Genomic DNA, 55,904 nt, shown 5'->3' on the forward strand with positions numbered 1-55,904 from the left:
TCACCCCGGCCGAGATCGTCGTCGGCAAGCTGCTCGCGGCGTGGCTGGCCGCGCTGGCGTTCCTCGCCGCGAGCGTGCCGTTCGTCGTGTGGGCGTTCGCCGTGGGCGGGCTGCCCTTCTGGTCGCTGGTGTCCGTGGTGCTCGTGCTCGCCGTCGTGCTCGGGGTGGTCTGCGCCGTCGGCCTCGGGTTCTCCGCGCTGACCGCCAAGACCTCCGGCTCCGCGGTGCTCACCTACCTCACCGTGGGTGGCCTGTCGGTCGTGTCCCTCGCGCTCTTCGGCCTCAGCGCGCCCCTGGTGACCACCACCGAGGCGGTACGCACCTGGGACGTGCCGGCGGACTACGACTGGGAGGACACCGAGCCGCCCGAGTGCGAGTGGACCACGCACACGCAGGAGGTCTGGCACTCCGAACGCACGTGGTGGCTCCTCGCGGCGAACCCGTTCGTGATCGTGGCGGACGCCCAGCCGCTCGCCGACCCGGAGGCGTACGACTACGCCGCCGACCCGTTGACGCTGATCCAGTACGGGGTCCGGTACGCCCGCACCGGTCCCGCGGCGGAGCAGGACTGGTGCTCCGGCATGTGGGCCGACGGCACCGGCGCCTCGCCCGTCGAGGAGCAGCGGCCGAGCGAGTCGGCGGTGTGGCCCTGGGGCCTGGGGATCTACGTGCTGCTGGGCGCGGCCGGCGTCGTCACGGCCGTGCGGCGCCTGCAGATCCCCGCCCGGCGGCTCCCGAAGGGCACCCGCGTCGCCTGACCCGACCCGGCGCCGGGGCCGACGGTCAGGCGTGCAGGGCGTCGTACTCCGCCTCGGCGGCGACGTCGTCCGCCACGTCGAGGCGCAGGTGGCCGAGGACGCCCTGGAGCACCCGCAGTCCCGACGAGGCGCGCTCGCCCCAGCTCGACAGGTAGCTGAACTGCCACCACCACAGGCCCTCGAGCTCGTGGCCGTCGTCGAAGTGCTGCAGCCCCTTGGCGATCTCGTCCGCGACGCAGGCCAGGTCGCCGGAGAGCGTCGCCGGGGCGACGTCGGCGCTCAGCACCGGGTCGGTCACCTCCACGTAGTCGTCGAACCCGTCGAACATCTGCGCCAGCGCGGTCCGCAGCGGGTCCATGTCGGTCTCGCGCCCGGCATCGGGCTCGAAGCGCTCGACGGGGACGACGTCGGTGATCGCTGCCAACCGTGCGCCCGCGGCGAGCAGGTCCGACGTCGCCAGGATCAGCAGGGACAGCTCGGCGCCGGGGAAGCCTCCCGAGGCGACCTGCGACGTCGTCGACAGGAACGTCCGGGCCTGTGCCGACATCTGTTCGGCGACGTCCCGCAGCTCGGAGTCAGCGGAGATCTCTGGCACGTTCCTCACCCGTTCCTGCACTCGGTGCCAGGCCGAGCGAGTCCCCGGCCGCGTGGTGCCAGTGTCCCCCGCGCCGCCGCCACGACGCCAGGCAGGAACCCGATCCGCCGGCGTATGCGCAGGATCGGGAGACCAATGTTCACCTTTTGCTTGATAGCCAGCATAAGTGCGGCTACGGTCGAGGACGGTCGATCGCACCGTCTTCGAGGAGGAAGAACATGCCAGCACGGCCGTCAGGCCCCGCGAGGAGATCTCTCGCGGGACTCGTCACACTCACCCTGGCGAGCGGCACCGTAGCCCTCGCCACCGCACCCGCCGGGGCCGTCGAACCCGCTTCCCCGGCCGCCACCCAGCTCCGGACCGCCGACCTCCCACCCCAGGAGCCCGGCGTCACCCTGCGCACGTACGACCTGCGCCAGGGCATCGACGAGCTCTGCCGGCTCAAGGACGGGCAGACCCCCAACGTCGACAAGCTCATGCCGACGATCGACTGGACCGAGGCGAGCCAGTTCGGCCTCGAGGACCACTTCCTCACCCACGTGGTCGGCAACGTCCACGCCCCCGAGGACGGCGAGTACACGTTCCGCCTCACCAGCGACGACGGCTCCCGGCTGTCGATCGGCGACGAGGTCGTCGTGGACAACGACGGCCTGCACGGCGAGGAGTCGGTGGACGGCACGGTCACCCTGACCGCCGGCGCCCACCCGCTGTTCGTCGAGTTCTTCGAGGACGCCTACGGCCAGGTGCTGCGGCTCGAGTGGATGCCGCCCGGCGCCTCCGAGTTCACCGTGGTGCCGCAGGAGGCGCTGAGCACCGAGGCCGGCGTCGTCCGCGTCACCGCACCCGGGACCAAGTACTGCGAGGGTGCCGAGGACACCGCCGGTGACGGCCTGCCCCTCGACGCCGTGCACCCGGGGTACGACCTCACCGACCTGCGCCCCGAGGGCTTCGAGCCCATGGTCTCCGGCATGGACTGGACCGCCGACGGCGACCTCGTCGTCGCGACGTCCGGCTCCGTGAGCCCCGGCGGCTGGGTCGAGGACCCGGAGCCCGGGGAGCTCTTCGTGCTCGACCAGGTGACCGGCGAGACGAGCGCCGAGGAGGTGACGGCGACCAAGATCGCCACCGACCTGTTCAACCCGATGGGTGTGGCCGTCATCGACGACTCGATCTTCGTCACCGAGCGCGACGCGCTCACCGAGCTCACCGACCCGGACGGCGACGGCTTCTACGACCAGCGCTCCACCGTCGCGGAGTGGCCGTTCGGCGGCAACTTCCACGAGTTCGCGTTCGGCCTGCTGCACGACGAGGACCACTTCTACGTCAACCTCTCCGTGGCCATCAACAACGGTGGGGCGACGACCGACCCGCAGCTGGCCGAGAACCGCGGCACGAGCATCACGGTCGACCGTGAGACGGGCGAGATCGACTACGTGGCCGGCGGTCTGCGAACCCCGAACGGCATGACGTTCGGGCCGGAGAACGAGCTGTTCGTCATGGACAACCAGGGTGCCTGGCTGCCCAGCTCCAAGCTGGTGCACGTCGAGCAGGACCGGTTCTTCAACCACTACACGAACCCGGACGGCCCGTTCGACGACCAGCCCGTCACCCAGCCGGCCCTGTGGATCCCGCAGAACGAGATCGGCAACTCGCCCAGCGAGCCCGTGCAGCTCTCCGAGGGTCAGTTCGCCGGCCAGCTCCTGTTCGGCGACGTCACCTACGGCGGCCTGCAGCGCGGGTTCCTCGAGAAGGTCGACGGCGAGTTCCAGGGCGCCGTGTTCCGGCACACCGCGGGGCTCGAGGCGGGCGTCAACCGCACCGTGATCGGGCCCGACGGCGCCGTCTACGTCGGCGGCATCGGCGAGGCCGGCAACTGGAGCGAGCCCAACAAGCTCCGGTACGGCCTGCAGAAGCTGACGCCGAACGGCCAGGAGTCGTTCGACATGCTCGAGATGCGGGTGCAGGAGGGCGGCTTCGAGATCGAGTACAACCAGCCGCTGTCCGACGAGACGGTCGCGAAGATCGCCGACGACGCCGGGCAGGCGTACCGCGTGGACCAGTGGCGGTACGTGCCCACCCAGCAGTACGGCGGGCCGAAGATCGACGAGGAGGTGCTGCACGTCAGCGACGCCACCGTCTCGGAGGACCGCACCACCGTCAGCCTCGCCGTCGACGGGCTCAAGCCGGGCCGGGTCGTGCACCTGCGCTCGCCGCGCCCGTTCAGCGACGCCGAGGGCCGCGAGCTGTGGAACACCGAGGCCTGGTACACCCTCAACAGCCTGCCCGGGTACGTGGCCCCGGCCGACCGCGGGTACTACGAGGCCGAGGAGTCGGTGCTGCTCGGTTCCGCCGGGCTCGACAGCGAGCACAGCGGGTACTCCGGCTCCGGGTTCGTGGATGGCATCCAGTCCCCCGGTGCCGGCGTGAGCTTCACGGTGGAGGCCGACGCGGCCGGCACGCAGCCCGTCAACCTGCGGTACGCCAACGGCCCCAACCCGTTCGAGGGCGACAAGTCGATCTCGGTGCTCGTCAACGGCACCGAGGTGGACCCCTGGGTGCTGCCGAGCACGGGCGACTGGAAGACGTGGGACTTCGTCACGCGTGACCTCGACCTGCGCGAGGGCGCCAACACGATCACGCTCCGGTTCGACGAGGGTGACGACGGCAACGTCAACCTCGACGTCCTGTCGATCGGTGAGTCGCCCGACCTGTGCACCGCGACCGAGCCCGACGCGGGGTACACCGCCCTGTTCGACGGCACGCTCGCGACGTTCGACGACTGGCGGCTCGCCGGCGCCGGGTCCTTCGGGCGGCAGGACGACTGCACCCTGAAGACCCAGGGCGGCATGGGTCTGCTCTGGCACACCGACGAGCTGGAGGGGTCGTACAGCCTCCAGCTCGACTGGAAGCTGGTCAAGGACGACAACGGCGGCGTGTTCGTCGGGTTCCCCGACCCGGGCAACGACCCGTGGGTCGCCGTCGACCAGGGCTACGAGATCCAGATCGACGCCAGCGACGAGGCGGACCGCACCACCGGTGCGATCTACACCTTCCAGGGTGCCGACCCGGAGGCCGTCGAGGAGGCGCTGAACCCGGTGCCGGAGTGGAACAGCTACGACATCCGCGTCGTGGGCGACACGATCCGGATCTTCCTCAACGGGGTGCTGGTGAACGACTTCGTCAGCACGGACCCGGCGAGGGACCTCTCCCGCGGGTTCCTCGGGATCCAGAACCACGGGGGCGGCGAGACGGTCTCCTACCGGGACATCCAGGTCAAGCCGCTCGGTGACCTGGCCGTCACCGCCACGGCGGAGGTCCGTTGCGAGGCGGAGTCCGCGGTGCTGGACGTGCACGCGTCGAACACCGAGACGGACGTGGCGGTGGACCTCACCATCGACACGCCGCTCGGGTCCCGCACCGTCGAGGGCGTCGAGCCGGGAGCCTCCGTCACGGAGTCGTTCGCGGCCGACGCCGCGGAGCTCGCGGCCGGCACCGTGCAGGTGACGGCCGGCGGCGACAAGCGGACGCTGGTGGTCGAGGCGTCCTACGACGCCGCGGACTGCACCGTCGGCCTGCCGGCCGAGGTCCGGGCGAAGCTCGCGCCGCCGAAGGTCAAGGCCGGCAAGGACACCAAGGTGATGGTCTGGGTGTCCGGCGCGGAGGGCGACCCGGTCCCGACCGGCACCGTGCGCGTGACGCTCGGCGACGAGGTCGTCACCACGGAGCTCGGTGAGGGACCCGCCAAGGTCAAGGTGCCGACGTCGGGCCTCACCGACGGGGTGCACACGGTGACCGTGGAGTACCTGGGTGACTCCGTCTACGGAGCCACCAGCACGACGGCGGATCTCACGGTGCGCTGACGCGTCGCCGCACGTCCGCTGCCGGGCCCGCTCCGCCTCCGTGCGGGGCGGGCCCGGTCGCGTCGGCAGGCCGGTGGCGGTCCAGCAGCGGTTCAGCTGCCGACGACGCGCCGGCCCTCGAACGCGCGACCCAGGGTGACCTCGTCCGCGTACTCGAGGTCGCCGCCGACCGGCAGCCCCGAGGCCAGCCGCGAGACGGTCAGCCCCATGGGGCCGATGAGGCGCGAGAGGTAGGTGGCCGTCGCCTCCCCCTCGACGTTCGGGTCGGTGGCGATGATGACCTCGGTGACCGCGCCGTCGGCCAGCCGTGACATCAGCTCGGCGATGCGCAGGTCGTCCGGCCCGACGTTGTCCAGCGGGTTGATGGCGCCGCCGAGCACGTGGTACCTGCCACGGAACTCGCGTGTGCGTTCGATCGCGACGACGTCCTTGGGCTCCTCCACCACGCAGATGATGTCGTCACCGCGGCGCGGGTCGGCGCAGATGCGGCAACGCTCGGACTCGGCGACGTTGCCGCAGACCTCGCAGAACTGCACCCGCAGCTTGACCTCGGTGAGGGCGTCGGTCAGCCGCCGCACGTCCGCGGCGTCCGCGGCCAGCAGGTGGAACGCGATCCGCTGCGCGCTCTTGGGCCCGACGCCGGGTAGGCGGCCGAGCTCGTCGATCAGGTCCTGGACCGCTCCTTCGTACACACGCTCAGGGTACGGGCCGCACCCGACAACCCCCGCCCCACCCCGCCCTTCGTCGCTGTGGGTGCACGACACGCCGTCTGCCGCCCTGGCTGGGCGGCGTGTCGTGCACCCACAGCGAGGAGGGGGTGGGCGAGATCAGACCCAGCCCTTGGCGCGCGCCACCCGTTCGGCACTTTGCGCTCCGTTCGGCAGCTTGAACTGCCGAACGGAACCGAAACTGCCGAACGCCGCATCTTTCGCACGCCATGCGCACGCCAGACAGGATGCACAGCATGGATCACGACCCCGGCGCGGAGCTCGTCGCGCTGTACGACGACGGTCGTCCGGTCGGCGTCGCGCCACGCCACCGCGTGCGAGCCCGGAACCTCCCGCACGCGGCGACAGCCGTCGTCGTGCGGAACACGGCGGGCGACGTCTACGTGCACCGGCGCACCGACGGCAAGGACGTCTACCCCGGTCGCTACGACTTCTGCGCGGGCGGTGTGGTCCGCGCCGGGGAACTGCCCGCAGACTCCGCCGCACGCGAGGTCGCCGAGGAGCTCGGCGTCACCGAGGTTCCCTTGCTGTCGTTGGGCGAGTCGGACTACGCCGACGTCAGCGCCCGCTACCACGCCTTCCTGTTCACCTGCACCTACGACGGCACCATCACGTGGCAACCGGACGAGGTCGCCTGGGGAGCATGGGTCGCACCTCGCCGGCTCGCGACCATGATCGACGAGCTCGACTTCGTCCCCGACTCGGTCGCACTGCTGCATCGCTGGCTCGACGCCCTGCGCGCGTAGCCCCTGGTGCCCGCACGCTGCCGAGCCGCGGGATCAGACCCAGCCCTTGGCGCGCGCCACCCGGACCGCCTCGTGCCGATTGGTCACTCCGAGCTTCGCCACGGCGGAGGACAGGTAGTTGCGCACGGTGCCGGGCGCGAGCGCGGCGCGGTCGGCGATCTCCTCCACCGGTGCGCCGTCGGCAGCCAGCTCCAGCACGTCCGCCTCGCGCGCCGTGAGCGGCGAGTCGCCCGCGGCGATGGCGTCCGCCGCCAGCTCCGGGTCGACGTACCGTCCGCCGGACGCGACCTGCCGGATCGCGGCGGCCAGCACCGTGGCCGACACGGTCTTGGGCAGGAACCCGCGCACCCCGGCCCCGAGCGCCTTCTTGAGGTGCCCGGGTCGCCCGTGCCCCGTGACGATGACGATGCCGCAGTCCGGCACCTCCGTCCGGACGGCCTCGGCCACCTCGATCCCGTCGGCGCCCGGCATCTGCAGGTCGAGCACCGCGACGTCCGGCCGGAGGTGCCGCACGACGGCGACGGCCTCGGTCCCGGAACCCGCCACGGCGATCACGTCCAGGTCGTCCTCCAGGTCCAGGAGCTGGGCGACGGCGTCGCGGATGAGAGTCTCGTCGTCGGCGAGGACGATGCGGATCATGCGGCAGCTCCGGGAGCGTTCGGGACGCGCGCCACCACGGTGAACCGATCACCGTGGGCCGTCACGTCGAGGGTGCCGCCCGCGGCGGCCAGTCGTTCGCGCAGGCCGGCCAGCCCGGTCCCGCCGGGCGCACGGGGCTCACCGAGTCCCGCGGCGTCGGACCCGCCGGACACGACGCCGTCGTTGACGATGCGCAGCTCGGTCGTCGCGCCGTCGTCGTCGAGCTCCAGCCGGCACTCGGTCGCCCGCGAGTGCCGCACCACGTTGGTCACGGCCTCGCGCACCACCCAGGCCAGGGCCTCCTGCTGCGGCGTGCCCAGCGGCGGCACCGCACCGATGACGCGGACCGCGATCCCGGCGGCCCGCAGCACGGACCGCGCCCCGGCCAGCTCGGTGGCCAGGTCGGTCGAGCGATACCCGGCGACGACGCCGCGCACCTCGCGCAGCGACTCCTGCGCGAGGGTGCGGACCTCGTCCATCTCCTCGGCGGCACGGGGGTCGCCGCGCCGGGCCAGCGCGGCGGACAGGTCGCTCTTGACCGCCACGGCGGACAGCGCGCGCCCGACGACGTCGTGCATGTCGCGGGAGATCCGCAGCCGTTCCTCCGCGACGGCGAGCCGGCCGGCCACCTCGCGCGACGCCTCGAGCTCGCGCACCACCTCGACGATCCACATCGAGATGCGTACGGTTCCCGTCCAGAACAGCACCAGGGCGTAGAGGAACACGGCACCCACGACCGCGCCGCCGCTGAACGACCCGTCGAGGACCCAGGTGACCAGGACGACCACCGGCACCCACAGCGCGACCACGGCCAGCGTCCGCATCGCGAACCCGGTCGCCAACGCTCCGCAGGTCGCGGCGCCGCAGACCGCGATCGTCAGGGCCCGCGCGTCGCGGCCCAAGGCGTCGTCCGGCGCCCCGGGCAGCACCACCAGCGCGAGGACGACGACGGCTGCGGTCGCGACGAGCAGGGCGATCACGACCGGGTGCAGCCTGCCGCCGGCGACCAGCGGCCGGTCGAAGCCGACGTGCACCGTCGCGAACGCCGTCCCGATGTGGACCAGGGCGGCGACGGCGAGCGCTCCGAGCGCGACGGCGGACGGCAGCGGGTCGTGCTCCGCCAGCGCGACGACCGCGTACAGGTAGAAGAACCCCTCCAGCGGCACGAACAGGTACAGGCTGATCCGCGTGTAGATCTCCACGCCCCGGGCACCACCGGCCAGCGAGGCGGCCGGCCGGTGCGACGCCGTGCGAGGTGCGGTGGTGGGCTCGGAGGTCACGTCGTCAGCCTGCCACGTCTCGGGTGCCGCGGGGGTCAACGTCGCGGCGCCCAACGCATCCCGCGCCGTGCGGCCAGGATCCCGAGGGCCGTCCACCCGACGAGCACCGCCGTCGGCAGGGCTGCCGCGCCGAACGTCTCGACGAACGACAGCGTCCGCCCGGCGGCGTCGGTCCCGTTCAGTCCGAGCAGGACGAGCTCGGAGACGGGGTGCAGCGGCGTGAACCGCGCGACGGTGCTGAGCGGGCCGACGTCCGGGGTCGGGAACATCCCGGCGAAGGGCAGCACGAGGACGATGACCGGCAGCGTCGTGAGCTGGACCGACTCCACCGTCCGGGAGAATCCGGCGGTCGCGGCGGCGAGCGCCCCGAGCACCGCCGCCCCGCCCAGCACGGCGACGAGCAGCAGCACCGGGTTGGTCATGCCCGGCGGCCCGATCACCACGGCCACCGCCGCGTACCCGAGCACGAGCTGGGCGAGGGTGACGACGACGGCGGGCAGCGCGGGTGCGAGCAGCGCCTCGACGCGGGTGGTCGAGCCGGTGAGGAGCCGCTGGAGCACCCGGTCCTCCCGGCGCGCCACGTACGCGGTGGTGAGGTTGTAGTAGACGACGAAGATCAGCGCGACGACGAGCAGCATGACGAGCACCGCCGCCGCGACGTCGGCACCGGAGGCCCCGTCGCCGCCCACCCCGCCGAGCAGGCCGAACAGGCCGACGAACCCCACGGGGAGCAGCAGCGCGTTGGTGAGGGCCGCACGGTTGCGGACCAGGAGCAGGGTCTCGGCACGCGCGAGGGCCAGCAGCCGTCGGGTGCGCGACGCCGTGGGTCGGGCGGTCCGGCCGCCCGCGGTCAGGGTGGTGCTGGTGGTGGTCATGCCGCGACCTCCTCGTCGACGTCGGCGCTCTGCGCCAGGGACAGGAAGGCCTGCTCGAGGGAGGCCGACCGCGCCTCGAGCTCCTCCAGCCGCAGGCCGCGCTCGCGGGCCCAGGCCAGCAGGACCTCCAAGTCCTCCTGCAGGCTGGTGGTCCGCAACCGAACCCGGCCCCGCTCGACGTCGGCGGCCACCAGACCCGGGAGCACCGGCAGGTCCGTCGTCGCGAGGGTCAGCGCGGCACCCGGGCCGTCGTGCGGGAGGAACTCGATCCGTGCCGGTTCGGCGGAGACGGCCTCGGCCACGGTGCCCTCGCGCACCACCCGACCGGCACGCATGATCGCGACGCGGTCGGCGAGCTCCTCCGCCTCCTCGAGGTAGTGCGTGGTCAGCAGGACGGTGACACCGTCCTCCAGCAGCCCGCGCACGAGCCGCCACACCGCGCGACGGCTCTCGGGGTCCAGACCGGTGGTGGGCTCGTCGAGCACCAGCAGCTCCGGGCGGCCGAGGATGGCGAGCGCCAGGTCGAGACGACGTCGTTCACCGCCGGAGAGGCTGCCCACCCGCACATCGGCGCGGGAGGTGAGCGCCAGGTCGTCGAGCACCTCCTCCACGGGGCGTGGGCGGGCAAGAGTGCCGGCCCACAGGCGCATCGTCTCGACGGTGGTCAGGTCGGAGGAGAAGCCGGCCTCCTGGAGCATCACACCCAGGCCGCCGACGATCCGCGCGCGCTCGCGGTACGGGTCGTGCCCGAGCACCCGGATCTCGCCGGCGTCGGCGGGGGCCAGACCCTCGACCAGCTCGACCAGCGACGTCTTGCCGGCGCCGTTGGTGCCGAGCAGGGCCAGCAGCTCGCCGCGCCGGACGTCGAGGTCGACGCCTCGCACGGCCTCGAACAGGCCGTACCGACGCCGGGCCCCGCGGACGGAGACGATCGGTTCGTAGGTCATGCCTCGAGCCTGCCGCCACCACGTCGCCGCAGGTAGTGCCCCGTCTCACCGGTGGCGATGAAGTTCCCACCGGACAGGCATGACATCTGTCAGGCGGGCACCTCGCCGCCCGGCACCGACGGCGCGGGCGGGCTCAGCGTGCGGCGCCGATCCCGGTGGCGCGGAGCAGCGCCGTCGGGCCGAACGACACGTTCTGGTCGACGGCCACCTCGACCCGGCGCCCCTCGCCGTCCCCGCCGAAGGTCAGGCGGACGTCGAGGGCGAACGGCGTGCCGCGACCCAGCAGGCGGCACGTCAGCTCGTCCGGGGCGGTCCAGGCGGCGGCGCCGGCGACGGGCAGGTCCTCCCCGTCGATCTCTGCCCTGCCGAGCACCCACCGGCCGACGCCGCAGCGCACCACGTGCTGCTCGGCGACGTCCTCGACGGTCCAGGACAGCACGATCTCGTCGCCGTCCCGGTCGACGGCGACGGTGCGCCACCGCAGGAACGACGCCGCATGGTCCGACGGCGATCCCGGCGCCGGACCGTCCGCCGCGGCCGGGGCTGCGTCGTCGGGCGGGCCGAGCGTGAACGTGGAGCCGCGCACGAAGTCCTCGAGCGGCACGTGCGACGTCCCGCGGGGCAGCGCGACGGTGCGGCCGCCCAGCGAGTACGGCGAGCCGTCGTCGTCGGGTCGCGAGTCGTCGGCCGGGGCGCCGTCCGAGGCGCTGCCGGCGGTCTCGCCCAAGCACTCGAGGACCGCCTCGAGCTCGGCGGCGGTCGCGGTCGTGCCGGACGTCAGCACCGCCACGGCGTCGCGCTCGGGCCACACCACGCAGAACTGCCCGAACGCGCCGTCGGCACGGTACGCGCCACCGCGGCAGCGCCAGAACTGGTAGCCGTAGCCCTGCTCCCAGTCGGCGTTCTGGTCGGGGCCGTTGGGCACCTGGGCGGCTGTCATCTCGTCGACCCACGCGGCCGGGACGAGCTGTTCGCCGCGCCAGGTGCCCCGTTGCAGCAGCAGCTGGCCGAACACGGCGAGGTCCTCGGTGGTCAGCCGCAGGCCGTAGCCGCCGACGTCGATCCCCTGCGGGCACTGCTCCCAGGTGGCGCCCGCGATCCCCAGCGGGGCGAGCAGGCGCGGCGTGAGGTAGTCGAGCAGCCGCTCGCCGGTGAGCCGGTGCAGGATCGCCGAGAGGAGGTACGTGGCCCCGGTGTTGTAGACGAAGCGCGTCCCCGGCTCGTGGGTCACCGGCGCGGCGAGGATCGCCTGCGCCCAGCTCGGCCCGGGGACGTGCAGGTTCGTCAGGGTGAAGTTCATCGTGTCGGTGCCGTGGCCGGACGTCATCGTCAGCAGGTCACGGACGGTCATGGCGGCCAGATTGTCGCCCGGGTCGGCGGGGGCGTCGTCGGGCAGCAGGTCGATCACGCGGTCGTCGGTGCGGAGCAGGCCCTCGTCGACGGCGAGGCCCACGGCGGTGGCCGTGAACGACTTGGACACCGAGAACATCGTGTGCGGCTCGTCGGGGGCGTAGGGGTGCCACCACTCCTCGGCGACGACGACGCCGTGGCGCAGCACCATGAGGCTGTGCACGTCACGGATGCCGTCGAGCGTCTCGGCGAGCCGCGCCAGCGCGGCGCGGTCCACCCCCTGCGACTCGGGGGTGGCGCGGGGCAGTCGGGCTGTGGTCGGTGTCGTCGTCGGCACGGGCCCAGTGTGCCGCACGGCTGCGGCGAGCGTCAGGTGCGGGCGTGCGCGAGCAGGTCGACCGAGAGCGCCGCGACCGGGTGCGTGGTGACGGGGTCGGCGGGGTCCACCCAGACGAGCTCGGCCAGCTCGGCGCGAGGCTCGGGCTCGAACCCGGCCGGGAGCTCGACGGCGAACGCGTCGGCGACCACGACGTGGTCCGGCTCGTTCGCGGCCGACGCGCTGAAGCTGCCCAGCGGGACGGCGGCGTCCGGGTCGACGACGAGGCCGATCTCCTCGGCGCACTCGCGCACGAGCGCCTGCACCGGCGACTCACCGGGCTCCGGTTTGCCGCCCACCTGCATGAAGGCGCTGGTGCCCCGCTTGCGGACCAGCAGGAACCGGCCGTCGCGCACGATCACCGCGGCCACGACGTGGATGGTCCTCACGGCTGGTCCGCGACCTCCTCCAGGATCGTGCCGTCGAGGGCCTTCACGACGAGCGGCACCCCGACCAGCCCCGTCGCCGCGATGTCGGGGTCGTCGTCGGAGGCGTCGTCGTACCCGCTCGCCGCGGACGGCGGCGGGGCGGTCTGCTCCCGCGCCCGGGAGGCTGCCGCGGCCTGCTCGGCCGCCTGGCGCGGCGTCTGCGCGGGGGCCGACGGCGGCACGTCGGGGCGCTGCGGCGCCACGGTGGGAGATGCCCCGGCGGCCGGGGGCGGCGTGGCGGCCGACGCACCGTCCGAGGGCGACGCCGACGACCCGGCGAGCCAGGCGGCGTCGGCGGCGTCGGCCGCTGACTGCACGCTCTGGGCCGACTGGGCCGACTGAGGTTCGTCGGCCGCCAGCTCCCGGCGAGGTGGGTCGTCCACGCGTTCGGCGACGGACACCCCGCCGCGCGGGGAGCCGGCCGGCGCGACGGCGGCTCCTCGGGAGCCGCCGTCCTGTTCCTCGTCGGACGCGCTCGGCCGCGGCGGGGTCGGCGGCTGGGCAGGTCCGGGCGCGCCGACGGTGGTCTCGAGGCGGACCTGCACCCCGAGGGTCTGGAACACGGCGTCGACCACCGCATCGACGTGGCGCGGCTGGGCCGAGAACGTGCGCGCCATGCCCTCGGCGTCGAAGGCGATCCGGAGCACGCCCCCGGACAGCGAGGCCACCTGCGCGTTGGGGCCCACCAGGGCGCGGGTGACCGGGCTGGACAGGTTCGCGACCACCTCGTCCCACCGACGGCGGACGAGCTCGGCCGTCACCTCGGGCGTACCCGGGGACGGCTCCGCCGCCGCTGCGGGGGTGTGCACCGCCGCGGTGTCGGGCTCCGGCTCGGCCGCGGGCGTGGCCGGCGGCTCGTCCTGCGGCGCAGGCGCTGGCGCCGGCACGTCGGCAACCGGCACGGCGGACGGCTCCGCGACCGGCTCGGCGGCCGACCCAGCGACCGCCTCGTCGGCTGGGGGCTCGTCGGCGACGGGCTCGGCCGCCCGCTCGTCGACATCCGGTGCCGAAGGTTCGCCCACCGGGCCTCCCTCGGCGGCGGCGTCCTCGGCCGGCGGGTCGGCGGCGACATCCTCGGCCGGCGCCTCGCCGGCCGATGCGGACGCTGCGTCGTCGGCCTCCGGTGCGGGGGCAGCCTCCGGTGCCGGTACCGACTCCGGTGCTGGTACCGACTCCGGTGCCGGTGCGGGCTCGGCCGGCGCCGCCGGAGCAGCCGAAGCAGCAGGCGCCGCCGAGGCGGCCGACCCGGTGTCCCGGGCCACGGGTCGCCGGCTCTGCTGCAGCGCAGCACGCGCGGCCGCCGCGCCGGACAGGCCCGCCGTGGCGACGCCCTGCGCAGCACCGGCGGACGCCCCCGCCGGCTCTGGCTCCGCGCCGGACATACCTGCCGTGCCGACGTCCTGCCCGGCACCGGCGGCGACGGGGACGCCCGTGGGCGCGGCGACGATCGCTCCCCGCTCCAGGCGGTCGATGCGCGCGGCGAGGCCGTCGGCACCGTCGTCGGCGCCGGGCAGCAGCAGCCGGGCGCAGAGCAGCTCGAGGTGCAGGCGCGGCGAGGTGGCACCGGTCATCTCGGTGAGGGCGGAGTTGACCAGGTCGGCCGCGCGCGAGAGCTCGGCCAGGCCGAGGTGCGACGCCTGCTCGGTCATCCGCTCGAGCTGGTCGGAGGGCAGGTCCCGCAGCACGGCGCCGGCCGCGTCGCCCGAGACGGCGATCACGACCAGGTCCCGCAGCCGCTCCAGGACGTCCTCGACGAACCGGCGCGGCTCGTGCCCCGTCGCGATGATCTGGTCGACCACGCGGAAGATCGAGGCGCCGTCGCGCGCCGCGAGCGCGTCCACGACGTCGTCCAGCAGGGTCGCGTGCGTGAAGCCGAGCAGCCCGACGGCCGTGTCGTACTCGACCGAACCACCGGTCGCGCCGGCGATGAGCTGGTCCATGACAGACAGCGAGTCGCGCACGGACCCCCCGCCCGCACGGGTCACCAGCGGCACCACCCCCGCGCCGATCTGGACGCCCTCGGCGGCGCACAGCTGGTCCAGGTACGGGCCCAGGACGTCCGGCGGCACGAGCCGGAACGGGTAGTGGTGGGTGCGCGAGCGGATGGTGCCGATCACCTTGTCGGGCTCCGTCGTCGCGAACACGAACTTGATGTGCGGCGGGGGCTCCTCGACGATCTTCAGCAGCGCGTTGAAGCCCTGCTGGGTGACCATGTGGGCCTCGTCGAGGATGAAGATCTTGTACCGGTCGCGCGCGGGGGCGAACGTCGCCCGCTCGCGCAGGTCGCGGGCGTCGTCCACGCCGTTGTGCGACGCCGCGTCGATCTCGACGACGTCGAGGGAGCCCGAGCCGCCGCGGGCCAGCTCCACGCACGAGGGGCACTCCCCGCAGGGGGTGTCGAGCGGCTTCTCGGGGGTGTTGCGCGCGCAGTTGAGCGTGCGCGCGAGGATGCGTGCCGACGTCGTCTTGCCGCAGCCGCGAGGCCCGGAGAAGAGGTAGGCGTGGTTGACGCGCCCGCTGCGCAGCGCCTGCATGAGCGGCGCGGTGACGTGCTCCTGGCCGATCACCTCGGCGAAGGTCTCGGGCCGGTAGCGGCGGTACAGAGCGGTGGACACGCACGCAACGATAGACGCCGGGGCCGACACGGACACCTCCCGGCCTCCCGCCGCTCGCCACCACGAATGTTAGTGACTAACATTGTGTCGTGGCCACCCTCACCCCACGGTCCCTGCGCACCCGGGCACGCATCCTCGACGCCGCCCTGGACCTGTTCGAGCGCCAGGGCTACGACGCGACGACGGTCGCCCAGGTCGCGGCGGCGGCCGGCGTCACGCAGATGACGTTCTTCCGCCACTTCCCGACCAAGGACTCCGTCCTCGTCTCCGACCCCTACGACCCGCTGCTCGCCCGCGCCGTCGCGGCCCAGCCCCGCGATCTCGGTCCCGTCGAGCGCGTCCGGCGCGGCCTGCTCGCCGCCCTCGGCACCATCGAGCCGGTCGAGGACGCCACGGCCGAACGTCGCGTCCGGCTCGTCGCCGCGCACCCGGCCTTGCGCGCCGCCGTCGCGGCGGCCACCGCCGACACCGAGCGGGCGATCACCGACGCCCTCGTCGCCGACGGCGTCCCCCGCCTCGACGCCGCCGTCGCCGCCGCGGCATGCCTCGGCGCCTGCACCGCCGCCCTCCTCGCCATGCCGGACCTGCCCGACCGACCCGACCCGACCGACGGCGGACGCCACCTCGGCGCGGTCGTCACCCGCGCGCTCGAGCTCCTCGGGGAGTCCCCATGACTGTGCTCGCCCTGCACGACCTGCGCCACCGGTTCGGCGACCGGACGGCGCTTGCCGGCCTGTCCGTCGCCGTCGGCCCCGGGGAGGTCGTCGCGTTGGTCGGCCTCAACGGCGCCGGCAAGACGACGGCGCTGCGTGTCATGACCGGCCGGCTCCGCCCGGCCGGGGGCACCGCACGGGTGCTCGGCGCGGACCCCGCCACGCTGGGCCCGACGGCGGCACGCCGGTTCGGCCACGTCGTCGGCGCCGCGCTGGTCTCGCCGGACCTCACGGTCACCGAGAACGTCCGCACCGCGGCGCTGCTGCACGGCGTCCCGCGAGCGGACGTCGCGACCGCGGGCTCCGCCGTCGTGCAGCGCCTGGACCTCGAGCCGTGGGCCCACGCCCGGGCCCGCACGTTGTCCGCCGGCAACGCCCAGCGCCTCGGGGTCGCCTGTGCGGTGGTGCACGGCCCGTCGGCGCTGGTGCTCGACGAACCGACCTCCGCCCTGGACCCGCGGGGCGTGGTCCTCGTGCGCGAGCTGGTGCGCTCCCTGGCCGACGCCGGCGCCGGCGTGCTGGTCTCCAGCCACCACCTGGACGAGGTGGCGCGCGTGGCGGACCGCGTCGTCGTCGTGCACGGCGGTCGCGACGTCGGGGAGCTCGCGCCCGGACCCGAGATGGAACGACGGTTCTTCGCCCGCGTGCTCGAGGCGGACACCGACGTACCCGCGCCCGGGGGTGTGGCATGACCGGGCTCGGCACCGCACTGCGGGCGGAGACGCTCGCGTGGCGCCGTTCGGCGGTGCAGCGGATCGCGACGCCGCTGCTGGTCCTCCTGGTCCCGGTCGCCGCGGTGGGCCTGGTGGCGCTGGCCCGGTCGGGCGCCGTCGTGGGTGCCGGGGCGGCCAAGCTGGCGCCGTACGCGACGGGCGACGCGGCGACCACCCAGCTGGTGGCGGCCGGGCAGGTGCTCTCGGTCGCGGCCCTCCTCGCGACCGGCTTCGCCGCGGCGGCGGCGTTCGCCCAGCCGTTGGCCGACGGCCGCGCCGGGGCGTACTTCGGGCTCGCGACGCCGCGCTCGACGGTGGCGCTGGCCCGCTGCCTGGTGCTGCTCGGCTGGGCCGCGGCGTGCGCGGCAGGGGCGGTCCTGCTGGCGGTGGCGGCGTCCGCCGTGCCATCGGCCGGGCTGGGCGCCGAGGCGTGGGCCGCGGGGGGCCGGGCCCTGGTGGCCGGCCTGCTCGCCGCGGGGCTCGCGCTGCCCTTCGGCGCGGTGGCGACGGCGACCCGGAGCCCGCTGGCGACGGTGGGCGCGCTGATCGGCGTCGTGGCGGTGACCCAGATGGTGGTCCTGGTGGGCGGCGGCGCCTGGTTCCCGTACGCGGTGCCGTCGCTGTGGACGGGCATGGGCGGTCCGGCCGCCGCGTCCGCCGTCGGGCCGGTCGGGCTGTTGCTGGCGGCGGCGGCGGTGCCGGTCGGCCTCGCTGTCGTCGCCTGGCAGTGGCGCCGGCTCACCGACGTCTGAGCGTTGACGGCACTGCGTGCGCGCCCTAGTGTTTAATCGATTCAACCAGCCACCCGGAGGACCGATGACGATCCACCTCGCGGGCGACTCGACCGTCGCCCCCACCGACCACGGCGCCACCTCGGGCCACCCGGAGGTCCCGCTGCTGGGCTGGGGCGACGAGCTCGCCGCGCTGCTGGACGACGACGTCCGGAACCTGGCGATCGGCGGCGCCACCACCAGGTCGTTCCGCGACGAGGGCCACTGGGACCGCGTGACCGAGGCGTTGCGGCCGGGCGACACCGTGATCATCCAGTTCGGTCACAACGACCAGAAGGACCCGGCCGAGCTGGCCGCCGAGGGCGGGTACCGCCGTCGGCTCACCGAGTTCGTCACCGAGGTGCGCGACGCCGATGCCCGCCCCGTCCTGGCCACCAGCGTCGAGCGCCGCTGGTTCGCCGACGACGGGTCGCTGCGCTGGTCGCACGGGTCCTATCCCGCCACCGTGCGCTCCCTCGGCAAGGAGCTCGACGTCCCGGTCATCGACCTGACCGTCTTCACCCGGTGGCTGTACGCCTGGCTCGGCGAGGCGGCGTCGGCCGCGCTGTTCCCGCACGGCGCCGCCGCGCAGGCGGGGCTGGCCGTCGACGACGCCCTGGCGAACGACAACACCCACTTCACCACCGCGGGCGCCCGGTACGTGGCCCGGTACGTCGCCGAGGCGCTCGTCTCGATCGACGGCGTGCACGACGGCACGGAGCCGATGGGCGCGGCGATCATGGCGGCGCAGCAGGGCTGACCGCGGCCGGTCCGCTCGCGTCACCCACCAGGTCCACGAACGCCAGGGCGGCCGGGCTCGGGTTCAGGTCGCTCCACGCGAGGTGCTGCACCCGCGACGGGCCGCGCGACACCCGCAGCACGACCACGCCCTCGGCGCCGGCGACCACCCGTTCGGGCAGCATGACCACCGCGAGACCTTCCCGGACGAGCCCCAGCAGCAGGTCCGTCGTCGGCGCCTCGAAGGCGACCTCGCGCCGCAGCCCGGCCGCGGTGAAGGCGCGGTCGCTCTGCGCCCTGCCCGGCGACCCGGCCGGGAAGTCGGCGAACGTCTCGTCCGCGAGCGCCGCGAGATCGACGCGCACCCTCCCGGCCAGCGCGTGTCCGGCACCGACCACGGCCACCAGCCGCTCCCGCGCCAGCTCCCGGTGCCGGACGCCCGACGGCGGCACGTCGGCCGGCAGGCCGAGCACCGCGACGTCGAGCTCCCCCGCGCGCACCGCCGTCACGAGCGCGTCGCTGGCCGCGACGCGCAGCGACACCGCGACCTGGGGGTGGGCGGACCGGAACGCACGGAGCGTGGCCGGCACGTCGAGGGCCGTCACCGTCGGGATGACGCCGAGCCGGAGGGTCCCGCGCACCTGACCGGCGGCGGCGGCCGCGTCCACCGCGGCGCGCTCCGCGGCGCCCAGCGCGAGCCGCGCCGAGGCCAGGAACGTCTCCCCTGCGGCCGTGATCTCGACCCGCCGGCTCGTGCGGGCGAACAGCCGGACCCCCAGCTCCCGCTCGAGCGCCGCCACCTGGTGGCTGAGCGCCGACTGCACGACGAAGCACCGCTCGGCGGCCCGGGTGAAGCTCCCCGTCTCCGCGACCGCGACGACGTACCGCATCTGCTGCAGCTCCATCCATCTATCGTCACTCACGATCGAAGCAGTGACAAGCATGTGTTGGACTCATGGCTGGTGCCGGGAGCACGGTGGGTCCATGACCACCACCACCTCGCCGTCGGGCACGGCCGCTCCCTTCCCGGCGTCAGCACCGCCCGCCGCGGCGCGCCTCGGCACCACGGCGCTCACCGCTCTCACGCCGGTCGTGTGGGGCACCACCTACCTCGTCACCACCGAGCTGCTCCCCGCGGGCCACCCGCTGTTCGCCGCCGCGGCGCGCGCGCTGCCCGCCGGGCTGCTCGCCCTGGCGCTGACGCGGGTGCTGCCCCGCGGTGCGTGGTGGTGGCGGGCCGCGGTCCTCGGGGTGCTCAACATCGGCGCGTTCTTCCCGCTGCTCTTCGTGGCCGCGCAGCGGCTGCCCGGGGGCGTGGCGGCCACCATGGGGGCGGCCACCCCGTTCGTCGTCGCGGTCCTCTCCGTCGTCGTGCTCGGCGAACGGTGGTCGCGGTGGCGACTCACCTGGGGCGGGGTCGGCGTCGTCGGCGTCGGGTTCGTCGTCCTCGGCCCCGACGCCGGCCTCGACGTGGTCGGGGTCCTTGCCGGCCTGGGCGGTGCCGCCGTCATGGCGCTCGGCGTCACGCTCACCAAGAAGTGGGGTCGCCCGCCGGGCGTCGGCCCGATGGCGTTCGCGGGGTGGCTGCTCACCGCGGGCGGGCTCGCCCTGCTCCCGCTCGCGCTGCTCGACGGTGTCCCCGCGCAGGTCGACGCCCCGGCGCTGGGCGGCTACCTGTGGCTCGGGATCGTCGGCGGGCTCGTGGCCTACACCCTCTGGTTCGCCGGCATCCGCCGGCTGTCCGTGACCGCGGTGGCGTTCCTCGGCCTGCTGTCGCCCCTGACGGCGGCCGCCCTGGGGGCCGTGGTGCTCGGGCAGTCGCTGGACCCGCTGCAGGTCCTCGGGTTCGCCCTGGCGCTGCTGGCGATGGCCGCGGGGCAGATCGTGCCGCGGCGGCGGGCCAGGGCGTCGGTCACCCGCGCGGACGAGCCGTGCCGGCTCACTCCCGGGCGCGCAGCCTGACGGTCGGCAGGGGTGGAGCGGGCAGCGCTGGCGGCTGGTCCGGTGGGAAGGGCCCGAACAGTGCCGGCGCTCCCGCGTCCCGAGGGTCGGCGGGCTCGAACCCGAGCTCCGCCTGGTAGCGGCGGCGGAACTCGACGATCTCGTCGTGATCACGCCCGACGAAGTTCCACCACATCACGATCTGCTCGTCCAGCGGCACACCGCCCAGGAGGACGACCCGCCCACCCGCGGCTCCCGCGGCGATGGTCAACGACTCCGACCCCGGTGGGACGTACGCCAGGGACCGGTGCTCGACGGCGGTCGAGTCCACCACGACGTCGTCGCTCTCGGCGAGCACCGCGTGCTCGAGGTCGGCGCGGACGTCCAGCCGCACGGAGGCGCCGGGATCGAGCACCAGCTCGGCGCCGAGCAGGTCAGGTGTGCGCGTCTCGACCGGCGACACCGAGCCCAGGAGCTCACCGAGGAACACCCGTGCCGTCGCCCCGGGCAGCGCGACGGGCTCCGGGGTGTAGCGCACGAACGCGTTCTCGCCGTGACGGGTCTCCTCGGGCAGGGCGTACCAGAGCTGCACGCCGTGCAGCACGCTGGTCCCCGGGTCGCTGATCTCCTGGTGGGTGATGCCGCGCCCCGCGATCATCAGGTTGAGCGAGCCCGGGACGATCGACGCCGCGTTCCCGCCGGAGTCCAGATGGTTCACGCTCCCCGTGAACAGCCAGGACACCGTGGCCAGCCCGGTGTGCGGGTGTCGTGGCACCAGCATGCCGCCGGTGTCCGCGACGTCGTCAGGACCGAAGTGGTCCAGGAAGCACCACGCCCCCACCAACGACCGCTTCCGCTGGGGCAGCGTGCGGTACACGTTCATGGCGCGCGGTCCGCCGAGGGCGACGGGGCGGGCCTCGAGGACCTGGACGGCGGCGTGCGATCCGCCGGGACCGAGGAGCTCCAGCTCGGGGCGGCTGTCGAGGTTGGTCATCGGACGAGCGCTCCCTCGTGGTCACGCGGCCGCACCGGGTGCCCGCTGAGGACGGAGATCGTGTTGAACGCGTTGATCGCGACGGCCACCCACTCGGCGGCCGCGAACGTCGCGTCGCCGAGGACGGCCCGGGCGCCGGACAGCTCGGCAGCGGCCCCGTCGTCGAGCGGGAGGACCGTCGCGGCCTCGGCCACGGCGAGCACGGCCCGTTCGCGGTCGCCGAGCACGCCCGTCTCTCGCCAGGCCGGCAGGAGGTCGAGCTGCTGCTGCGGGACGCCGGCCTCCCTCGCTTCCCGTGAGTGGAGGTCCAGGCAGAACGAGCAGCCGTTGAGCTGCGACGCACGCACCTTGATGAGCTCGGACTCCTGCGCAAGGAGCCCGCGCTCCTCGGCTGCCGCACGGACAACCGCCGAGAAGGCCACCACGGCGCGCCATGCCTCGGGCACGGCTTTGTCCAGGAACGGGCGCCTGGACGGTTCGGCGAGCTCACTCATGGCACGACTCAAGACCGTGTTCCCTGCACAGGGTCAAGCCCACGCCTCGCAGCGGCGCACCCGTCCGTTGGTAACGTCTGACTGAGCCCTGTGCTCGGCGTCGGTGGGGACGACGTGGCCGTCCCCCGGGCAGCCCGCCCGATGCCGTATGACCGAGGAGAACAACCGATGCACCTCGTCGGAAGAACGTCGGAGCTCCAGGCCGTCGAGCAGGTCCTGGGCGAGGCTCTCTCCGGGCGGAGCCGAGCGCTCGTCGTCCTGGGAGAGGCGGGCATCGGTAAGACGGCCCTGCTCGACCATGCCGCCGACGTGGCCGCACCGGCCGGGTTCACCGTGGTGCGCGTCGTCGGGCACGAGTCCGAGCAGCAGCTGGCGTTCGCAGGGCTCCACCAGCTGTGCGCGCCGCTGATGGAGCATGCGCACGTGCTGCCCACCCCCCAGCGGACCGCCCTGGACGTCGCGCTGGGCAGAGGGTCCGGCCCGACCCCGGACCTCTTCCTCGTCGGGCTCGCCACGCTCTCGCTGCTCGCCGAGAGCGCCGAGCACGGGCCGCTGCTCTGTCTCGTGGACGACGGGTCGCTGCTCGACGTCGCCTCGGCGCAGGTCATCGCGTTCGTCGCACGGCGGCTCGCCGCCGAGAGACTGGCCCTGATCATCGCCACCCGAGAGCTCACCGACGAGCGGGGATCGCACTTCGCAGGTCTCCGTTCCCACACGATCCACCCCCTCGGGGACTCCGACGCCCGAGCCCTGCTGGCATCGACCGTCCGCACGCCGATCGGCGACGTCCTGAGAGACCGGGTGGTCGCCGAGGCTCGGGGCAACCCGCTCGCGCTGCTCGAGCTGCCCCGGACCGCCAGAGCGAGTCAGCTGGCGAGCGAGCTGGCGGTGCCCGTGCCCCTGACGGCGCCTCGCCGCGTCGAGGAGGCCTATCGCCAGCGTGCTGCAGCGCTACCGCAGGACTCCCGACGACTGCTGCTCGTCGCCACGGCGGAGCCGACGGGCGACCCGGTGCTGCTCTGGGCGGCCGCCGCGCACCTCGGCATCCGGCCCGACGCCGCCGCTGCGGCGGAGGATGCCGGCCTGCTCGAGATCGGGTCCAGGGTGAGCTTTCCGCACCCCCTCGCTCGGTCAGCCGTCTACGGCGGGGCCCACCCGGCCGACCGCCGCCAGGCGCACGACGCGCTCGCGCACGCCGTCGACACCCGGACCGACCCCGATCGTCGTGCCTGGCACCGCGCGAACGCGATCCTCGGGACCGACGAGACGGTCGCGGCCGAGTCGGTCGCCGCGGCCGAACGAGCGATCGCCCGGGGCGGTTTCGCGGACGCGGCGGCGCTGCTGGAGAGGGCCACGGAGCTCACCCCCGACCCCGGCGTGCGGGCAGGGCGGGCGATCCTCGCCGCGCAGGCCATGCACGAGGCAGGCGCGCCGGACCAGGCGCTGCGCCTGCTGGCCGTCGCGGAGGAAGGCTCGCTGGACGACCTCGATCGCGCGCGGGTCTCCCTGTACCGGGCGATGATCGACTTCGACACGACGTCCGGGGACGGGGCACCCGCTCGTCTCCTGGAGGCGGCCGAGACGCTCGCACCTCTCGACCCCGCCCGGTCGCGGGAGGCCTACCTGCTCGCCCTGAACAGCGCAGTCGTCGTCGGTGGCGCGCCCGGCCACGTCAGCGCCGAGGACGTCGCCGCGGCCGCGAGGCACGCCCCGGCCCCGCTCAGCCCGCCCGAGCCGGCCGACCTCCTCCTCGACGCGCTGGTCAGCGCCTACACGAACGGTCTCGCGGACGCCGTCACCGAGATCGGCCACGCGTTGTCGGCGTTCGAGCCGTACGACCCGGCCGGCGAGGGCCCGCTGCACGAACGCACCGGCCGGTGGCTCGTGCTCGCGGCCCGCACCGCCGGCGCGGTGCTCGACGACCAGACGACCCATCGCCTCCTGCGCCGCAACGTCGAACGGGTCCGTGGCGCCGGCTCCCTGACGGCCCTTCCCCCGGCGCTCATCCATCTCGCGTGCGTGCTGGTCCTCAGGGGCGACTTCGCGAAGGCCGCGGACCTCGCCGCCGAGAGCAGGGCCGTCGCCCGGGCCACCGGCGTCGTCCCCCTCGCCTCCGCGGACCTGCTCCTCGCCGCGTGGCGCGGGCGTGAGGACGACGCGAGCCGGCTCTCGGCGACGTCCGTCGCCGACGACGCCGGCGCGGCCGGCGGTGTCGCGCAGTACGCCCTGGCCGTGTCCCGCAACGCGAGCGGTGACTACGCCGGAGCCGCCGACGCCGCGGTGCGCGCGAGCCGGTCGCCCGAGCTCTTCGTCCGCAGCCTCGCGCTCCACGAGCTGGCCGAAGGGGCCGTCCGTGGGGCGCGACGCGACGACGCCCTCCCTGCGTTGCACGAGCTCACCGTCCTGTCCTCCGCGTGCGGGACGCCCATGGCACGTGGCCTCGCCGCCCTGGCTCGGGCGCTCCTCGTCGACGACAGCGCTGCCGACGCCGGCACTGCCGAGGACCACTACCGCGAGGCGATCGACCAGCTCGGCGCCACCCGCATGGCCGCGCACCTCGCCCGCGCTCACCTCCTGCACGGCGAGTGGCTGCGCCGCCGCGGCCAGCGCCAGGCTGCGCGCAAGGAGCTCCGCATCGCGCACGAGTCCTTCGTCGCCATGGGAGCCGCGGTGTTCGCCGAGCGAGCTGCGCGTGAGCTCCGGGCGACCGGGGAGCACCCGCGAGCACACGGCGCAGGGCCGTCCACGGCGCTGACGGACCACGAACGTCATATCGCACGGCTCGTGGCGGCCGGAGCGACCTCCCGAGAGGTCGCCGCCGAGCTCTTCCTGAGCCCTCGCACGATCGAGGCCCACCTGCGCAACATCTACCGCAAGCTCGGCATCACCTCCCGTCGCCAGCTCCGTGAGCTGCTCTGAGGCGGCGCCCGGCCCTCGACCGACGCCCCGGCCTTGACCCTGTGGTCGGCACACACCGTTGGCTGGGGTGTGAGGTGCACCACACCCCCGGTGCGCCGCGGACCGAAGGAGCATCGTGCCCACACCGACCGTCGTGCTGGTCCACGGAGCGTTTGCCGACTCGTCGAGCTGGAACGAGGTCATCGCCCGGCTGGACGAGGACGACGTGCCGGTCGTCGCCGTGGCGAACCCGTTGCGTGGCCTCGCCGACGACGCGCGCTACCTGTCGGACGTCCTGGACGCGGTTCCGGGAGAGGTCGTCCTCGTCGGGCACTGCTACGGCGGGATGGTGATCACCGAGGCGGGATCGCGCGACGCCGTCGCCGCGCTGGTCTACGTCTCGGCCTTCGCTCCCGACCACGGCGAGAGCGCCGACGAGCTCGCGCGCCGGTTTCCGGGGAGCACGCTCCGCGACGTGGTCTCGGGATACCCGGTCGCCGCGAGCGGGAGGGAGCTCGTCGTCCGGCGCGAGGCGTTCGCCGACCAGCTCGCGGCCGACGTGCCCGAGGTGCTCGCCGCCGCGATGAGCGCCACGCAGCGCCCGGTGGCGGAGGGCGCGCTGACGGACGTCGTCGTGAGCGCGGTCCCCGCCTGGCGGACACGTCCGAGCTGGTTCGTCTACGGCGACGCGGACCGGAACATCCCCACGGCCGCGCTGCGGTTCATGGCCGACCGGGCCGGCGCCGTCGTGCGCCGGGTGATCTGGGACGGGTCGCACGCGCTGGAGGTCTCGCGGCCGGACTCCGTCGCGGACGTCATCCTCGACGCCGTGGCCGCCGTCGCGCGCAGGCCGTTGTAGCGTCACGACCATGCACACCGTCGAGAAGGCCGAAGCGCTGAAGGCGCTCCACGAGGCCCCCGAGATCCTCCGCGTCGTGAACGTCTGGGACGCGATCAGCACCCGCACGGTCGCCGACCTGCCCGGGACGCGCGCGATCGCCACCGCCGGGCACTCCATCGCCGCGAGCCACGGTTTCGCGGACGGGGAGATCCCCTTCGACGTCGCGCTGTCCGCCGTGGCGCGGATCGTGGCGGCGACCGACCTGCCGGTGACCGCCGACCTCGACGCGGGGTTCGGTGACCCGGGCGAGTCGGTCCGTCGCGCGATCGGCGTCGGTGTCGTCGGCGCGAACGTCGAGGACCGCCTCGTGCCGCTGACCGAGGCGGTGGCGAACGTCGAGGCCATCGTGCGCGTCGCCGAGCAGGAGGGCGTCCCGTTCCAGCTCAACGCACGCACCGACGCGCTGGTGCGTGGTGGCGAGCGTCCGCTGTCCGCAAGCCTGGACGACGCCGTCGAACGTGGTCGGGCGTTCCTCGACGCCGGCGCGAGCCTCGTCTTCGTGCCGGGCGTCCTGGACCGCGAGTCGACCCAGCGCCTCGTCGCCGGCCTCGGCGAACGCAGGCTCAGCGTCATCGGCCTGCCCGGAGCGCTGACCGCGGCCGAGTACGAGTCGCTGGGCGTCGCCCGCGTCTCCTACGGCCCGCTCACGCAGCGCGTCGCCCTGCGTGCGCTGCGAGACCTGGCCACGGACCTCTACGGCGACGGCGTCATCCCGGAGGACACGCCCGCGCTCAACTGAGGCGTCCCGCACCTGATGGCCGAGGGCGCGGTCAGCGCGGCAGCGCGGCGGTGGCGGCGACGACGCTGTTGACGACGACCGCGGTGACAGTGCGGGTGACCGCCTGGGCGGAGGCCTCCGCTCCCCAGCTGCCCTCCTGGAGCTCCTCGGCGCGCGCGATCACCGGCGAGGTCCACGGGATGTCGCGGTCGAGCTGGGGCATGGTGCCGCTGCCGTAGAGCAGGGCTGCGAGCGCGGCGGTGCGCGGGGACGGTTCGACCCGGTCGACGAGCACCGCGCGCACCTCCCCGAGCACCCGCGCCCTGCGGCCGCTGTCGCCCTCCTCGAGGACCGACGACGTGAACAGGCCGAGCGTCTTGCGGGTGCGCCGGCGCAGGTCGCCCCGGTCGACGAGCCTGTCCAGCAGCGGCTGGCGCAGCGACGGGCCCGTGGCCGCCAGGACGGTCTGCACCCCGCGGGGCTTGCTCGCGACGTACTCCCAGCTCGTCCGCAGGAGCGGGTCCGCGGGCGGCCGGTCGCCGACGGCTCCGACGACCAGCGACCCCACCCGGCCCGTCGAGGTCTGCAGCTTCTCGCTGAGGCTCAGGTCGGCGAGGACCGCGCCGGCCAGGACGTAGTACAGGGTCCCCTCGCCGGCGATGCTGCCCGAGCCGGGTTGGAACAGCAGCAGCAGGAGGTCTTCCGCCAGGGTCGGCTCGCCGGGGGCGCTCACGCCGTCGGTGGTCCGCGGCGCGGTCTCCGGCGCGGGCCGCGCGTCGTCCGGATGGTCAGCCGTCATGTGGTGTCCTTCACCTCGTGCTCGGGCCGTCGTGCCCGCGACAGGCGGGACCGGCGGTGGAGGGCGGCCGGCGGGCCACCCCCCACCGGGTGGCGTCAGGCGCCCAGAAAGGACTTCAGGGCGTCGTTGACCTGGTCGCCGTGCGTCCAGAGCAAGCCGTGCGGGGCGCCCTCGACCTCCACGTAGGTGGCGTCCGGCAGCGCCTGACGGAACCGACGCGCGGTGGCGTCGATCGGCAGGATGTTGTCCTTCGTGCCGTGCAGGATCATCGTCGGCTTGCCGGCGGCGCGCACGGCCTCGACGTCGGTCCGGAAGTCCTCGATCCAGGCCGGGACGACGGCGTAGGCGGCGACCGGGGCACTGCGGACGGCGACGCCCCAGCTGGCCTGGACGGCCTCGGGGCTGATGAGCGAGCCGAGCGTCTCGTCGAGGTTGTAGAAGTTCTTGAAGAACTCGGTGTACCAGGCGTAGCGGTCGCCCCGGGCGGCCTCGGCGATGCCGTCGAAGACGGACTGCGGCACACCCTCGGGGTTGTCGTCACGCTGGACGAGGAACGGCTCGAGCGAGGCGAGGAACGCGAGCTTCGCGACGCGCTCGTGCCCGTGGTTGCGCACGTAGCGGGCCAGCTCGCCGGTACCCATCGAGAAGCCCACGAGCACGACGTCACGCAGGTCGAGGGTCTCGAGCACGGTGTTCAGGTCGGCGGCGAAGGTGTCGTAGTCGTAGCCGTGGTGCACCTTCGAGGACTGGCCGAAGCCGCGCCGGTCATAGGTGATCACCCGGTAGCCCTGGTCCAGCAGCTCCCGGGTCTGACGCTCCCAGCTGTGCCCGTTGAGGGGATAGCCGTGGATCAGCACCACCGGCTGCCCGGCACCCTGGTCCTCGTAGTACAGCTCGACGGGCGTGCTGTTCTCGTTCCCTACGGTGATGTAGCCCATGCTCCTGGTCCTTTCGGTTCCGGGCCGGCGGGGAGGCGGCCGCTGCTCCCAGTAGACGCCGTGTGGTCAGCACACGGTCAACGCCTGGGGCCGACCTGGCGGCACGCTCACCAGGCCCGCTCGGCGGCGTGCACCTCTCCGCCCCCGACGACGGCGACCAGCTCGGCGTGATCGGTGTGCGTCTGGATCTCGCCGACGGCGTCCACGACCGTCAGCCGACCGCCCTCGCCCGGGTCCGGGTCGGGGACGATCCCCTCCGGGTCGACGAGGTAGACCTCGCGTCCCTCCAACGTCAGGCGGCGGACGACCTCGAGCAACATCCGGCGCGACACGTCGTCGATGGAGTACACCGCGGAGACGTCGATGACGACCCGCGGTTCGGCCGGCGGCCGGTCCGTGACCTCCCGGACGACCCGTTCGGCCCCGGCGAACCGGATCCCGCCCTGCAGCCGGAGGACCCGGACCGCGCCCTCCGCGTCGCCGTGGACGCGGTTGGACCGCACGACCGCACGCGCGGCGGGCGGCACCTCCATGACGTGCAGCCCCATGTCGGAGGAGAAACGCTCGAACAACGACACGCCACGGACGCTGTTGCCGTGGGCGTCCAACCGGGGGGAGAAGGTCGCGATGCCGAGCTGACCCGGGAGAGCGCCGATGAGCCCACCGGCGACCCCGCTCTTGGCGGGGATGCCGACCTGCGTCGCCCAGTCCCCCGCGGCGTCGTACATCCCGCAGGTGGCCATGACGCTCAGCACCTGCCGCACCACCCGTTCGCCGACCACACGCTCACCGGAGAGCGGGTTGACACCGCGGTTGGCCAGCGTGGCAGCCATCAGGGCCAGGTCCCGCGCGGTGACGAGCACCGAGCACTGGCGGAGGTAGCCCTCCACCACGCCCCGGGGGTCCTCCGTGAGGATCTCGTGGCTGCGCAGCATGTGCGCGATCGCCAGGTTGCGGTGCGCATGCTCCATCTCGGAGGCGCACGTCGCCTCGTCGACCCGCAGCCGACGGCCCGCGAACGCCGAGAGACCGTCGATCACGCGTTCCACCCGCGCGGCAGGACCGGATCCCTCCGGGCCGGTGAGCGCGTGGGCGGTCATGGCGCCGGCGTTGATCATGGGGTTGAGCGGGCGCCCGGTCCTGTCCTCGAGGGAGATCTCGTTGAACGCCTCGCCGGACGGTTCGACCCCGACCTTGGCGAGGACGGGCTCGAAACCACGGTCGAGCAGCGCCAGCGCGTACGCGAACGGCTTGGAGATCGACTGGATGGTGAACTCCACCTCGACGTCGCCGGCGCCGTAGACCTGGCCGTCGACCGTGGCGAAGACGGCGCCGAGGCGGTCGGGGTCCGCAGCCGCGAGCTCGGGGATGTAGCGAGCGGTCTCCCCGGAGTCGTCCGCCGCGACGTCGGACAGCGCCCCGTCCAGGTAGTCGGGGATCATCGACCGCACGTGCTCTCCTCCCCGTCTGCGCGATCCCGCGCGACGTCCGAGCTCACGCCGTGCCGCGGCACGGCGCCCCGCAGCGCAGGGAGCCGCTCACGGCCGGTGCCTGACGGCGAGGGTCACCGCGGACAGGTCCGCGCGCGTCGGGGTGCGGAACGCGCCGCCCGCGGCGACGAACTCGTCGCCGTGCCGGGCGAGGTGGCGACCGAACAGCGGGCACACGGGCACGATCGTGATGCCGCGACGGATGCTGTCGGCGAGTGCTTCCTCCAGCAGGATCTTGGCCAGACCGCGTCCGGAGAAGTCCTGGTCCACCTCGGTGTGGAAGATGATGCGCTCACCCTCCGTCTTGGGATGGTCGATGAACTCCGCTCTGCCGACGACAGGTCCGTCGTCGACCGTGATCGTGTAGGCGCTGACCGGGTCGGCCTGTTCGACCCCGACGGCGACCCGGGCGCCGGTCCTGTCCGTCACTGCGTCAGTCATACGACAACCTCTCCTTGGCGTCCTCCGCCGGGGGGCATGCCCGGCACGGCCTGGGTGCCGCACCGTTCGAGCATCACCGCCGACCGTCGCCCCCCAGTGGACACCGTGTGGCCGGAACACGGTCAACCGGGCCTGGAGACCTCCGCCTCCCACGTCCGGTGCTCGTCGGCCGGCGCGCCGGGAACCGGGCCGGTGGTGAGGGCGCGCAGGTTCCCGGCGTCGACGTTCGCCCCGAAGGCAGGGGTACCTGGTTCGAGCCGGGCACCCGCCGCGAGGTCGCCGATGGCCAGGGCGTCGAACCCGAGGGCGTCGACCAGCTCCGACACCACGGCGACGTCCGCCGGTGCGTCACCGGCGACGGCGATCGCCTTGCGTCCCGGTCCTGCGGGTCGGGCCCCGTCCTCCAGGTCGTGGTAGCCCATGTGGTTGAACGCCTTGACCACCCGCGCGCCCGTCAGGAACTGCTGGACGAGCTCGCTGGAGGAGAGCCCGGGCGGGACGACCGCCTCGCGGGGACCGTCGATCTCCCACCAGTGGTTCATCGCGTCGACCACCAGCTTGCCCTCCAGCTCCCGGACAGGGAGGTGGCGGTGCTTGCTGAGCGGCAGCGCGAGGACGACCAGGTCCGCGGCCGCCGCCGCCTCGGCGGACCAGGCCGGCCGGGCGCCCGGGGTGAGGACCTCGGTGGTCAGGGCGATCTTCTCGGGGTCGCCGGAGCCCGATATCAGGACCTGGAAGCCCGCGGCGACGGCCAGCCGGGCCAGGACGGTACCGACCTTTCCCGCCCCGAGGATCGCGATCGTGGTGGTGGCGGGGCTCATCGCGCGGCTCCCGCCACGACCGCCGGGGTCTCGGCCAGCAGCTCGCGGACCCGCGGGATGACCTGGGTGCCGTAGAGCTCGACCGAGCGCATCCGCGCGGTGGCGGAGACCGTGCCGGCGGCGGAGTAGATCATGTCGAACCGGCCCGCGCCCAGCACCCGGATGGCGTGGGCGATCTTGGCCGCGACCGTCTCGACCGAACCCACGTACAGCGACCCGCCGTCCACCTCGGCGTCGAACTCCGCCCTGCGCAGCGGCGCCCATCCGCGCAGCGCACCGATCCGGTCGCGGATCTCCCGGTAGCCGGGGTAGAACAGCGCCTTGGCCTCCTCGTCGGTCTCGGCGACGAAGCCCGGAGAGTGCATCCCGACCGGCTGCGGGCTCGTGCCGAGCTGCTCGTGGGCTCGCCGGTACAGGTCCACGTAGGGCGCGAAGCGGTCCGGGGCTCCACCGATGATCGCGAGCATGAGCCGGAAACCGTAGGTGGCGGTGCGCAGCACCGACTGGGGTGTCCCGCCGACGCCCACCCACGTCTCGAGCCGACCCGACTCGGTCTTCGGGAACACGTCGGCCTCGTGCAGCGGCGCGCGGGTCGTGCCCTCCCAGGTGACCGGCCGCTCGTCCAGGAGCTGGCGGAAGAGGTTGATCTTCTCCTCGAACAAGAGGTCGTAGTCCTTGAGGTCATACCCGAACAGCGGGAAGGACTCGGTGAAGGATCCCCGCCCGAGGATCACCTCAGCACGACCATGGGACAGCGCGTCCACCGTGGCGAACCGCTGGAACACGCGCACCGGGTCGTCCGACGACAGCACCGTGACCCCGGAGGCGAGCCGGATGCGCTGGGTGGCGGTCGCGATACCGGCCAGCACGGTCTCCGGGCTGGAGATCGCGTACTCCGGCCGGTGGTGCTCACCGAGTGCGACCACGTCGATGCCCACCTGGTCGGCGAGCACGGCCTCGGCCACCGCCGCACGGATCGCCTCGGCGTGCGAGACGATCTCGCCCCGGTCGTCCCGCGGCCGGTCCCCGAAGCTGTCGATGCCGAACTCGATCTGCGAGACGTCCATGGTCTGCCACTCCTTCTCGGTGAGGTCGCGCCGGGGGCGCGTGTGATTCACATGTCAACAACCGAGGAGGGGCCGTGGATCATCCCGGGCACCGGCAGGTCCCTCCAGCCGCTCAGAGCTCCTCGGGTGACGCCATCCGGTAGACGAACGGGCCGAGGCCCGACTGCATGATCGAGAACAGGGGGCCGGCCAAGGCCTCCTGCGTGGCGGCCATTCCGAGGTCACCCAGCCGGACGGCCTCGTAGCCGGCGTCGAGACTGAGCCGCTCGACGACCTCGGCGGCGGCGTCGTCGCCTGCCCACAGGTTGCTCGGCCGAGCGCGCGCGCCGGCGACGCGCTCGAACAGCGAGGCGAAGTTGGTGCTGAACGCCTTGGCCGTCGGCCCGCCCGTCACCGACCGGACGAACTCGGCGTTGGAGGACGCCCCCTGCGGCGGCCGGCTGCCACCGTAGAGGTTCGTCGCATCGAGCACCGTCCTGCCCTCGAGGCCGGCGACCGACGACAACGCGTCCGCCACGACGCCGCCCGGCACGGCCAGGAGCACCGCGTCGGCGTCCCCGACGTCCCCGCCCCCTCGACCCAGCCGCGTCACCTGGTGCCCTGCCTGCTCCCACAGGTCTCCGAGCCCGCCGCCGATACTGCCCCGACCGATCACCGTGATGTCCATGCCTGCCCCTCGATCCGCGGAAGCCCGGCGAGCCGCCGGTCTCGTCGTCCGGGACCGGGTCGGCCGCGCTCGAGGCCGACACTACGCCCGCCGCTCGGCGCAGCCCGGCCTCAACCAGCTCCGGAATAGTTGAAGATTCAAGCGAGTTGTCGCGGGCATGAGCACACGACCACTGCTTGCGGCGGACACGGCCATGGGCGCCGTCACCCTCAACGTCGCCGACCTGGACGCCATGACCGCCTACTACCGCGACGGGGTGGGCCTCACCGTGCTGGAGCAGGCCGGGCCCGTGGTGACGCTCGGCCGGGCCGGCCGCGCCGTCGTCGTCCTGGCGCACACGCCCGAGCTCCGGCACGCCTCTCCCCACCAGGCAGGACTGTTCCACACCGCGATCCTCTTCGACACGGAGGCGGCGCTCGCCGCTGCGGTCCACTCGGTCGCGCGACGGCTCCCCGGCTCCTTCACCGGGTCGGCCGACCACCTGGTCAGCAAGGCGTTCTACTTCGACGACCCCGAGGGCAACGGCGTCGAGCTCTACTGGGACCGCGACCGGACGCAGTGGAGCTGGACGCACGGTCAGGTCGAGATGGGCGTGATCGGCCTGGACCCGAGCGCGTACCTGCGCGAGCACCTCGACGAGCGCGGGCTCGCCGGCGAGCCGGTCGGCAGCGCCCGGGTGGGGCACATCCACCTGTCGGTCGGTGACGTGGCGACGGCCCGCGACTTCTACGCCACGCGCCTGGGGTTCGACGTCACGATGACACTGGGCGACCAGGCCGTGTTCGTGAGCGCGGGCGGCTACCACCACCACATGGCGATGAACGTGTGGAGGAGCCGCGGCGCGGGCCCGCGCCAGCAGACCCTCGGGCTCGGCCGGGTGGACATCGAGGTGCCCACGGCCGACGACGTCGCCGAGCTGGTCGACCGCATGCAGCACCACCGCGTCCCGGTCCGCGACGACGGCCGGACGGTCAGCGTCGAGGACCCCTGGGCGAACGCGGTGAGCATCACCGCCACCCAGGGCCGGGAATAGCGCCACAGCTTGAGCGTTCAACTCATTATCGATCACTCTCGAGAGGAATCCCCATCATGACCGAACAACCGGTCGGCAACAGCTACCGCTTCGACCTGGGACCCCTGAAGGTGCGGTTCACCTTCGACTCGTCGTCCCAGGGCACCTTCTTCGTCGAGGAGGGGGGCGGGCTCGCCCCCGACGGTCACACCGAGACCGTCACGCTCGACCTGCGCAAGATCCGCGACGGCCTCTACCTGAACTCGTGGACCGAGGCGAGCGGTGCCACCGTCACTCACGTCGAGGACTTCGCCAACGCGACGCTGTACTCCCACGTCACCGTCGACAGCACCCTGTACACCTTCACCGGAACCATCACGGAGGCATGACCATGAGCACGAGCACCACCACCGCGCACACCACCACCGCGCACACCACGACCCCGGACGCCGGGGCCGGGCACGACCAGGCTGCGCGCAACACCGAGATCGTCCTCAGAGCGATGCGGGAGCTCTTCGTCGACAAGGACCTGACCGCCCTGGACCGCTACTGGGCCGAGCCGTACGTGCAGCACAGCCCACAGATGCCGAACGGCCTCGACACGCTCCGCGCCGCGGTCCCGGGCCTCCAGGGGTTCTCCTGGGAATCTCAGCGCACCGCAGCCCAGGGCGACCTCGTCTTCACCCACAGCATCGTGACCGGATGGGCTCCCGGCCCGGTGGTGATCGTCGACGTCTTCCGGCTGGAGGAGGGCCGGATCGTCGAGCACTGGGACGTCGTGCAGGAGCTGACCCCGCAGGAGTCCACCGCCCACGGCAACCCCATGGTGTGAGGATGGGCGCGTGACACGACCACGGGACGCCGAGCACGACGCGCACGCGCGGGTGGATCCTGACGACGACCTCGGCAGGGCATCGGTGTGGCAGGACCTCGTCCTCGCCACCCACCTCCTCGAGACCGCGCTGGACCGGCAGTCGCAGCGGGACGGCGGGGTCTCGCACGGCCACTTCAAGATCCTGGTGCTCCTCCACGCCGCCGAGAGTCACACCCTGGGGCTCAAGAGCCTTGCCGAGACGCTGCGCTTCTCCCCGAGCCGCATCAGCCATGCCGTGACCGCCCTGGAGCACCAGGGGCTCGTCGTGCGCCGCCCGGCGACGGGGGGACGCCGGGCCTACGACGCCGTCCTGACCGCCGACGGACGCCGCGTGGTCGGCCGGGTGCTCCGCTCTCAGCGCCGCGAGATCCGCGACCCGCTCCTGGAGGAGCTCGGCGGGCTCGGCACCGCCGCGCTCGGCGACCTCAGCGCACGCATCATCGGTCTCCTCGACGGCGGCGCCCGCCCGCCGCAGGGGTGACGTCCACCAGGTCGAGGATCACGCCCCGCACGCTCAGGTGCCGATCGCCGCGCCGATCAGTGGGTCGTGATCGGGCGCAGGTACAGCCCGGGGGCGCAGCCGAGCTCGCCCGGCTCGAGCTGGATCCGGTCGAAGGCCGAGTACCGCCAGGCGGGGTCGCCGTCGGGCCGGACGCCGACGACGCAGTCGCGTGAGCGCATGACGCCGACAGCGGCGACCAGCTCGTCGTCCTCGCGCTCGGCCCGCACGTCGACGAACTCGGGGAAGGCGCTGCGCAAGGACGACTCCGCGTCGGCCGGTGTCGCGTCCGGCGGCAGCTCGTCCAGGGCGGCGAGGACCGTCGCCTCCGCGTCCGGGCCCAGGGACGGCAACGGGGTGGGGTCGGGCGCGGGCGCCCGGTCCAGGTCGTCCGGGCAGCCGATCTCCTCGTACGTCGCTGCACCGTCGTGCTCCCCTGCGTGCACCGTGAACCGCCAGCAGGTCAGTGATCGCCCGGCCGTGCTCCCGGCGTCGAACCACCCGCTCTGCGAGCCCTCGACCTGCGCCCGGATCGCCACCTCCACGACCGCCCCCTCGTCAGTCCCGGAGCTGCCCTCCCAGCCGAGCACCGTGACACCACTCGCGGACTCGTCGACGACGCGCTGCGCCAGGTTCTCCGCGTCGAGAGGCTCGGCGTATCCCGGTTCGAGGTCGGCGGCGAGCTCCTGCACCGTCTGACGGCCCACGTCGGCGGCACGGCGGTCGCCGTCGTCGGGCGTGAGCACGTCGTGCACCGCCAGGACGACCAGCAGCACGAGCAGTCCGAGCACCATCAGCAGCACGAGTCCCACGGCTCGCAGGCCGTCGGTCATGGACGATCCTGTCGAGGGCATGCGGTGACAGTGCCAGCACCCCCGCCCAGGATCAAGCACCAGGCACCCGTCAGCGCCGCAGTGCGCGCCTCGCGAGCGAGTTCCCCAGCCACTGCACGAGCTGGACGATCACGATGATGATCACCACGACGATCGCCGTCACGGCCCAGTCGTACTGCCGATAGCCGTTGACGATGGCGAAGTCGCCCAGGCCGCCGCCACCCAGGTAGCCCGCGATCGCGGACATGTCGAGCACGCCCACGAACAGGAACGTGTAGCCGAGGATCAGGGGCGACAGGGCCTCGGGCACGACGACGGTGCGCACGATCCGCAGCGGCGAGGCGCCCATCGCCCGGGCCGCCTCGATGACGCCGGGGTCGATGGACACCAGGTTCTGCTCCACGAGCCGGGCGAAGACGAACGCCGCCATGATGCACATCGCGAACGTGAACGCCTCGATGCCGATCGTCGTCCCCACGACCGCCCGCGTCAGCGGACCGATGGCCACCAGGAAGATGAGGAACGGCACGGGCCGCACGATGTTGACGGCCACGTTGAGCACGGCGAACACCGGGCGGTTCGCCAGCAGGTTGCCGGGGCGGGTGAGGTACAGGCCGAGCCCGAGCACCAGTCCGCAGAACCCGCCGACGGCCAGCGTGATCAGGACCATGTACAGGGTCTCGCCGAACGCCTCCCACAGCAGGGGCACCAGGTCGGGTCTCATCGGTCGCTCCCTTCCGTGACGGGCAGGGCCGCGGTGCCGTGGTCGACGACGGAGGTCACCGCGCGCAGGCCGGCGAGCGCGGCGTGCACCGCGGCGTCGTCCCCGGAGAGCTCGAGGGTGAGCGAGCCGTAGGGGCGCTCGGCCACCTCGGTGATGCCGCCGTAGACGATGGTGCCGTGCACGCCGCGGTCCGCCAGGACCTCCATGACCTGCGCGGACGAGCCGGAGACCTCGTCGACCCGGACGGTCACGATGCGGCCCGGGTGACGGCCGCGCAGCCGGTCGAGGACCGCGGGCGAGGGCTGGTCGCGCAGCGCGGAGGCCACGAACCGCCGGGTCACGGGCTGCTGCGGCGCGCTGAACACCCGGTAGGCGTCGCCGAGCTCCACGACGCGGCCGCGCTCCATGACCGCGACACGGTGGCAGATCGAGCGGACCACCTCCATCTCGTGGGTGATGACCACCACGGTGATGCCGAGCTCACGGTTGACGCGCTGCAGCAGGGCGAGCACGTCCGCCGTCGTCTCCGGGTCCAGCGCGCTCGTCGCCTCGTCCGCCAGCAGGATCTTCGGGTTCGTGGCGAGCGCCCGGGCGATCCCGACGCGCTGCTTCTGCCCACCGGACAGCGCCGAGGGGTAGGCCGCGGCCTTGTCGGCGATGCCGACGAACGCGAGCAGCTCGGCGACGCGGGCGTCCCGGTCGGTCCGCGACCAGCCGGCGACCTCCAGCGGGTAGGCCACGTTCCCGGCGACCGTGCGCGACCGCAGCAGGTTGAACTGCTGGAAGATCATGCCGATCCCGGCGCGCACCGGGCGCAGGCGTGCCTCGCTCAACCCCGTCAGGTCGGTGCCGTCCACGACGACGGAACCGGCCGTCGTCGTCTCCAACGCGTTGACGAGCCGCACGAGCGTGGACTTGCCGGCGCCGGAGTAGCCGATCACGCCGAAGATCTCTCCGGCGGCGATGTCGAGGGTGACGCCGTCGACGGCGCGGACGGCGGGAGCCGAGCGGCGGGCGCGACGGCGTCCTCCGCGGCCCGGGAACTCCTTGACCGCGTCGCGGAAGCTGATGATGGGCTGGCTCACGGCTCTCCTTCCAGAACCTCGTGCCGAGGTAGTAGCGCTCGCCGCGAGGTAGTAGCGCTCGCCGCGAGGTAGCACCGGCCCGGCCGAGGTAGCACCGCTACCTCGCGGCGAGCGCTACTACCTCGGCGAGCGGGGCACTACTTCGCGGCGAGGTTGGTCTCGATCTCGGTGAGGATGGCCGCCAGGTCCGCGGCGTCGTTGTCCTTGATGACGCCCGTCCCGCCGGAGGCGTCGATGACGCCCTGCTCGATCTCCTCGGTGTGGAAGATGTCGACGAGCCGGTTCAGCGTCTCGTCGTCGGCGTCCTCGGCGCGCGACACCCACACGTTGATGTACGGCTCGGCGGCCGAGGCGTCGGGGTCGTCGGAGTAGATGGCGTCCTCGGCCGTCAGGCCGGCGTCGCCCACGAAGTCGTTGTTGACGATCGAGGCGTCGACGTCCTGCAGCGCGAGCGCCGTCTGGGCGGCGTCCACCGGGGTGACGGTCACGCGGGACTCGTCGGGCAGGACGTCGGCGGGCGTCGAGAACGAGCTGCCGCCGTCGCGCAGGGCGATCAGACCCGCCTCCTGCAGCACGAGGAGCGCGCGGGCCTGGTTGGTGTCGTCGTTGGGGATGGCGACCTCGCCGCCGGCCGGGATCTCCTCGACGCTCGCGTGCGCCGTCGAGTACAGGCCCAGGGGGTAGACGGCGGTCGCGCCGATCGGCGTGAGGTCTTCCCCGCGCGCGTCGTTGTAGCCCGCGAGGAACTGGATGTGCTGGAACTGGTTGAGGTCCAGGTCGCCGTCGCTCAGACCCTGGTTGGGGAGCTGGTAGTCGGAGAAGTTCACGATCTCGACCGTGATGCCCTCCTCCGCGGCGGCGTCGGCGAACGTGTCCCAGTAGGTCTCGCCGGAGGAGACGACGCCGATGCGGATCGGGTCCTCGGCGGTGCCGGCCGAGACGGCGGCCTCGGCACCGCCGGAGCAGGCGGCGAGGGCGAGGACGGAGGCGGCGGCGCCGGCCGCGAGCAGGGTGGAGCGCACAGACATGGGTGGGTCCTTCCACGGGCACGACGGCAAGGGGCGCCGTCGGCGGTTCATGAACAGAGGAGAAGCAGGCAGGCCGCGGCCATCAGCGCGCGGCGGGCGCAGGAAGAGGGGGTGCCGTCACGGCCGGACGGCGGTGCGGGGCGCTGTCAGCGCACGCACATTCGGGTGCTCCGCATCGCGGCACGGCACATCTGCCCGCGCGGCGAGGTGCGCGCGGTGCGGGGTGCGGTGACGTGGGAGCGGTGCATGGCTCAACCTGAACACCGCAGGGGCCACTTCTCCAACTCGGAGGGCCGGAAATCCCGCTCTGCGGACATCGACCGTCTCGCTTACTGAGAAATTGCTGGTCAGCGGGACGCAAAGGACCCCTCGCGCACCCACCAGAGCTCACGTACCCTTGCTGCCTTCCGGCCCTGGGGGAGTTCGGCGAGATGGTGCCGCACGAGGGGTCTGCCCCCAGCCTAGCGGAGGGGAGCGCCGGATCCGAAACCGGATCCAGGGCCCCGCACCGACCGAGACGAGGGTCACCCGGGCGCGATTCGGAGAAGACCGCACCCGTCCGCTATTCTGCTGGGGTTGCCTGCGCCGTCGTGCGTGGGTGGCACCAGAGGAGGATTCGCCTAGCGGCCTATGGCGCACGCTTGGAAAGCGTGTTGGGTTCACGCCCTCGGGGGTTCGAATCCCCCATCCTCCGCCGGACCCGAGGGCCCGTCACCATCACGGTGACGGGCCCTCGTCCGTTCCCGGACCGCACTGCACAGCCCCTGCCTCGACACGTGATTAAATCGGTTCATGCCTCGCTTCGACATCGGTGACCAGGACTTTCTCCTCGACGGCCGGCCCCACCAGATCGTCAGCGGCGCCCTGCACTTCTTCCGCGTCCACCCGGACCAGTGGGCCGACCGGATCCACAAGGCCCGGCTCATGGGCCTGAACACGATCGAGACCTACGTCGCCTGGAACCTCCACTCCCCCGACCGCGGCGAGTTCCGCACCGACGGCCCCCGCGACCTCGGCCGGTTCCTCGACCTGGTCGCCGCCGAGGGCCTGCACGCCATCGTGCGGCCCGGCCCGTACATCTGCGCCGAGTGGACCGGGGGCGGGCTGCCGGGCTGGCTGTTCACCGACCCCTCCGTGGGCGTGCGCCGCGCCGAGCCGCAGTTCCTCGCCGCGATCGACGAGTACTACGCCGCCGTCGCCGAGGTCGTCGCCCCGCGGCAGGTCACCGCCGGCGGCCCCGTGCTCATGGTGCAGGTCGAGAACGAGTACGGCGCCTACGGGACCGACCCCGAGGACGAGCGCCGCCACTACCTGCGCACCCTCGCCGCGATGCTGCGCGGCCACGGCATCGAGGTCCCCCTGTTCACCAGCGACCAGGCGAACGACGAGCACCTCGCCCGCGGCGGTCTGCCCGAGCTGCTCCGGACGGCGAACTTCGGCTCCCGGAGCACCGAGCGCCTCGCGACGCTGCGGCGCCACCAGCCCACGGGCCCGCTGATGTGCACGGAGTTCTGGGACGGCTGGTTCGACTCCTGGGGACTGCACCACCACGTCACCGCCCCGGAGGCCAACGCCGGCGACCTCGACGACCTGCTCGCCGCCGGAGCGTCGGTCAACCTCTACATGTTCCACGGCGGGACCAACTTCGGGTTCACCGCCGGAGCCAACGACAAGGGCACCTACCGCCCCCTGACCACGTCCTACGACTACGACGCCCCGCTGGCCGAGCACGGTGCCCCGACGGCGACGTTCCGCGCGCTGCGCGCGGTGATCGCCCGGCATCGCCCCGTCCCGGACGAGATGCCGGCCGAGGCGCCACCCGCCCCCGAGCACACCGTCGCGCTGGATCGCCAGGTCCCGCTGGCCGACCTGGTCGACGCCCTCGGCGAGACCCACCGTTCCGAGCACCCGCCCACGCACGACGACGTCGCCGCCTGGGACGGGTTCGTCCGGTACAGCACGCGGATCGCCGCGGACGACGCGGTCCTGGTGGTGGGCGAGGTCCGGGACCGCGCGCTCGTCGCTCTCGACGGCGAGCCGCTCGGCCTGCTGGACCGCACGACGCACACCACCAGCCTCCCGCTGCCCGCCCGCACGGGCGAGCTGACCCTGCTCGTCGAGGACCAGGGCCGCGTCAACTACGGCCCGCGCATCGGCGAGCCGAAGGGCCTGATCGGCCCGGTGCGCACCGCGGCGCGCGAGCTCACCGGTTGGGACGTCACGCCGCTCCGGTTCGCCGACGACGGCGGCAGCCTGCGCCGGGAGGTCACGGACGCGCTGCGTGCCGCCACGCCGACAGGCACGGACGTGCCGCTCGCCGGACCGGTGCTGGCCCGCGGGACCTTCGGCAGCGCGGCCGGCGCCGACCACTTCCTGCGGCTGGACGGCTGGACCAAGGGCGTGGTGTGGGTCAACGGCTTCTGCCTCGGCCGCTACTGGAGCGCGGGCCCGACGCGCACGCTGTACGTGCCGGGCCCGCTCGTGCGCGCCAGGGGCAACGAGGTCGTGGTGCTCGAGCTGCACGGCGCGCGGGTGCGCACCGTGCAGCTCGTCGCCCGCCCCGATCTCGGGGGCACCGAGGAGTGACGGCCTGGGCCGCTGCTCCTACGGCGCGGTGAGCGCGGGGTCGGCGAGGGCGATCAGCTCGTCCGCCTGCTCCACGAACCACGCGCCGGCCGGCGGGTCGACCATGCCCCGCTCGGGGTCGAGCGGGCCGCCCGTGCCCCGGTAGCACTGCCCGTCGGACTCGCCGGGCACCTTGATCCACAGGTAGGCGTCGATCAGCGGGTCCGCGACGTCCAGGGTCGGCCGCTCGCCGAGGCCGCGCCCGGGCGGGTTGCACCAGTCCTCCGGGTCGGCGTAGGTGTTCGACGACGTCGCCGGGTCCCACGGTCCCTGACCGTTGCGCGAGGTGTCGATCACGAAGTGGGTGCTCGGCTCGGTGTCACCGAGTGCCGCCGCGTAGCGGGAGTCGATCCCGATGGTGTTCTGCTCGAGCGGGACCTCGTCGAGCGGGCCGGACGACCACTCGGTGAAGGGTGTCAGCTCGGCGCCGGCCCAGTCGGTGGCCGGACCGCCGTTCCAGTACTGGTTGCCGCAGTCGCCCGGCGCGGCACCCAGCTCGGTGACCATCGTGAGGCACGAGCTGATCCACCGCCCGTACGCCTCGAGGTTGGTCGTGTACTGGTAGTTCGAGGCGTTGAGGTAGAACCCGTCGGCGCGCTCCACGCCGGCCTGCAGGAGCCGGTCGGTGTTGTCCCCGACGTTGAGCCACCCGCTGTGCCCGGCGTCGAGGTAGACGCGCGTGCCGGGGAGCTCGCCGAGGGCGTCCACGGCGTAGTTCAGCATCGCGAACCGTTCGGCCGCGGCCGTGGCGGGATCGGCCTCCGCGGGCTGGCACCACTCCTGCGTGCCCTCGAAGGTCGTGTACCAGGGGATGATGCCGAGCCCGTCCGGCTCGAGGACGACGACGGCCTGCTTGTTGCCGATGCCACGGGCGAAGCCGTCGATCCAGGCCTCGTACTCGGCGACGGAGGTGGCACCGCCGGCGGAGTACTGGGCGCAGTCGCGGAACGGCAGGTTGTAGGCGACGAGCACCGGCACCTGGCGGGCCGCGTGCGCGTGGACCACCACCTTCTTGACGTCCTGCTTCACCGACCGCGGCGACCCCGCGGTGAACCAGGTGGCGGTGGGGATCTCGGCGAGGAGCTCGGCGTCGGCCAGGGCGTCGCCGGTGAGCCCCAGCTCGGCGATGTGGCCCCGCGTCGAGCTGTGCGGGTCGACCCACAGCTCCGGGTCGGCGGGGCGCGGCGGGTGCGCGCCGGCCGGGCCGGCCCCGACCAGGGCGGTGAGGCAGAGGGCGGCTGCTGCCGTGGCAGCGGCCAGGCGTACGCGGTGGGACATGGAGATCTCCTTCGATCCGATGTCGGTCCAAGCCGGCATGGAAGCGCTACCACACCGGGCGACAAGGTCCACCATCCCGTGTGATCCACATCACGTCAATGCCGGTTGCCCGGACGAACCGAGCCGGAGGGCACAGGAATCCCGGGCTTCGGCCCGATCGTGACGGTATCGTGACGAACCATTGCCTGGAGCATGATTCAAAGACGAGGTGCCGCCCCTACGATGGCTGCCATGATCTTCAAATCCGTGGGCGATGGGCGTCCGTACCCCGACCACGGGCGCGAGAGCACCAACGACTGGTCGGACGTCCCGCCGCGCCAGGTCCGTCTGGACGAGCTCGTGACCACCAAGCGCACGCTCGACCTCGACGCCCTCCTCGCCGACGACTCGACGTTCTTCGGCGACCTCTTCGCCCACGTGGTGGAGTACCAGGGCACCCTGTACCTCGAGGACGGCCTGCACCGCGCCGTCCGGGCAGCGCTCCAGCAGCGACCGATCCTCCACGCTCGCGTCCTCGCCGTGGGATGACCACTCCCGGACCCGGAATCTCAGGTAGTTTCTTCGCGTGACGTCACCAGCCCAGGACCCGGCGAGGGTCGCCCGCCGCCGGCGCAAGCACGAGCGCCAGGCGGTCGTCTTCGGGCTCATCATCGCCTTCCTCGTGGTCCTCGGTCTCGGCGCGCTCGCCATCTACACCGACACCATCGACTCGCCGATCGCGGAGCCGATCTTCACCCCGAGCGCCGACGTGACGAACATGGCACCGGCGTGCCTGCCCGAGGACGAGGACTCCCCCGACGGGGTCCTGCCGATGCGGTACGACAAGGTCGGTGTGCGGGTCTTCAACGCCGCCGACCCGCGGTTCGCCCTCGCCGGAGCGGCCGAGGAGGTCCTGTCGGACCGCGGGTTCGACGTCCGCGACACGGGCGACTTCCCGGACCTGGTCGAGGGGCCCTCCGAGATCCGCTACGGCGCGGAGGGCATCGTGCAGGCCTACACCCTGGCCGCGCAGTTCGCGGACGTCGAGCTGGTCATGGACGACCGGGGCGGCAAGGTCGTCGACCTCCTCATCGGCGTCGGCTGGTCCGAGCCGCTGCCCGCCGAGGAGATCCCCCTCGCCGCCGACGAGCCGCTCGAGAACATGCCGGGCTGCGTCCCTGCGTCCGAGCTCGACCCGGTCGAGCGCGAGTACGGGCGCGGCCGGGCCCCCGACGAGGCCTGAGCGCGTCGAGGCCCGAACCGCGGCGAGGCCGAAGCCCGCGCCGCTAGGCCGCCCGCGCGAGCAGCCAGGCCAGCAGCCGCGACCGCGTCGACCCGTCGTCGATCCGCTCGCCCGGCAGGTCCCGGGCGACGTCGAGCGCCGACGCCGCGTCCTGCGGCCCGAGGAGCGCGGCGTACATCAGGAGCTGGTCGCCGAACAGGACGTCCCAGGTCGCAGGGTCCGCCCAGAGGTCGTCCGTGCCCAGGGCCTCCTCGAGGTTGGCCCGCACACGGGCCGGGTCCTCGCCGAGATAGGTCGAGACCTCCGTCACGGGCAGCACCACGATGCCGAGCGCGGCGCTCGGCTCGGCCGAGAACCACGTGGCTCGTTCCCGCTTGCCGTCCCACACGAGCGACGTCACGGACGCCTCGAGCCCCGCGGCCGCCGGGTCCGTGGTGTCGAAGTCCGTCCAGTAGGCGCGGGCCGACGCCGCCTCGAGCGCGAGCAGCCAGCGCGCCTGCTCGCCCATCCCGGCGTCGTCCAGCCCGGCCGCCTCGCGGGCCGCGGCCCACAACGCCAGCCCGTGCCACGCCGCGACCGCCTCGGACGCCGACTCCTGGTTGTTCCCGTCGGCAAAGGGAGACTGTCCGGACGCCCACGAGTGCCCCATGACGACGTCCAGCACGCGCAGTCCGGGCACGGGGGCGCCGTCACTCACCGGCACGTCGGCACCGGCCGCCACGTCGGCGGCGAGCAGGTCCAGCACCGGCGCCAGGTCAGCGGCCAGCGCGCCGTCGTCCGCCGCGAGGACGCCCGCCGCGTACAGGAAGTAGCCGTAGTGGAAGTGATGGTCGTTGCCCTCCTCGGAACCGAACGAGGTCGCCTGCCCGACGACGGTGCGCAGGGTCGGTTCCCAGGTGAAGCACCGCTCGGGCCGGTCGGCGCAGCCGTCCGGCTCCGTCCAGGTGCGCAGGTCGGCCACGACGCTCGCCCGCAGGTCCGCGGCCACGCCGTCGAGCCCGAGGTCCCGCGCGAGCACCCACAGGTCGGCGTCGCGGGCCAGCGCCTTGCCGCCGAAGTACGTGTCCGCCGGCCGCACCTCGGCCAGCACCGTCGCGGCGTCCGCCCGCACCTGCTCGGCGAGCTCGTCGCGCGCGGCGTCGTCGAGCCCCGAGACGTCGGGGCCGGCCACCGGTTCGCGCGCCGGCGAGCGCCAGGCCGACGTGGTGGCGAGGCACGTCTCGACGGTCCCCCGCACCGTGGCGTAGGTGCCCAGCCCGCAGGTGGTCTCAGCGTCGCCCGTGCTGTCCGGCCCGCCCACGGCGTCCTGCTGGTGCGGCCAGCGCACGACGACGGCGGGGCCCCCGCCGGCGGTCTCGTACGTCACCGACGTGGTCACCTGCTCGGCGCCGGTTTCGTAGCCGACCACGGTGCCGCGGACCGGGTCGCGCACCGCCTCGACGAGGTCCGCGAGCGCCCCCGGCTCCTCGCCCGCGTCGGGGGCGACGAGCCAGGACACCGAGGCGCCCTCGTCCAGGGCCAGGGTGGTGCCGGCCCCGTCCAGCGCAGCGGCGACGTCCAGGTCGCCCGCACCGACGAGCACGTGCGCGCGGCCGTCCACGTCCGCCGCGGCGACGTCGTCGGGCAGGCCGTCCCCGCCGGCGGCGAACGGGACGCCGAGCCCGAGCTGCTGGTCGCCCGCCGCCGTGTACCGCAGCACCGGTGAGCCGCGGGTGAGGTGCAGGGTGCCGAGCACCCTCGCGTCGCCCGCCACCAGGTCGACGCTCACCGTCGCGGCGTCGTAGCCCGTGACGATCCCCGTGACCGGTTCGCGCAGGTCCATCTGCACCTGCGGGTCGTACGGCCCCGCCAGCACGGCGCCCTCCGCCCGCGCGGTGGGCAGCCCGTACGCGAACCCGGACGCCGTCAGGCCGACGGCGAGCGGCAGCGGGAACACCGGCTGCGGCGCCTCGCCGAACACCAGGCCGGAGAACCACCGGTTGGTCGGGGGTGCCAGCCCGTCGGCGAGGCGCATCGGTACCTCGCCGCGGTCCACCGCCGGCAGCACCGTCGGGTCCACCGCAGGCGGCGCGGCGCTCGCCACACCGGTGCCGGACGACGGCGCCGCGGCCGGTGCGGACGCCGTCGTGCACCCGGAGGCCACCAGGCCCGCCGCGACGCAGACCGCGAGCGCGACGCCGCGGCGGGTCACAGCCCGATCCTCTGCAGGAACCGCTGGAAGGCGAGGTCGACGCCCGAGAACGGGCCGTCGTCGTGCAGCTCGACGCTCGCGACCACGGGCGTGCCGGGCTGCACCAGCCCGGCGCCCGCCTGCTGCGAGAGCGTGGTGCTGCCGACCACGATCGTCGCCTCCGCACGGTTGCGGGTGTTGCTCACGGCGATCGAGGAGACCTCGCCCGGGACCTCGCTCTGGTCCGGCAGCGTGATGCGCACGTACGCACCGGGCCGGACCCGCCCGAAGTCGGCGGGGTCGAGCAGCAGCCGGGCGTCGACGGCGGTCGACCCGTCGCGGTACAGCGTGGCCACCACCTCCCCCGACTGCACGAACCCGCCCGGGGTGCCCGCGATCTCCGAGACCACGCCGTCGACGGGCGCCACGACCGTCATCTCGCCGTCGCCGCTGACCTCGTAGGAGGCCGCCTTGCGGGAGACGACGCCGACGGCGAGGTCGTGCGCCAGCAGCAGGCTGCGCATCGTGAACAGCGGGTCGCCCTGGGCGACCTCGTCGCCCGGCTCCACGTGCGCCGACACGACGGTCCCGGCGTAGTCGGCCCCGACGGCGACCTCCTCCGCCACGATCGTCGCCTGCGCCGACGTGGCCTGGCTCATCCGGCGGTTGAGGACCAGGGTCAGGGTGGCGCACAGCGCGAGCACGACGACGACGCCGACCGCCAGCTTCAGGCGCGTGGCCCACGTCATGCGGCACCGCCCGCGACGACGGCCCGGTGCTCGCGCACGGCCGTGAGCAGGAACCCGCCCAGGATGACGGTGTTCGTGACGTTCCAGGCCACGGACAAGTTGGGCAGGAGGTCGTCGCGGTACTGCCACACCCCGACCACGGAGGTCACCAGGAGGAACACGAAGCACAGCGTCTGCGGGACGATCACCTCGAACGGGCTCGTCCCCCGGCCCACCCGGCCGGTGACCGCCCAGGCCTGCTGCTTGCCCGTCAGGGCGTTCCAGAACGCCTTGACGTAGATGGGCCAGGACACCGCGGCGAGCAGCAGCACCTCCCAGCGGAACGAGCCGAGGGTGAAGAACGCGATCGCGATCTGCAGGCCGTAGAAGCCCAGGTAGTACAGGGCCCAGGTGCCCACCGACACGTCGAGGCGCATCGGCGCCAGGCCGAGGTAGATCTGCAGCGGCGGCACGAGCAGGAGCAGCAGCGGCGCGATCCCCGACAGGTAGTGCGTCGAGGTCACGAAGTACTGCAGGCGCTGGTCCAGGGTGAGGTTGCGCCGCGGCGACAGCGGGTTGTGCTGGAGCAGGATCTCGAACCCGCCCGTCGCCCAGCGCAGCTGCTGCTTGGCGTAGGCCACGATGGTCTCCGGCGTGTCCCCCACGGCCAGGGTCTGCGGGATGTACACCGACCGCCACCCGCGTTCGTGCAGGTGCAGCGACGTCCAGACGTCCTCCGACTTCGAGTCGGTGCACATGCCGCCGATGTCGTCCACGGCCGCGCGGCGGAACACCACGTTGGTCCCCACGCAGAACGCCGCGTTGAACCGGTTGCGGCCCGGCTGGACGAACCGGTAGAAGACCGCCTGCATGTAGCCGGCGCCCCGCGAGATGAGCGAGTTCATGTTGCCGTACGTCTGCGGCGACTGGACGAACGCGACGTCGTCGCGCACGAAGAACGGCACGGTCTCGACCAGCAGCTCGGGGCGCGGCACGAAGTCCGCGTCGAGGATGACGAACAGGTCGCCCTTGGCGATGCTCAGCGCGTGGTTGACGTTCCCGGCCTTCTGCCCGCCGCTGGACAGGCGCCGGATGTACCGGGCCCCCAGCGTGGCGGCGAGGTCGCGCACCCCGTCCGAGCGGCCGTCGTCGAGCACCCACGTGCGGTGCTCGCCGTGGACCGCGACGGCGGCCCGGACGGTCCGGGCGATCGTGTCCAGGTCCTCGCCGCAGGTCGTGACGAAGACGTCGACGGTGACGGGACGGTCGTGCAGGAAGAGGCGCCACCGGGTCGGGTCGTCGGTGGCGCGGTCCCGCAGCACCTCGGGCGCGTCGAAGAGCCGTTCGCGCGCCTGGTGGTAGGCGAAGTCGCGGGGGTCGTAGCCGGAGGAGAGCACGGTCCACATCGCCAGCAGCGCGAGCGCCAGCAGGATGGACTCCGCGACGATCACCAGGGTGTAGGGCAGCCAGTCGCCGCGGTGGTCCGGGTCGAGCAGGAACACGGCGTAGGCGACCGCCCCGATCGTCGCGAGCATCATCACGAGCATGAGCGACGGCGAGTGGGCGGCGGCGTTCGCGTCGCGACGCCGGGCGGCGGACTGCGGGTCGCCCGGGACGGTGGTGCCGGCCGCGGGCTGCGCCGGTCCGACCGGAGGCGGTAGCTCCGGCGCACGGGGGTGGAGGGTGGAGGTCATCGGGCGGTCCCCTTCGCGAAGCACGGCGGTGGGTCGAGCATGGTGTCGGTACTGCGCGGATTGCCCCCTGACGACAAGAGGTGGATCCCCCTCGTCGGGGAACCCACCTCGTCGTCCGCTCGTCACGCTAGGACCGGTGTCGGCGACCTGTCACGGGTGAAAGCGCTCGCTCCGCAGATCTCCACCGACCGGCAACACGGCCGTTCGCGGCCCGCAACGCGCCGTTCTCATTCCCGCGGCTCCGGTGCCGTGCCGCCCGTGTCAGCTGGCCAGGTTGTCGAGCCACGAGGAGCGCAGGCGCAGCGCGCGCTCCACGCTGCCGAGGACGGCCGCGAGCCCCACGGCGACGCCGCCCCACACCGGGAGGTCGACGGGCGACTCGAAGACGCCGACGGACTCCGCAATCAGCGGGATCTGCGAGATCGGCTCGATGATCGCCGGGATGGCCACGCACAGCCCGACGAGCACGGCCACCGTCGACAACGCTCCGACGACCCGGCTCGCCCGCGGGTGGTCACGTGCCAGTCGCGCGCGCCGACCCTCGGCCGACCGGGGGTCGGGGGCCAGCAGCCGCTCCGCGCCGTCGGCGGTGACGAAGTGGCAGCGCTTCATGCCGAAGGCGCTCGTGGCGACCTCGATCACGCCGCCCGGCACCGGGAACCGGGCGGGCAGCCTGGACACGAGGTGGAGCGCACCGTCGACGTAGAGGCGCGCGCGCACCTCGCCGTCGGACCCGTCGCCCAGGTGGCGGACGTCCACCGCGTAGGAGGACGTCCCTCCGGCCGGCGCCCCGGCCGGGGCCGGGAGGTCGAGGGCGAAGAGCGAGCGGGACAGCACGTGCCACCACCGGTAACGCGGCAGCGGTCGTCCGTCGCCGGGCTTGACCCGCTTGGTCAGTTGTCGGTCGCGCCAGCGCTTGATCATGCGAGGGCCTCCCTCGAGCGCGCTCTATCACGCTGTACTAGTGGATGAGCCGCTACGCTATCACGGTGTACTAGTCGAGGGTGGAGCGGGGGAACGATGGCGACGTCGGACAACGACGGGCACAGCACGCGCGACAAGATCCTCATCGCGGCGGCGACCATGATCGGCGAGGACCCGACGGCGCGGCTCTCCGTCCGTGCGGTCGCGGCGCGGGCCGGGGTGAGCACCGGCTCGCTGCGGCACTTCTTCCCGACGCAGCAGAACCTGCTCGACACCGTCGTCGCCGGGATGTACGACGTCGCGTTCCCGGGTGACCCCCTCCGCGACCGCGACCGGCCCGCGGTCGACCGTCTCGTCGCCTGCCTGCAGCAGATCCTCGCCCTGTTCGGGACCGGTGACAAGGCCCGGGAGGTGTGGCGGTCCACCTTCCAGGCCTACGTGGCAACGCCGCCGTCGGACGGCGCGGTCGCGACCTACCTGGCCCTCGAGCGCGACGGACGACGACGCATCGAGCAGTGGCTGGCCGTCCTCACCGACGAGGGCGCGATCCCGGCCGGGGACGACGACCGGCGCGCACGGTTCCTGGGCACCGTGGTCAACGGGCTCGCGATCGAGCGTGCGCTGCCAGCCGACGGCCCGCGGCTCGCCTTCGAGGAGGACACCCTGCGGAGGGCCGTCCTCGGCGTCGTCCACGACGACGCCCCGGACCCGGCCGGGTAGACCGGGCCCCCGTCCCCGGTCAGAGCTGCGGGGCGACCTCGCGGGCGATCAGGTCCAGGTGGTCCAGGTCCTGCTGGTCCAGGACCTGCAGGTACACGCGCTCGACGCCCTGGTCGCGCAGCGACGCGAGCCGGTCCACCGCCTCCGTCACGGTGCCGGCGATGCCGTGCTCGCGCAGCTCGGCCGGCTCCCGGCCGATGGCCGCCGCACGGCGGGTGAACTCCGCCTCGTCGGCGCCCACCGCGACGACGAGCGCGACGGACTGCGTCAACGACTCCGGCGAGCGACCGGCCGCGGTCAGCGCCTGGTTGATCACGCCGATGCGTGGACCGATCGTGTCGAGCTCCGGGAACGCCTGGTTGTACTCGGAGGCGAACCGGGCGGCGAGCGCCGGGGTCCGCCGCGGGCCGCCGCCGCCCACGATCACCGGGATCTGCTCCTGCGTCGGCTTCGGCAGCGCCGGGGAGTCCGTCAGGGTGTAGTGCGTGCCGGAGAAGTCGAACGTCTCGCCGACCGGTGTGCCCCACAGCCCGGTGAGGATCTCGAGCTGTTCCTCGAGCAGCCCGAACCGCTTGTCCGGGAACGGGATGCCGTAGGCCGCGTGCTCGGCGCCGAACCAGCCGGTGCCCAGACCGAGCTCGACCCGGCCGCCGGACATCTGGTCCACCTGGGCGACCTGGATCGCCAGCACGCCGGGGTGGCGGAACGTCGCCGAGGACACGAGCGTCCCCAGCCGCACCGTCGTCGTCTCCCGGGCGATGCCCGCGAGCGTGGTCCACGAGTCGGTGGGGCCCGGCAGGCCGTCACCGCCCATCGCCAGGTAGTGGTCGGAACGGAAGAACGCGCTGAACCCGAGCCGCTCGGTCGCCTGGGCGACGGCGAGCTGGGTGTCGTACGAGGCGCCCTGCTGGGGCTCGGTGAAGATGCGCAGGTCGAGAGTCATGCGGTCGGTGGTCTCCTCAGTCGTGCACGGGGCGCTCGGTGCGCGACCGCTTGAGCTCGAAGAAGTGCGGGTTGTCGGCGAGCGTGACGGCGGCGTCGAACAGCCGGGCCGCGTCGTCGCCGCGCGGCACCCGGGTCAGGACCGGGCCGAAGAAGGCGACGCCGTCGACGTGGATCGTCGGGGTGCCGACCTCGTCGCCGACGGGGTCCATGCCGGCGTGGTGCGAGGCGTCCAACGCCTCGTCGTACGCGTCGGAGGTGGCGGCGTCGGCCAGCTCGGCGGGCAGGCCGGCCTCCGCGAGCGACTCGCGGATGACGACGTCGACGTCCTTGACGCCCTGGTCGTGCCAGCGCGTGCCGAACGCCGTGTAGTAGGCGGACAGCGCCTCGGGGCCGTGCTCCGTCTGGACGGCGGCGGCGACGCGGCCCTGCCCACGGCCGGCCTCGACGCGCTCGCGGTAGTCGGCCGGGATGTCCTTGTCGCGGTTGAGCAGGTAGAGGCTCATCAGGCGGAAGGTCAGCTCGACGTCGCGGTGCTGGGCGACCTCGAGCGCCCAGCGGGACGTCACCCAGGCGAAGGGGCAGGTGGGATCGATGTAGACGTCGACGACGGGAGCGGTGGTGTCGGTGGCAGTCACGTCCAGCACCCTACTCTCGGGCCCGAACCGGTTCGAGCGCTCGCCCGGCCGATACGCTCGGGGCGTGCTCCAGACTCTGCGAGACATCCGCTGGGCCAGCGTCCTGACCGTCGTGGTCGCCGGTGCCTTCACCCTGGTCACGCTCGCCGCCGCGCTGCGCGGGCGGGTGTGGGCCTGGGTCCCGTTCGCGCTCTCGGCCGCGATCCTCGTGCGGGAGATCCGCTACCTGCAGCGCGCCCGACGTCGTCCCGCGGGTTTCGACGAGCCGGACCGGCGCGCGGGGCGCGAGTAGCGCTGCTACCTCGGCGCCGGCACTGCTACCTCGGCGAGAGCGGTACTACCTCGCGGCGTCCGGCACTACCTCGGCGGGAGTCGCACTACCTCGTGCCGGGGCGAGGCCGCGGGCCACGCCCGCCCGCGCCAGCCGGCCGGCGAGGAACAGGCCCAGCCACGTGCACGCCAGGAAGCTGCCCAGCATCAGCACCACGAACGTGACCAGGACGACCGGGGCCATCGACCCCATGTCGAACGCCACCCAGCCCGAGGCGATGTACGCCGCGCCGAACACGAGCGCGTCGACGAAGAACAGCCACGGCCGCCAGACCCGGTAGCGGGTCACCAGGAACGCCAGCTCGACGGCGGCGCCCGCCATCAGGCAGGTGACGATCGAGTACACGCCCACCGGCGAGGCGGACGAGACGACCCCGGCCACGAACGTGGTCAGGACCGCCGCCCCCGGCCGGCGCAGCAGCGCCAGGGCCAGCACTGGCCCGATGATCCACAGGCCCACCATCGGCGCGTAGGCCATGGGGGCCGCGGCGGCGAGCGGCGCGCTGACGAAGTTGGCGGGGATCAGCAGCACGCCCAGGGCGGCGCCGATGGCGGCGCACGTCATGAGGTAGCGGGTGGTGACGGACGTCATGGGGACTCCAAGCGGGAGGGTCAGGCGGGGGTGAGGGTCGCGGCCAGGACGGCGCACGCCGCGGCCCCGGCCCAGAACGAGAGGAGCAGGACGACGTCGCGCGCCCCGAAGGGGACGACGGTGCGCTCGGTGCGGGTGGGGTGGGCGCCGAACCCGCGGGCGTCCATCGCCAGGGAGACCCGCTCGGCGTGGCGGATCCCACCGGCGAGCAGCGGCACCACGTACCCGGCTTGCCGGCGCACGGCCACCACCGGCCCCCGGCCGGGTGCGACGCCCCGCACCCGGTGGGCGCCGCGGATGACCTCGAGCTCGTGGCCGAACCGGGGCACGAACCGCAGCGCGGCAAGCGCCGCGTACCCGACGCGGTAGGGCAGGTGGAGCTGCTGGGTCATGGCCCGCACGACGTCGGCGCCCGACGTCGTGAGGCCGCCGAGCAGGACGAGCATCATCAGCGCCACGGTGCGCACCGCGGTCGCGAGCCCGGTCGCCAGGGCGCCGGACCGCACCTCGAACCCGCCGACGGTGGCGAGCACCGTCGTGTCCGCCACGAGCGCGGGGTCGGTGAGCAGGCCGAACGAGAACGTCATGACGACGGTCAGGGCCGCTGCTCCCCCGGCGATCGCGGCGAGCACCCGCGGGCTCTGCCGCCCCGCGACGGCGAGCACCGCGAACGCGCCGAGCGCGACCAGGGCGGGGGTCAGCACGTCGCGGGTGGTCACGACGTAGACCATGACGGGGACCGGCCCGAGGACCTTGACCAGCGGGTTGTACGTACGCAGGTCGCCCAGGCCGTTCACGCGTCCGCCCCCGCCAGGTGCACCGCGGGCAGACGCGCCGCGGGCAGGTCGGCCAGCCGCGTCACGGCGTGCCACGCCGGGTCGCGCAGCGCCCCGGTGGCGCGGGCGAGCGGCGGCGTGCGCAGGCCGGCCGCAGCCAGCACGGCGTCGTCACGCAGCAGGACGGCGGGGCTCCCGTCCGCCACGACGCGCCCGCCGGCCAAGGCCACCACACGCGTGGCGTGCTCGGCGACCAGCTGCATGTCGTGGCTGACGACCACCACGGTGGTGCCGTCGTCGTGCAGGGTGGTGAGCAGGTCGAGGAGCTCGACGGCGCGCTCGCGGTCCTGGCCGTACGTGGGTTCGTCGAGGACGAGCACGTCGGGGCGGCAGACGATCGCCGTGCCGACGGACAGGCGGCGCTTCTGCCCGCCGGAGAGCCAGAACGGGTGGCGGTCGCGCAGGGCGCCCAGCCCGAACCGGTCCAGGACGTCGTCCACCCGCGCCACGACCTCGCCGTCGGGCACGCCGCGCAGCCGCAGGCCGTGGGCGAGCTCGTCGTCGACGCGGCCGGTGACGAACTGGTGCTCCGGGTTCTGGAAGACGAAGCCGACGGCGGCGGTGAGGTCGCGGACGTCGGCGCGCCACGGGTCGAGCCCGCCCACGCGCACGGACCCGGCGACGGCGCGGCGCCGGGGCCGCAGCACGCCCGCGACGAGCTGGGCGAGGGTCGTCTTGCCCGCACCGTTGGCGCCGACCAGCGCGAGCAGGTCCCCGCGGGCGACGTCCAGGCTCACGTCGTCGAGCACGGTGCGCCCGCCGCGGCGGACGGTGAGGTGGTCGACGCTGACGACGACGTCCCGGCGGTCCACCGGTGGCACGTCCGGCTCCTGCACCGCCACGGGGGCCGGGAGGCTGACGGCGTCGAGGGCGCCGGTCAGCTCGGCCGGGGTGAGCGGCAGCGGGTCGATCGGCACGCCCGCCGCGCGCAGCCGCAGCGCGGCGAGGGTGGTGGTGGGCAGCCAGACCCCGAGCTCGGCGAGCTCCTCGGCCCGGCCGGCGAGGACCTCGCGGACCGGACCGCTGGTGGCGACGCGGCCGGCGGCGTCGAGGACCACGACGCGGTCGGCGGCCTCGACGGCGGCGTCCAGGTCGTGCTCGACGAGCAGCACGCCCCGCTCGCCCGACGCCGTGACCGACCGCAGCGTGGCGTAGAACTGCTCGACGCCGTCGGGGTCGAGGTTGGCGGTGGGCTCGTCGAGGACGAGCAGCCGGGCGCCCACCGCGAGGGCGCAGGCGAGCGCGAGGCGTTGGCGGCCGCCGCCGGAGAGCAGGGCCGGGTCGTCGCCGCGGCGCTCCCACAGGCCGACCTGGCGCAGCGCGCCCTCGGCGCGGGCGAGCACCTCGGCGGGCGGGCGGCGCAGGTTCTCGGGCGCGAAGCAGACCTCGTCGAGCACCGAGCCGGTGACCACCTGCGCGTCCGGGTCCTGGAAGACCATGGCGACGTCGGCGGCGAGCAGCGGCGGGCGCGTGGCCGCGACGTCGTGCCCGCCCGCGGTGAGCGTGCCGGTGACGTCGGCGTCCACCACGTGCGGGACCAGACCGTTGGTGGCCAGCGCCAGCGTGGACTTGCCGCACCCCGACGGACCGAGCAGCAGCACGACCTCACCCGGCCGCACGGCGAGGTCGACACCGTCGGGTGCCGGGTCGCCGAGCCGGTGGCCGCCGTCGTCGAGCGGCAGGTGGTGCCGCACGCGCAGGCCACGCAGCTCCAGGAGGGGTGAGGTCACCGGGTCAGGATAGGCAAACCTCACCCCTCCTGGCGAGGGGCGTCCGACGACCGGGCGCCCCGGTCGCGGCGCCGGTCCGGCTACTGCTGCGCCATCGCGACCCGCAACCGCTCCGCCGGCGAGATGTAGTGGTCGTGGTCGTCCTTGCCCACGTCGAGCTGGACCCAGGCGATGCGTCCCGTGAACCGGCTCGTGCGGGCGTCGTAGGCGTCGGACACGCAGGTGCCCGACTCCCGCCCGACGTCGGTGGTCTCGTCCGCGGAGAAGACCAGTGGCTGCGTGGCCTTCACACGCCCGTGCCCCACCGCCGCACCGTCGTGGAACAGCGTGACGTCGCCACCCTTGCCCAGCCCGCCGCCGTCGTAGGCGAGCTCGGCACGCAGCTGGTGCGTGCCGGCCGGGACCGGTTCGTCCGCGACCACGTCGTACCGGTGGATGCCGAGCACGTTGTAGGTGAACGTCAGCCGGCCACCCGTGGCGTGCACGGACCAGCCGCCGAACCGCCCGCCCTGCGCGATGAGGACCCCGCCGGCTCCGGCGGCGGGCACCTCGACCTCTGCCGTCACCGAGAACGACTTGTTCTTCACGCTCACGACGCTGTTCTCCGACAGCCGGCCCATCCCGGGGAAGAACAGCTGGGAGTCACCGTGGATCAGGGTGGGACGCCCGGCGATCTCCGGCACGAGCCGTTCGGCGGTGCGGTCGTCCAGCGGGAGCACGCCGTACCGGGCCGCCTCGATCAACCACAGGCGCTGCAGTCCGGCGAGCATCTCGGGGTGCTCCGCCGCCAGGTCGCGGGCCTGGCTGAAGTCCGCCGCGCCGTCGTAGAGCTCCCACGTGTCGTCGTCGAACGCCACCAGGTCACCGCCGACCATGTCCCACGGCGTGCGGTGCTTGGTGACGGCGCTCCACCCCCGGTGGTAGATGCCGCGGTTGCCGAACATCTCGAAGTACTGCAGGTCGTGCCGCTCGGGTGCCTCCGCGTCGTCGAACGCGTACAGCATCGACGTGCCCTCGACGGGCGACTGGAGCACACCGTTGACCATCGTGGGCTCGGGGATCCCCGCCGCCTCGAGCACGGTCGGTGCGACGTCGACGACGTGGCTGAACTGCGACCGCA

54 protein-coding genes, 1 tRNA gene and 1 other RNA gene (2 of these 56 only partly in view) are annotated in these 55,904 nt (G+C 73.6%); 21 read left to right on the forward strand and 35 right to left on the reverse strand.

Features of this window, described 5'->3' with window-relative positions; genetic code table 11:
• Positions 1–758, forward strand: partial view of an ABC transporter permease gene (locus BCL65_RS06515; protein WP_106266300.1) — the 3' portion only. It extends 382 nt beyond the left edge of the window; only the last 758 of its 1,140 coding nucleotides appear in the window; its start codon lies beyond the left edge, outside the window; its stop codon occupies positions 756–758.
• Positions 759–783: 25 nt separating this feature from the next.
• On the opposite strand, the gene BCL65_RS06520 is transcribed toward BCL65_RS06515, so the two are convergent.
• Positions 784–1,353 carry a DUF5063 domain-containing protein gene (locus BCL65_RS06520; RefSeq protein ID WP_258176896.1) on the reverse strand — a complete coding sequence of 190 codons (570 nt, stop codon included), beginning with the start codon at positions 1,351–1,353 and terminating at the stop codon, positions 784–786.
• A 218-nt stretch (positions 1,354–1,571) separates the two neighbouring features.
• Between BCL65_RS06520 and BCL65_RS06525 the strand changes: the two genes are divergently transcribed.
• Positions 1,572–5,213: a family 16 glycoside hydrolase gene (locus tag BCL65_RS06525; RefSeq protein ID WP_106266302.1), complete on the forward strand. Its 3,642-nt coding sequence runs from the start codon at positions 1,572–1,574 to the stop codon at positions 5,211–5,213.
• Between the two features lie 92 nt (positions 5,214–5,305).
• On the opposite strand, the gene recR is transcribed toward BCL65_RS06525, so the two are convergent.
• Positions 5,306–5,905 carry a recombination mediator RecR gene (gene recR, locus BCL65_RS06530; protein ID WP_106266304.1) on the reverse strand — a complete coding sequence of 200 codons (600 nt, stop codon included), beginning with the start codon at positions 5,903–5,905 and terminating at the stop codon, positions 5,306–5,308.
• A gap of 272 nt (positions 5,906–6,177) precedes the next feature.
• Here recR and BCL65_RS06535 point away from each other — a divergent pair, with 272 nt between their 5' ends.
• Entirely contained in the window at positions 6,178–6,687 is a 510-nt protein-coding gene (locus tag BCL65_RS06535) for an NUDIX hydrolase (protein ID WP_106266306.1), read from the forward strand.
• 33 nt (positions 6,688–6,720) lie between these two features.
• On the opposite strand, the gene BCL65_RS06540 is transcribed toward BCL65_RS06535, so the two are convergent.
• The 7 genes from BCL65_RS06540 to BCL65_RS06570 all read right to left on the reverse strand — a co-directional run bounded on the left by BCL65_RS06540 (position 6,721) and on the right by BCL65_RS06570 (position 15,197).
• Positions 6,721–7,326 carry a response regulator transcription factor gene (locus BCL65_RS06540; RefSeq protein ID WP_106266308.1) on the reverse strand — a complete coding sequence of 202 codons (606 nt, stop codon included), beginning with the start codon at positions 7,324–7,326 and terminating at the stop codon, positions 6,721–6,723.
• Positions 7,323–8,606: a sensor histidine kinase gene (locus BCL65_RS06545; RefSeq protein WP_125206500.1), complete on the reverse strand. Its 1,284-nt coding sequence runs from the start codon at positions 8,604–8,606 to the stop codon at positions 7,323–7,325. The genes BCL65_RS06540 and BCL65_RS06545 overlap by 4 nt, the downstream gene beginning before the upstream one ends.
• Positions 8,607–8,641: 35 nt before the next feature.
• Positions 8,642–9,481: an ABC transporter permease gene (locus BCL65_RS06550; RefSeq protein WP_106266312.1), complete on the reverse strand. Its 840-nt coding sequence runs from the start codon at positions 9,479–9,481 to the stop codon at positions 8,642–8,644.
• Positions 9,478–10,428: an ABC transporter ATP-binding protein gene (locus BCL65_RS06555; RefSeq protein ID WP_106266314.1), complete on the reverse strand. Its 951-nt coding sequence runs from the start codon at positions 10,426–10,428 to the stop codon at positions 9,478–9,480. The genes BCL65_RS06550 and BCL65_RS06555 overlap by 4 nt, the downstream gene beginning before the upstream one ends.
• 133 nt (positions 10,429–10,561) lie before the next feature.
• Positions 10,562–12,115, reverse strand: coding sequence for a serine hydrolase domain-containing protein (locus tag BCL65_RS06560; RefSeq protein ID WP_243400840.1), 1,554 nt, complete (start codon positions 12,113–12,115; stop codon positions 10,562–10,564).
• A gap of 32 nt (positions 12,116–12,147) precedes the next feature.
• Entirely contained in the window at positions 12,148–12,543 is a 396-nt protein-coding gene (locus BCL65_RS06565; RefSeq protein WP_106266318.1) for an NUDIX hydrolase, read from the reverse strand.
• Entirely contained in the window at positions 12,540–15,197 is a 2,658-nt protein-coding gene (locus BCL65_RS06570) for a DNA polymerase III subunit gamma and tau (RefSeq protein ID WP_106266320.1), read from the reverse strand. Before BCL65_RS06570 ends, BCL65_RS06565 begins: the two co-directional genes overlap by 4 nt.
• Before the next feature lie 89 nt (positions 15,198–15,286).
• On the opposite strand from BCL65_RS06570, the gene BCL65_RS06575 reads away from it, so the two are divergent.
• The 4 genes from BCL65_RS06575 (at position 15,287) to BCL65_RS06590 (ending at position 18,153) form a co-directional block, all read left to right on the forward strand.
• Complete coding sequence (locus BCL65_RS06575; protein WP_106266322.1) at positions 15,287–15,871, forward strand: TetR/AcrR family transcriptional regulator; 585 nt, start codon at positions 15,287–15,289, stop codon at positions 15,869–15,871.
• The gene (locus BCL65_RS06580; protein ID WP_106266324.1) at positions 15,868–16,602 is read left to right on the forward strand and encodes an ABC transporter ATP-binding protein; all 735 of its coding nucleotides are present in this window, start codon (positions 15,868–15,870) and stop codon (positions 16,600–16,602) included. Before BCL65_RS06575 ends, BCL65_RS06580 begins: the two co-directional genes overlap by 4 nt.
• Positions 16,599–17,375, forward strand: coding sequence for an ABC transporter permease (locus BCL65_RS06585; protein WP_106266326.1), 777 nt, complete (start codon positions 16,599–16,601; stop codon positions 17,373–17,375). The genes BCL65_RS06580 and BCL65_RS06585 overlap by 4 nt, the downstream gene beginning before the upstream one ends.
• A gap of 64 nt (positions 17,376–17,439) precedes the next feature.
• Positions 17,440–18,153, forward strand: a complete 714-nt coding sequence (locus tag BCL65_RS06590; RefSeq protein ID WP_106266328.1) for a rhamnogalacturonan acetylesterase — start codon at positions 17,440–17,442, stop codon at positions 18,151–18,153.
• Here the strand turns inward: BCL65_RS06590 and BCL65_RS06595 are convergent.
• On the reverse strand, positions 18,131–19,036 hold the full coding sequence (locus BCL65_RS06595; RefSeq protein WP_106266330.1) for a LysR family transcriptional regulator: 906 nt from the start codon (positions 19,034–19,036) through the stop codon (positions 18,131–18,133). The genes BCL65_RS06590 and BCL65_RS06595 overlap by 23 nt on opposite strands.
• Before the next feature lie 79 nt (positions 19,037–19,115).
• Between BCL65_RS06595 and BCL65_RS06600 the strand changes: the two genes are divergently transcribed.
• On the forward strand, positions 19,116–20,093 hold the full coding sequence (locus BCL65_RS06600) for an EamA family transporter (RefSeq protein ID WP_207767681.1): 978 nt from the start codon (positions 19,116–19,118) through the stop codon (positions 20,091–20,093).
• Here BCL65_RS06600 and BCL65_RS06605 read toward each other — a convergent pair.
• Together BCL65_RS06605 and BCL65_RS06610 are read right to left on the reverse strand one after the other, a co-directional pair.
• Complete coding sequence (locus tag BCL65_RS06605) at positions 20,071–21,066, reverse strand: pirin family protein (RefSeq protein ID WP_106266334.1); 996 nt, start codon at positions 21,064–21,066, stop codon at positions 20,071–20,073. The two genes, BCL65_RS06600 and BCL65_RS06605, sit on opposite strands and share 23 nt — an antisense overlap.
• Positions 21,063–21,560: a carboxymuconolactone decarboxylase family protein gene (locus BCL65_RS06610; protein ID WP_106266336.1), complete on the reverse strand. Its 498-nt coding sequence runs from the start codon at positions 21,558–21,560 to the stop codon at positions 21,063–21,065. Before BCL65_RS06610 ends, BCL65_RS06605 begins: the two co-directional genes overlap by 4 nt.
• Positions 21,561–21,728: 168 nt before the next feature.
• Between BCL65_RS06610 and BCL65_RS06615 the strand changes: the two genes are divergently transcribed.
• From BCL65_RS06615 to BCL65_RS06625, 3 genes are all read left to right on the forward strand, one after another.
• Entirely contained in the window at positions 21,729–24,479 is a 2,751-nt protein-coding gene (locus BCL65_RS06615) for an ATP-binding protein (RefSeq protein ID WP_207767682.1), read from the forward strand.
• A 115-nt stretch (positions 24,480–24,594) separates the two neighbouring features.
• On the forward strand, positions 24,595–25,317 hold the full coding sequence (locus tag BCL65_RS06620; RefSeq protein WP_106266338.1) for an alpha/beta fold hydrolase: 723 nt from the start codon (positions 24,595–24,597) through the stop codon (positions 25,315–25,317).
• A 10-nt stretch (positions 25,318–25,327) separates the two neighbouring features.
• Positions 25,328–26,098: an isocitrate lyase/PEP mutase family protein gene (locus BCL65_RS06625; protein ID WP_106266340.1), complete on the forward strand. Its 771-nt coding sequence runs from the start codon at positions 25,328–25,330 to the stop codon at positions 26,096–26,098.
• Positions 26,099–26,129: 31 nt separating this feature from the next.
• Here the strand turns inward: BCL65_RS06625 and BCL65_RS06630 are convergent, their stop codons facing one another.
• The 7 genes from BCL65_RS06630 to BCL65_RS06660 form a co-directional block, all read right to left on the reverse strand.
• Positions 26,130–26,876 carry a GOLPH3/VPS74 family protein gene (locus tag BCL65_RS06630; protein ID WP_165799957.1) on the reverse strand — a complete coding sequence of 249 codons (747 nt, stop codon included), beginning with the start codon at positions 26,874–26,876 and terminating at the stop codon, positions 26,130–26,132.
• A gap of 95 nt (positions 26,877–26,971) precedes the next feature.
• Positions 26,972–27,814, reverse strand: a complete 843-nt coding sequence (locus tag BCL65_RS06635) for an alpha/beta fold hydrolase (protein WP_106266342.1) — start codon at positions 27,812–27,814, stop codon at positions 26,972–26,974.
• Between the two features lie 107 nt (positions 27,815–27,921).
• Positions 27,922–29,265: a glutaminase gene (locus BCL65_RS06640; protein WP_106266343.1), complete on the reverse strand. Its 1,344-nt coding sequence runs from the start codon at positions 29,263–29,265 to the stop codon at positions 27,922–27,924.
• An 87-nt stretch (positions 29,266–29,352) separates the two neighbouring features.
• Complete coding sequence (locus BCL65_RS06645; RefSeq protein WP_106266345.1) at positions 29,353–29,745, reverse strand: GNAT family N-acetyltransferase; 393 nt, start codon at positions 29,743–29,745, stop codon at positions 29,353–29,355.
• A 122-nt stretch (positions 29,746–29,867) separates the two neighbouring features.
• A complete protein-coding gene (locus tag BCL65_RS06650) occupies positions 29,868–30,566 on the reverse strand; it encodes an NADPH-dependent F420 reductase (RefSeq protein ID WP_106266347.1) in 699 nt (232 codons plus the stop codon).
• Entirely contained in the window at positions 30,563–31,633 is a 1,071-nt protein-coding gene (locus BCL65_RS06655) for an LLM class flavin-dependent oxidoreductase (protein WP_106266349.1), read from the reverse strand. The genes BCL65_RS06650 and BCL65_RS06655 overlap by 4 nt, the downstream gene beginning before the upstream one ends.
• 112 nt (positions 31,634–31,745) lie before the next feature.
• Positions 31,746–32,300, reverse strand: coding sequence for a dinucleotide-binding protein (locus BCL65_RS06660; protein WP_106266351.1), 555 nt, complete (start codon positions 32,298–32,300; stop codon positions 31,746–31,748).
• 157 nt (positions 32,301–32,457) lie between these two features.
• Here BCL65_RS06660 and BCL65_RS06665 point away from each other — a divergent pair, with 157 nt between their 5' ends.
• From BCL65_RS06665 to BCL65_RS06680, 4 genes are read left to right on the forward strand one after another with little or no spacing between them, the layout of a single operon-like run.
• A complete protein-coding gene (locus tag BCL65_RS06665; protein WP_106266353.1) occupies positions 32,458–33,333 on the forward strand; it encodes a VOC family protein in 876 nt (291 codons plus the stop codon).
• Between the two features lie 56 nt (positions 33,334–33,389).
• On the forward strand, positions 33,390–33,701 hold the full coding sequence (locus BCL65_RS06670) for a MoaF-related domain-containing protein (protein WP_106266355.1): 312 nt from the start codon (positions 33,390–33,392) through the stop codon (positions 33,699–33,701).
• 2 nt (positions 33,702–33,703) lie between these two features.
• Positions 33,704–34,144: a nuclear transport factor 2 family protein gene (locus BCL65_RS06675; RefSeq protein WP_106266357.1), complete on the forward strand. Its 441-nt coding sequence runs from the start codon at positions 33,704–33,706 to the stop codon at positions 34,142–34,144.
• Positions 34,145–34,154: 10 nt separating this feature from the next.
• The gene (locus BCL65_RS06680) at positions 34,155–34,667 is read left to right on the forward strand and encodes a MarR family winged helix-turn-helix transcriptional regulator (RefSeq protein WP_106266359.1); all 513 of its coding nucleotides are present in this window, start codon (positions 34,155–34,157) and stop codon (positions 34,665–34,667) included.
• 56 nt (positions 34,668–34,723) lie between these two features.
• Here BCL65_RS06680 and BCL65_RS06685 read toward each other — a convergent pair whose 3' ends face one another.
• From BCL65_RS06685 to ffs, 5 genes are all read right to left on the reverse strand, one after another.
• A complete protein-coding gene (locus tag BCL65_RS06685; protein ID WP_125206501.1) occupies positions 34,724–35,539 on the reverse strand; it encodes a hypothetical protein in 816 nt (271 codons plus the stop codon).
• Positions 35,540–35,588: 49 nt separating this feature from the next.
• Entirely contained in the window at positions 35,589–36,242 is a 654-nt protein-coding gene (locus BCL65_RS06690) for a methionine ABC transporter permease (protein ID WP_106266362.1), read from the reverse strand.
• A complete protein-coding gene (locus tag BCL65_RS06695; RefSeq protein WP_106266364.1) occupies positions 36,239–37,327 on the reverse strand; it encodes a methionine ABC transporter ATP-binding protein in 1,089 nt (362 codons plus the stop codon). Before BCL65_RS06695 ends, BCL65_RS06690 begins: the two co-directional genes overlap by 4 nt.
• Positions 37,328–37,464: 137 nt before the next feature.
• Positions 37,465–38,355, reverse strand: coding sequence for a MetQ/NlpA family ABC transporter substrate-binding protein (locus tag BCL65_RS06700; RefSeq protein WP_106266365.1), 891 nt, complete (start codon positions 38,353–38,355; stop codon positions 37,465–37,467).
• A 357-nt stretch (positions 38,356–38,712) separates the two neighbouring features.
• An RNA gene (gene ffs, locus BCL65_RS06705) (signal recognition particle sRNA small type) lies at positions 38,713–38,809 on the reverse strand.
• Positions 38,810–38,964: 155 nt separating this feature from the next.
• Between ffs and BCL65_RS06710 the strand changes: the two genes are divergently transcribed.
• Together BCL65_RS06710 and BCL65_RS06715 are read left to right on the forward strand one after the other, a co-directional pair.
• Positions 38,965–39,049 (forward strand) — tRNA-Ser (locus BCL65_RS06710).
• 98 nt (positions 39,050–39,147) lie between these two features.
• Positions 39,148–40,941: a glycoside hydrolase family 35 protein gene (locus BCL65_RS06715; protein ID WP_106266367.1), complete on the forward strand. Its 1,794-nt coding sequence runs from the start codon at positions 39,148–39,150 to the stop codon at positions 40,939–40,941.
• Between the two features lie 18 nt (positions 40,942–40,959).
• Here BCL65_RS06715 and BCL65_RS06720 read toward each other — a convergent pair whose 3' ends face one another.
• Complete coding sequence (locus BCL65_RS06720; RefSeq protein WP_106266369.1) at positions 40,960–42,258, reverse strand: glycoside hydrolase family 6 protein; 1,299 nt, start codon at positions 42,256–42,258, stop codon at positions 40,960–40,962.
• A gap of 231 nt (positions 42,259–42,489) precedes the next feature.
• Between BCL65_RS06720 and BCL65_RS06725 the strand changes: the two genes are divergently transcribed.
• Both BCL65_RS06725 and BCL65_RS06730 read left to right on the forward strand, forming a co-directional pair.
• Positions 42,490–42,786, forward strand: a complete 297-nt coding sequence (locus BCL65_RS06725; RefSeq protein WP_106266371.1) for a type II toxin-antitoxin system VapB family antitoxin — start codon at positions 42,490–42,492, stop codon at positions 42,784–42,786.
• A 37-nt stretch (positions 42,787–42,823) separates the two neighbouring features.
• Complete coding sequence (locus BCL65_RS06730) at positions 42,824–43,480, forward strand: LytR C-terminal domain-containing protein (RefSeq protein ID WP_106266373.1); 657 nt, start codon at positions 42,824–42,826, stop codon at positions 43,478–43,480.
• A gap of 43 nt (positions 43,481–43,523) precedes the next feature.
• On the opposite strand, the gene BCL65_RS06735 is transcribed toward BCL65_RS06730, so the two are convergent.
• From BCL65_RS06735 to BCL65_RS06750, 4 genes are all read right to left on the reverse strand, one after another.
• Complete coding sequence (locus tag BCL65_RS06735) at positions 43,524–45,671, reverse strand: glycosyl hydrolase (RefSeq protein ID WP_106266375.1); 2,148 nt, start codon at positions 45,669–45,671, stop codon at positions 43,524–43,526.
• Positions 45,668–46,399: an HlyD family efflux transporter periplasmic adaptor subunit gene (locus BCL65_RS06740; RefSeq protein ID WP_106266377.1), complete on the reverse strand. Its 732-nt coding sequence runs from the start codon at positions 46,397–46,399 to the stop codon at positions 45,668–45,670. Before BCL65_RS06740 ends, BCL65_RS06735 begins: the two co-directional genes overlap by 4 nt.
• On the reverse strand, positions 46,396–48,072 hold the full coding sequence (locus BCL65_RS06745) for a glycosyltransferase family 2 protein (RefSeq protein WP_106266379.1): 1,677 nt from the start codon (positions 48,070–48,072) through the stop codon (positions 46,396–46,398). Before BCL65_RS06745 ends, BCL65_RS06740 begins: the two co-directional genes overlap by 4 nt.
• Positions 48,073–48,333: 261 nt before the next feature.
• Entirely contained in the window at positions 48,334–48,996 is a 663-nt protein-coding gene (locus BCL65_RS06750; RefSeq protein WP_106266381.1) for a hypothetical protein, read from the reverse strand.
• A 96-nt stretch (positions 48,997–49,092) separates the two neighbouring features.
• Between BCL65_RS06750 and BCL65_RS06755 the strand changes: the two genes are divergently transcribed.
• Positions 49,093–49,716: a TetR/AcrR family transcriptional regulator gene (locus tag BCL65_RS06755; RefSeq protein WP_106266383.1), complete on the forward strand. Its 624-nt coding sequence runs from the start codon at positions 49,093–49,095 to the stop codon at positions 49,714–49,716.
• A 19-nt stretch (positions 49,717–49,735) separates the two neighbouring features.
• On the opposite strand, the gene BCL65_RS06760 is transcribed toward BCL65_RS06755, so the two are convergent.
• Together BCL65_RS06760 and BCL65_RS06765 are read right to left on the reverse strand one after the other, a co-directional pair.
• Positions 49,736–50,659, reverse strand: coding sequence for an LLM class F420-dependent oxidoreductase (locus BCL65_RS06760; RefSeq protein ID WP_106266385.1), 924 nt, complete (start codon positions 50,657–50,659; stop codon positions 49,736–49,738).
• A gap of 16 nt (positions 50,660–50,675) precedes the next feature.
• Positions 50,676–51,296 carry a mycothiol-dependent nitroreductase Rv2466c family protein gene (locus BCL65_RS06765; protein ID WP_106266493.1) on the reverse strand — a complete coding sequence of 207 codons (621 nt, stop codon included), beginning with the start codon at positions 51,294–51,296 and terminating at the stop codon, positions 50,676–50,678.
• Positions 51,297–51,360: 64 nt separating this feature from the next.
• On the opposite strand from BCL65_RS06765, the gene BCL65_RS06770 reads away from it, so the two are divergent.
• Positions 51,361–51,588 (forward strand): hypothetical protein, encoded by a 228-nt coding sequence (locus BCL65_RS06770; protein WP_243400841.1) that lies wholly within the window; start codon positions 51,361–51,363, stop codon positions 51,586–51,588.
• Positions 51,589–51,633: 45 nt separating this feature from the next.
• On the opposite strand, the gene BCL65_RS06775 is transcribed toward BCL65_RS06770, so the two are convergent.
• From BCL65_RS06775 to BCL65_RS06790, 4 genes are all read right to left on the reverse strand, one after another.
• Positions 51,634–52,218 (reverse strand): ECF transporter S component, encoded by a 585-nt coding sequence (locus BCL65_RS06775; RefSeq protein ID WP_106266387.1) that lies wholly within the window; start codon positions 52,216–52,218, stop codon positions 51,634–51,636.
• 20 nt (positions 52,219–52,238) lie between these two features.
• Positions 52,239–53,015, reverse strand: coding sequence for an energy-coupling factor transporter transmembrane component T (locus BCL65_RS06780; RefSeq protein WP_243400842.1), 777 nt, complete (start codon positions 53,013–53,015; stop codon positions 52,239–52,241).
• Positions 53,012–54,784, reverse strand: a complete 1,773-nt coding sequence (locus BCL65_RS06785; protein WP_243400843.1) for an ABC transporter ATP-binding protein — start codon at positions 54,782–54,784, stop codon at positions 53,012–53,014. Before BCL65_RS06785 ends, BCL65_RS06780 begins: the two co-directional genes overlap by 4 nt.
• Before the next feature lie 80 nt (positions 54,785–54,864).
• A protein-coding gene (locus tag BCL65_RS06790; RefSeq protein WP_106266389.1) for an arylsulfatase crosses the window boundary here: on the reverse strand, positions 54,865–55,904 show its final stretch. The gene runs 1,327 nt beyond the window's last position; only the last 1,040 of its 2,367 coding nucleotides appear in the window; its start codon lies beyond the right edge, outside the window — the gene reads right to left on this strand; its stop codon occupies positions 54,865–54,867.

Source organism: Isoptericola halotolerans, assembly GCF_003003075.1.
Taxonomy (GTDB): Bacteria; Actinomycetota; Actinomycetes; order Actinomycetales; family Cellulomonadaceae; genus Isoptericola; species Isoptericola halotolerans_A.

Bases quoted from the DNA above. Each gene is read 5' to 3' on its own strand.
- BCL65_RS06755 (WP_106266383.1), top strand. From the start codon at position 49,093: ATGGCGACGTCGGACAACGACGGGCACAGCACGCGCGACAAGATCCTC.
- BCL65_RS06700 (WP_106266365.1), bottom strand. From the start codon at position 38,355: ATGTCTGTGCGCTCCACCCTGCTCGCGGCCGGCGCCGCCGCCTCCGTC.
- BCL65_RS06645 (WP_106266345.1), bottom strand. From the start codon at position 29,745: ATGACTGACGCAGTGACGGACAGGACCGGCGCCCGGGTCGCCGTCGGG.
- BCL65_RS06775 (WP_106266387.1), bottom strand. From the start codon at position 52,218: ATGACGTCCGTCACCACCCGCTACCTCATGACGTGCGCCGCCATCGGC.
- BCL65_RS06625 (WP_106266340.1), top strand. From the start codon at position 25,328: ATGCACACCGTCGAGAAGGCCGAAGCGCTGAAGGCGCTCCACGAGGCC.
- BCL65_RS06540 (WP_106266308.1), bottom strand. From the start codon at position 7,326: ATGATCCGCATCGTCCTCGCCGACGACGAGACTCTCATCCGCGACGCC.
- BCL65_RS06660 (WP_106266351.1), bottom strand. From the start codon at position 32,300: ATGGACATCACGGTGATCGGTCGGGGCAGTATCGGCGGCGGGCTCGGA.
- BCL65_RS06525 (WP_106266302.1), top strand. From the start codon at position 1,572: ATGCCAGCACGGCCGTCAGGCCCCGCGAGGAGATCTCTCGCGGGACTC.
- BCL65_RS06610 (WP_106266336.1), bottom strand. From the start codon at position 21,560: ATGAGTGAGCTCGCCGAACCGTCCAGGCGCCCGTTCCTGGACAAAGCC.
- BCL65_RS06650 (WP_106266347.1), bottom strand. From the start codon at position 30,566: ATGAGCCCCGCCACCACCACGATCGCGATCCTCGGGGCGGGAAAGGTC.
- BCL65_RS06535 (WP_106266306.1), top strand. From the start codon at position 6,178: ATGGATCACGACCCCGGCGCGGAGCTCGTCGCGCTGTACGACGACGGT.
- BCL65_RS06760 (WP_106266385.1), bottom strand. From the start codon at position 50,659: ATGACTCTCGACCTGCGCATCTTCACCGAGCCCCAGCAGGGCGCCTCG.
- BCL65_RS06550 (WP_106266312.1), bottom strand. From the start codon at position 9,481: ATGACCACCACCAGCACCACCCTGACCGCGGGCGGCCGGACCGCCCGA.
- BCL65_RS06630 (WP_165799957.1), bottom strand. From the start codon at position 26,876: ATGACGGCTGACCATCCGGACGACGCGCGGCCCGCGCCGGAGACCGCG.
- BCL65_RS06745 (WP_106266379.1), bottom strand. From the start codon at position 48,072: ATGACCTCCACCCTCCACCCCCGTGCGCCGGAGCTACCGCCTCCGGTC.
- BCL65_RS06740 (WP_106266377.1), bottom strand. From the start codon at position 46,399: ATGACGTGGGCCACGCGCCTGAAGCTGGCGGTCGGCGTCGTCGTCGTG.
- BCL65_RS06600 (WP_207767681.1), top strand. From the start codon at position 19,116: ATGACCACCACCACCTCGCCGTCGGGCACGGCCGCTCCCTTCCCGGCG.
- BCL65_RS06715 (WP_106266367.1), top strand. From the start codon at position 39,148: ATGCCTCGCTTCGACATCGGTGACCAGGACTTTCTCCTCGACGGCCGG.
- BCL65_RS06595 (WP_106266330.1), bottom strand. From the start codon at position 19,036: ATGGAGCTGCAGCAGATGCGGTACGTCGTCGCGGTCGCGGAGACGGGG.
- BCL65_RS06665 (WP_106266353.1), top strand. From the start codon at position 32,458: ATGAGCACACGACCACTGCTTGCGGCGGACACGGCCATGGGCGCCGTC.
- BCL65_RS06750 (WP_106266381.1), bottom strand. From the start codon at position 48,996: ATGATCAAGCGCTGGCGCGACCGACAACTGACCAAGCGGGTCAAGCCC.
- BCL65_RS06615 (WP_207767682.1), top strand. From the start codon at position 21,729: ATGCACCTCGTCGGAAGAACGTCGGAGCTCCAGGCCGTCGAGCAGGTC.
- BCL65_RS06590 (WP_106266328.1), top strand. From the start codon at position 17,440: ATGACGATCCACCTCGCGGGCGACTCGACCGTCGCCCCCACCGACCAC.
- BCL65_RS06675 (WP_106266357.1), top strand. From the start codon at position 33,704: ATGAGCACGAGCACCACCACCGCGCACACCACCACCGCGCACACCACG.
- BCL65_RS06670 (WP_106266355.1), top strand. From the start codon at position 33,390: ATGACCGAACAACCGGTCGGCAACAGCTACCGCTTCGACCTGGGACCC.
- BCL65_RS06580 (WP_106266324.1), top strand. From the start codon at position 15,868: ATGACTGTGCTCGCCCTGCACGACCTGCGCCACCGGTTCGGCGACCGG.
- BCL65_RS06555 (WP_106266314.1), bottom strand. From the start codon at position 10,428: ATGACCTACGAACCGATCGTCTCCGTCCGCGGGGCCCGGCGTCGGTAC.
- BCL65_RS06685 (WP_125206501.1), bottom strand. From the start codon at position 35,539: ATGCCCTCGACAGGATCGTCCATGACCGACGGCCTGCGAGCCGTGGGA.
- BCL65_RS06720 (WP_106266369.1), bottom strand. From the start codon at position 42,258: ATGTCCCACCGCGTACGCCTGGCCGCTGCCACGGCAGCAGCCGCCCTC.
- BCL65_RS06690 (WP_106266362.1), bottom strand. From the start codon at position 36,242: ATGAGACCCGACCTGGTGCCCCTGCTGTGGGAGGCGTTCGGCGAGACC.
- BCL65_RS06585 (WP_106266326.1), top strand. From the start codon at position 16,599: ATGACCGGGCTCGGCACCGCACTGCGGGCGGAGACGCTCGCGTGGCGC.
- BCL65_RS06655 (WP_106266349.1), bottom strand. From the start codon at position 31,633: ATGGACGTCTCGCAGATCGAGTTCGGCATCGACAGCTTCGGGGACCGG.
- BCL65_RS06605 (WP_106266334.1), bottom strand. From the start codon at position 21,066: ATGACCAACCTCGACAGCCGCCCCGAGCTGGAGCTCCTCGGTCCCGGC.
- BCL65_RS06725 (WP_106266371.1), top strand. From the start codon at position 42,490: ATGATCTTCAAATCCGTGGGCGATGGGCGTCCGTACCCCGACCACGGG.
- BCL65_RS06635 (WP_106266342.1), bottom strand. From the start codon at position 27,814: ATGGGCTACATCACCGTAGGGAACGAGAACAGCACGCCCGTCGAGCTG.